We start from the raw sequence: 57,671 nt of genomic DNA, 5'->3' as shown, positions 1-57,671 counted from the left end.
CGCACCACCGACTCCATCGCCTCACGGCCGGCCGCCAGCCGCGCACGCATGGCCTGGCAATGCGCCCCCCCCTCAGCGGCCAGCGCCGCTTCCACCTTGGCGATTTCCGCGCAGATGCCCAGCGCCACGGCACCACCGTCACGTACCGTCTTGCGGCCGATCAGGTCGTTGGCCTGGATGGCGGTGGTGCCTTCGTAGATCGGCAGGATGCGCGCGTCGCGGTAATACTGCGCAGCGCCCGTCTCTTCGATGAAGCCCATGCCGCCGTGCACCTGCACGCCTAGGCTCGTCACGTCGATGGACATCTCCGTGCTCCAGCCCTTGACAATCGGCACGAGGAATTCGTACAGCGCTGCATTCTGCTTGCGCATCGATTCGTCGACTGCATGATGGCCGGCATCGCATGCGGCGGCGGCCACGTAGGCCAACGCACGCGCGCCCTCGGTCATGGCGCGCATCGTCAGCAGCATGCGCTTCACATCGGGGTGATGGATGATCGGCACCGCCTTGGTAGCGGAGCCGTCCACCGGACGACTCTGCACGCGTTCACGTGCATAGGCGACGGCCTTCTGATACGCGCGCTCCGACACGCCGATGCCCTGCATGCCAACGGCGTAGCGCGCGGCATTCATCATGATGAACATGTATTCAAGGCCGCGGTTTTCTTCGCCGACCAACGTGCCAATCGCGCCGCCGTGGTCGCCGAACTGCAGCACGGCCGTGGGGCTCGCCTTGATGCCAAGCTTGTGCTCGATCGACACGCAGTGCACGTCGTTGCGCGGGCCCAGCGAGCCATCGTCGTTCACGAGGAACTTCGGCACCACGAACAGCGAGATGCCCTTCACACCTTCCGGTGCACCCGGCGTGCGCGCCAGCACCAGGTGGACGATGTTCTCGGCCATGTCGTGCTCGCCCCAGGTGATGAAGATCTTCGTGCCGAAGATCTTGTAGGTACCGTCGCCCACCGGCTCGGCGCGGGTGCGCACGAGTGCCAAGTCGGAACCGGCCTGCGGCTCGGTCAGGTTCATCGTGCCGGTCCATTCGCCCGAGATGAGCTTCGGTACGAACAACTGCTTCTGCGCTTCCGTACCGGCCGTCAGCAGCGCTTCGATGGCGCCGTCGGTCAGCAGCGGGCACAGCGCGAACGACAGGTTGGCTGCGTTGAGCATCTCGATGCACGCCGTGGCGATCAGCTTGGGCAGGCCCTGGCCGCCGTACTCCACCGGGTGCTGCACGCCCTGCCAGCCGCCCTGGCCGAACTGGGCAAAGGCCTCCTTGAAACCCGGCGTGGCCGTCACGACGCCCTCCTTCCAGCTGCTCGGGTTCCGATCGCCTTCCACATTGAGCGGCGCAACGACCTCACCGGTAAAGCGCGCGCTTTCTTCCAGCACGGCCTGGGCGGTGTCGGCAGTGGCGTCTTCAAAGCCGGGCAGCTTGGCAACATTGTCCAGGCCAGCGAGCTCGTTCATCACGAACAGCATGTCCTTGACGGGGGCTTGATAAGTCATGTCTCTCTCCAACTCTCGTTAAGCGCGATCAGGACGAAACGTCAGCTCGGTCCACTCGTCCGCGCCGTCCTGATGGCGCTCGGGCGCATAAAAAAGCCGTTTCCAGACATGGTCGGAAACGGCTTTGCCTGGGGCGCTGCGGCGCACATATCAGCGCGCCGCGCGGTGCGATCAGCCCAGTGCGCTCACCAGCTCCGGCACCACGGTGTTCAGGTCCCCCACGAGGCCGTAGTCCGCCACCTGGAAGATCGGCGCTTCCGGATCCTTGTTGATCGCGACGATGACCTTGGAATCCTTCATGCCGGCCAAGTGCTGGATCGCGCCCGAAATACCGACGGCGATGTACAGTTGCGGCGCGACGATCTTGCCGGTCTGACCCACTTGGTAGTCGTTCGGCACGAAGCCGGCGTCCACTGCGGCACGCGAGGCGCCCAGCGCTGCGCCCAGCTTGTCGGCCAGCGGCGTCAGCACCTTGGTGTAGTTCTCACCCGAGCCTACGCCACGGCCACCTGACACGATGATCTTCGCGGCGGTCAGTTCCGGGCGGTCGCTCTTCGTCACTTCGCGCGAGACGAACTGCGAGATGCCGGCATCAGCCACGGCAGTCAGGTTTTCGGTAGCAGCGGAGCCACCGGTGGCCGCAGCCGGGTCGAATGCCGTGCCACGCACGGTGATCACCTTCACCTTGTCGGCGGATTGCACGGTGGCAATTGCGTTGCCGGCGTAGATCGGGCGCTCGAAGGTGTCGGGGCCGTCGACCTTGGTGATGTCGGACAGCTGGGCCACGTCCAGCTTGGCGGCCACGCGCGGCAGGATGTTCTTGCCGTAGGCGGTGGCGGGCGCCAGGATGTGGCTGTAGTTACCGGCAACGGCCAGGGCCTGCTCGGCGACGTTCTCGGCCAGGCCATCGGCAAACTGCGGCGCATCGGCCACCAGCACCTTGGTCACCCCGGCGATCTGCGCAGCCGCCTGTGCGGCCGCGCTGCAGCCAGCGCCAGCCACCAGCACGTGGACTTCACCGCCGCATTGGGCGGCAGCCGTCACGGTGTTCAGCGTCGCGGCCTTGATGGATTGATTGTCGTGTTCAGCAATAACGAGTGCGGTCATCTTGATCTGCCTGTTCGGTGTGCTTGAAGTTGCGTGCAGTAGCGCGGAGGGACAAACCGCCGCTTACAGCACCTTGGCTTCCGTCTTCAGCTTGGACACCAGCGTCGCCACGTCGGGCACCATGACGCCAGCACTGCGCTTCGGCGGCTCGACCACCTTCAGCGTCTTCAGGCGCGGTGCAACGTCCACGCCCAGCTCTTCGGGCTTGACCGTGTCGAGTTGCTTCTTCTTCGCCTTCATGATGTTCGGCAGCGTCACGTAGCGCGGCTCGTTCAGGCGCAGGTCGGTGGTGACCACGGCCGGCAGCTTGACCGACAAGGTCTCCAGGCCGCCATCCACTTCTCGCGTGACGGAAGCCTTGCCGTCTGCGATCTGCACCTTCGAGGCGAACGTGGCTTGCGGCAGGCCTGCCAGCGCAGCCAGCATCTGGCCGGTCTGGTTGGCATCGTCGTCAATGGCTTGCTTGCCCAGGATGATCAGCTGCGGCTGTTCCTTGTCGACGATGGCCTTGAGCAGCTTGGCCACCGCCAGCGGCTGCAGTTCTTCGTTCGTCTCGACCAGGATGCCACGGTCCGCGCCGATGGCCATGGCGGTGCGCAGGGTTTCCTGGCACTGCGTCACGCCGCACGACACGGCGACCACTTCCGTCGCAACGCCCGCTTCCTTCAGGCGGACCGCCTCTTCCACGGCGATCTCGTCGAACGGGTTCATGCTCATCTTCACGTTGGCCAGATCGACACCGCTGCCGTCCGTCTTCACGCGGACCTTCACGTTGTAATCGATCACGCGCTTGACTGCGACCAGGACTTTCATGCGCTCACTCCACTAATTGATAAGACGATTTTGCAAAACGCCGGCCATTATAAGGGGGGCCAGTCGGCCGCGTTAAATTTCCGAACGGTCGTGCTATTTTAACCATGAAAAATTGCCGGACGCCAGTGAAACGTCCGGCAATCTGCTTGGTAGAGCCCTCTATCGGATCGACGCAGCGATCAGAAAGTGATTACCAAGCCACGATGACGGCGTCCTTGTACTTGGCCTTCACAAAGGCCTTGACCGTGTCGGAGTGGTACGCCTTGACCAGCTTGGCCACCCACGGCTGGTCCTTGTCCGCCGTGCGCACAGCGATCACATTGGCATACGGGCCCTTCGGGGTTTCGATGGCGATGCCATCCCTGGTCGGATCCAGACCGGCCTTCTCGGCGTAGTTGCCGTTGATGGCGGCGGCGTCCAGGTCGTCGAGCGAACGCGGCAGTTGGGCGGCGTCCAGTTCAACGAACCTCAGCTTCTTCGGGTTCTCGGCCACATCGCGCGGCGAGGCCTTGAAGCCAGCGTTCGGCTTGAGTTTGATCACGCCCTGCGACTGCAGCAGCAACAGGGCTCGGCCGCCGTTGGTCGGATCGTTCGGCAGGCCAAAGCGTGCGCCTTCCTTCAGGTCCTTCAGCGACTTGATCTTCTTCGAGTAGATGCCCATCGGGAAGGTGATGGTCTGGCCGACGCTCACGAACTTGTAGCCGCGCGTGGCGACCTGGTCGTCCAGATACGGCTGATGCTGGTAGCTGTTGGCGTCGAGGTCACCGGCAGCGAGGGCGGCGTTCGGCTGGATGTAGTCGTTGAACTCGACGATCTGGAGCTTCACGCCATCCTTCTCGGCGACCTTCTTCACCTCTTCCATGATCTCGGCGTGCGGGCCGGCGGTCACGCCGATCTTGATGGGCTTGCTCTGGGCCAGGGCGCTGCCCGCGGCCAGTGCCAGCGCGGCGCCGAGGCTCGCAGACCATTGCAGCAGTTGACGACGGTTCATTGTGTTTCCTCGTTTTGTCTGTCGAATGAAGGATTAACGATGGCTGAGGCGGCGCACGAGCCAGTCGCCCGTCGATTGCACCGCCTGTACGAAGACGATCAGGATGACGACGACCGCCAGCATGATGTCCGATTCATAGCGCTGGTAGCCGTAGCGGATGCCCAGGTCGCCCAGGCCGCCGCCACCGATGGTGCCGGCCATGGCCGAATAACCGACCAGGCTGACGAAGGTGATCGTCAGGCCGGCGAGGATGCCGGGCATGGCCTCCGGCAGCAGCACCTTGTAGACGAGCTGGCCCGTGGTCGCCCCCATCGACTGCGCGGCTTCGATCAGGCCGCGGTCCACTTCGCGCAAGGCGGTTTCCACCAGGCGCGCGATGAACGGAATCGCGGCGATGGTCAACGGAACGATGGCCGCGGCCGTGCCGATGGACGAACCGGCCAGCAGGCGCGTGAACGGAATCACCGCCACCAGCAGGATGATGAACGGCACCGAGCGCACGGCATTGACGACGAGGCCCGCCACGCGGTTGAACACCGGCGCCGACAGCACGCCGCCCGGCACCGTCAGATACAGCAGCACCCCCAACGGCACGCCGAACAGCCCGCCGATGCCCCCGGACACGCCCACCATGGCAAGCGTTTCCCAGAAGGCGGGCAGAAACAGGTCGGTCAGGTCAGACCACATGATTGATCTCCTCCACCACCACGCCTTGCTCGCGCAGGAAGTTCATCGCATTGCTGATGTCGTTGATATCGCCCGTGGCCAGAATGGCCAGCGAGCCGAAAGCCTGGCCCTGGATCTCGTCGATGTGGCCGTGCAGGATGTTGAAGTCGAGCCCATAGTGGCGGATCGCCTGGGCGAGCACCGGCTGGTCCACGCCTGCGCCGGTAAAGGCCAGGCGGAACAGGTGGTCGCGGCCGCCGTGCTCGCGGGCCGTCAGGCGGCTCTCCACACGCGCCAGCACCGAGGGCGGCAGCTCCTGCGAGATCACCTCGCCGATGAGCGCGCGCGTCACATCGTGCTGCGGCTTGAGGAACACGTCGATCACGCGGCCAAGCTCGACCACGCGGCCAGCGTCGAGCACCGCCACGCGGTCGCACACCTGCTTGATGACTTCCATCTGGTGCGTGATCAGGACGATGGTCAGGCCGAGCTCGCGATTGATCTTGCGCAGCAGATCGAGAATCGAGCGCGTCGTCTCCGGATCCAGCGCGGACGTCGCCTCATCAGAGAGCAGCACGTCGGGCTGGCTCGCCAGCGCGCGGGCGATGCCGACGCGCTGCTTCTGCCCCCCCGAAATCTGCGCGGGGTAGCGATCCTTGTGGGCGGACAAGCCGACGAGCTCCAGCAGCGGCAGCACGATCTCGCGGATGCGCTCGCGCGACGTGCCGGCCAGTTCGAGCGGCAGCGCCACGTTGTCGTACACCGTCCGCGACGACAGCAAATTGAAGTGCTGGAAGATCATGCCGATCTTGCGGCGCGCCTGGCGCAGCCCGTCGGCGTTGAGTGCGGTGAGTTCCTGCCCCGCCACGGTGACGGTGCCCGCGGTCGGGCGGTTCAGCAGGTTGATGACGCGCACGAGCGTGCTCTTGCCCGCGCCGCTGCGGCCGATGATGCCGAACACCTCGCCGCGCTCGATGGTCAGGTCGACGTCACGCAGTGCGTGGACGTCGGCACCGCCCGCCCCCCGAAAGTGCTGCGATATCCCCTTGAGTTCAATCATGCGTTCCATGCAAAAACGGCAACCGCCCTGATCCAGGCTGTTGCCGTCTCGTTCTTGTTTGAAATAAGGCGCTAGTGTAAGGCAGCCGCTACATGCGAGGAACGATTCTTTAACGATGTCTTTATTACTTTTTCGAATGTCACCGACGATTCGTCATCGTTCAGCACCTAAAGCTCCGCGAGTGCCTTGACGTGGGCCACCACGCTGCGGCCCAGCGCGCTCAGGTTGTAACCGCCCTCCAGGCAGCTGACGATGCGGCCGTTGGCGTGCGTACGCGCGACGTGCATGAGCTGTTGCGTGATCCAGGCGTAATCGGCTTCGACCAGCCCCAACTGGCCGAGATCATCTTCACGATGCGCGTCAAAGCCGGCGGAGATGAACAGCATCTGCGGCCGGAACGCTTCGAGACGCGGCAGCCAGATCGTCTCCACGACTTCGCGCACGGTCAGGCCGTTGGTATAGGCGGGCAGCGGGATGTTGACCATGTTGGGCGCCACCGCCTCGGTACCAGAATACGGATAGAACGGGTGCTGGAAGATGCTGCACATCAGCACGCGGGGCTCGTCGCGAAACGCGGCCTCGGTGCCGTTGCCGTGGTGCACGTCGAAATCGATGATCGCTACGCGCTGCAGGCCGTGATGGTCGAGCGCATGACGCGCAGCCACCGCCACGTTGTTGAAGAAGCAGAAGCCCATGGCGCGCCCCGGCTCGGCATGGTGACCGGGCGGTCGCACGCTGCAGAAGGCGTTCTCGAGCTCGCCGGCGATGACCTTGTCAGTGGCATCCACCGCCGCGCCGGCCGCCAGCACGGCCGCCATGTAGGTGTGCGGGTTCATCGAGGTGTCGGGATCGATGGGCGTGTAGCCCGCGATCGGCACATTCGCCACGAGCTCGCGCACGTATTCCGGGCGATGGACGCGGCACAGTTGCGCCTCGGTGGCGGGGGGTGCCTCGCACGGCACGAGCAGGTCTTCGATGCGGCTTGCGATGAGCTGGTCTTCGATCGCGCGCAGGCGGTCCGGGCATTCGGGATGATGAGGCCCCATCTCGTGCCGGAGAAATTCAGGATGCGTATAGAGGCCGGTCGCCATGTTGGTGTTGTGATCCGGTGCTTCGGTGTCTCCAGCCGATACGTTAGCACGGCGACACGGCGTCGCACGCGGGCCCGTTGCCAAGGTGGTCCGGCAGAACCATCCGCTACAATGCCCCGGTCCTGTCCGAAGCCTGCCCATGAGCCAATCGCCTTCTCTCCGTCGTCCCGTGTTGCGCGCCCTGGTCGCAGGTGCCGCACTCTCCGCGCTGTCCTTCCCTGCGCTCTCGCTGGCAGCCAAGAAAGCCACCCGTTCGTCGAAGCGCCGCGTGGCGGTGCATGAAGAAGAGATCGACCCCGACCGCTACCGCAACAACCCGCAGACGCAGGCCTTCATCGGCATGCTGGTCAGCGAGTACAACTTTGATCGCCCCTCGCTCGAGGCCTTGTTTGCCGGCACGGCGTATTCCGCCACCGTGTCGCGGCTCATCATGCCGCCGGCCACGCCCGGCCGCCGTAGCTGGACGGCCTATCGCGGCCGCTTCATCGAGCCGATTCGCATCGGCGCTGGCGTCGAGTTCTGGCAGCAATACGGCGACACGCTGCGCCGTGCCGAGAAGGAATTCGGCGTCCCGGCCGACGTGATCGTCGGCATCCTCGGCGTGGAGACCATCTATGGACGCGACATGGGCAACTTCCGCGTGATGGATGCGCTGTCCACGCTGGCCTTCGACTACCCCGACACGCCCAATCGCGAAGAACGCAGCGCGATGTTCCGCAACCAGCTCAAGGACTACCTGCTCTGGTGCCGCGACACCGGCACGGACGCGTTCTCGGTGCTGGGCTCATATGCCGGCGCGGTAGGCATTCCGCAATTCATGCCGACCAGCATCCGCGAATACGCCATCGACTACGACCGCGACGGCCATATCGACCTGCGCAACAGCGCCGTGGATGCCATCGGCAGCGTCGCGCGCTTCCTGCAGATGCACGGCTGGGAACCTGGTCGCCCGGTGATGTGGAACATCGCCGCCGACGCCGACAGCCTGGGCATCGCTGCGGCAGCCGCAGACGGCCAGCCGTATCCGCGCATGACGCTGTCCAAGCTCACGCGTGCCGGGCTGGCACTGGCAGCGGGCGTCGATGCAGCGCGCGAACAGGAGACCGACGTGCTCGTGATCGACCTGCCCACGCCGGGCCAGTCGACCGAATACCGCATCGGCCTGCGCAACTTCTACGTTCTCACGCGCTACAACCGCAGCTTCTTCTACGCGGCCGCCGTGTACGAGCTGGGCCAGGCCGTGCGCCAGGCCATGCGGGGCTGAGCCGCACGGGTGTAAAGACAAAGCGCAGCCGAAGCTGCGCATTTTTTGTGTGGCCACACCCTGCGTGGTCAGGCAGGAAACACGCCTGTCGACAGATAGCGGTCGCCGCGGTCGCACACAACGAACACGATCGTCGCGTTCTCGACTGCTTCGGCCACCCGCAGCGCCACGCACAACGCGCCCGCCGCCGAGATACCGCAGAAGATGCCCTCTTCGCGGGCCATCCGACGCGCCATGTGCTCGGCATCGGATTGACTGACCGGCTCGGTACGATCGATGTACTTCGGATCGTAGATCTTCGGCATGTACGCCTCGGGCCACTTGCGGATGCCAGGAATGCGCGAGCCTTCTTCAGGCTGCGCCCCGATGATCTGGATGGCGGGGTTCTTTTCCTTCAGAAAGCGCGACACCCCCGTGATCGTGCCCGTCGTACCCATCGCCGAGACAAAATGCGTGATGCGGCCTTCGGTCTGCTGCCACAGCTCGGGACCGGTGGTTTCGTAGTGCGCCAGCGGATTGTCGGGGTTGGCAAACTGGTCGAGGATGACGCCCTTGCCTTCCTTCTCCATCGCGTCGGCCAAGTCGCGCGCATACTCCATGCCACCCTTGACGGGGGTCAGGATGATTTCCGCACCGTAGGCTGCCATGCTCTGGCGGCGCTCAACTGACAGGTCTTCGGGCATGATCAGCACCATCTTGTAACCGCGGATGGCCGCCGCCATGGCGAGCGCAATACCGGTGTTGCCAGACGTGGCTTCGATCAGCGTATCTCCCGGTTTGATGCGGCCGCGCGCCTCTGCGCGCTTGATCATGGACAGCGCGGGCCGATCCTTGACCGAGCCTGCCGGATTGTTGCCTTCGAGCTTGCCAAGGATGACGTTGCCGCGGCGGGCGTTGCCTTCGCCGGGAATGCGCTGGAGCTGGACCAACGGCGTATTGCCGATGGTGTCTTCAATGGTGAGATAAGCCATGATGCGTGCGAGACCGGAATCGGCTCATTGTAATCCAGCGCCGGAAGTGGGCTGACAACCCTTTGCAGCACATGGCAAAACGCCCCGCACGGGCGAGGCGTTGTCGGCGTGAGCGCGGGAAGGCTTACTTCTTCTTGGCGTCCTTGCCGTCCTTCTTGGCACCGGGGCGGGCAGGCGCTGCTGTGCCGAACGTCAACCCTTCGTTTTGCAGCTTGGCGAGCGTCTTGTCGCCGACGCCGGAAACGCGCGACCTGAAGTCATTGGCGTCCTTGTACGGACCGTTCTTCGTGCGCTCGTCGATGATGGCCTTGGAACGCTTGGGGCCAATGCCCGACAGCGTCTCGAGGGCGGCATGATCCGCCGTATTCACATCCACGGCCGCCCATGATGCGGACAGCATCGACAGCGACATCAAGGCAACGGCCAACAGCTTCTTCAACATGTGCTTCTCCTATGGTGAGAGGAAAAAAGAAAACCGCCACGTGGCATGGCGGTTTCGGCACATCTTAAAGAGCATCACGAGGATGCCAAGCGCGCTGACAAAAAATCACGCGTTGTCTGATTGGGTGGCCTCAGACTGGTTGCTTCAGCAGCCATTGGCAGTAGCGCGATACGCCTTCCTGCACCGTCAGGAACGGCGCCGTGTAACCGGCCGCACGCAAGCGCGACTGGTCAGCCTGCGTGAAGCACTGGTACTTGCCACGCAGCGCATCCGGGAACTTCACATACTCGATCAAGCCTTCCTGCGCGAGTTCTTCGGTGGAGAGCGCCGGCTTGCCGTCGGCCTCACGCAGCGTGTTGACGACCGTCGTAGCGATGTCGTTGAAGGGCTGGGCACGACCCGTCCCGAGGTTGAAGATGCCCGATTTGTCCGGATGGTCGAAGAAGAACAGGTTGACCTTCACCACGTCTTCCACCGACACGAAATCACGCATCTGGCCGCCTTGCGGGTAGCCGTTGTACTCGCCGAACAGCTTGACGGTGCCTTCTTCGCGGAACTGGTTGAAGTTGTGGAACGCCACGGATGCCATGCGTCCCTTATGCTGCTCGCGCGGGCCGTAGACGTTGAAGTAGCGGAAGCCGGCAATCTGCGACAGCGCGGTCGGCATGATACGGCGCACGACCTGGTCGAACAGCAGCTTGGAATAACCGTACACGTTCAGCGGCCGCTCGAACTCGGGCTCTTCGCGGAACGTTTCCGACGCGCCATACGTCGCCGCAGACGACGCGTAGAGGAACTGCACGCCCTGATCCAGGCACGCGCGCATCACCCCCAGCGAGTAGCGGTAGTTGTTGTCCATCATGTAGCGGCCGTCGGTCTCCATGGTGTCGGAGCAGGCGCCCTCATGGAAGATCGCGCGGACCTTGCCAAAATCGCCGCGCGCAAAGCGTTCGACAAACTCGGTCTTGTCGAGGTAATCGCTGATCTGGCAGTCGACGATGTTCTTGAACTTGTCGGCGCGCGTGAGGTTGTCGACGGCAATGATGTCGGTCTCGCCGCGCTCGTTCAGGCCCTTGACGATGTTGGCGCCGATGAAGCCGGCCGCGCCGGTGACGATGATGGTCATGATGCGTGGGAGAAAAGTTCTGCGTGGGTGACAACTGCCGTACCGAGCTTGCCGACAACGATGCCGCCCGCACGGTTGGCGTACTGCACGGCTTCCTTGATGTTCGCGCCGGCGCCCAGCAGCGTGGCCAGCGTGGCGATCACGGTATCGCCGGCACCCGAGACGTCGAACACCTCGCGCGCCTGAGCCGATACGTGCAGCACTTCGTGCTCGGTGTAGAGCGTCATGCCTTCTTCCGACCGAGTGAGCAACAGCGCCTCGAGCTGCAGGTCACGGCGCAGGTTCTGCGCGCGGATGGTCAGGTCCTGCTCCGATTTCCACGAACCGACCACCTGGCGCATCTCCGCACGGTTGGGCGTGATCATGGTGGCGCCCTTGTAGCGCGAATAGTCATCGCCCTTCGGGTCGACCAGCACGCGACGGCCGGCATGGCGTGCGACATCGATCATCTTGCCCACGTGCGTCAGCCCGCCCTTGCCGTAATCGGAGAGCACCACAACGTCATGCTGCGGCACCAGCGCACCAAAACCATCCAGCACCGACATCAGCACTTCGTGCGTGGGCGGGTTTTCGAAGTCAACGCGGATCAACTGCTGCTGGCGCGCCAGTACGCGCAGCTTGATGGTCGTGTTGACCGCCGGATCGCGGTGCAGATGGCCCGCGACGTGGCTCTCGTTCAGCAGCGCTTCAATGCTGCGGCCCGGCTCGTCGTCGCCGATCACGCCAAGCATGGCCGCCTGTGCGCCAAGCGCCGCCACGTTCCGCGCCACGTTGGCTGCACCGCCCAGGCGCTCGTCCTGGCGTTTGATCTGCACCACCGGCACGGGCGCTTCCGGCGAAATCCTGTCGACATCGCCAAACCAGTAGCGGTCGAGCATCATGTCGCCCACCACGAGGATGCGGGCGGCGCGGATCTGTTCGGAGACGGGCGTGGTCATGGGTCTAGGATGCGGCAGCAGCCGAGGTCACGGCAATTACGATTGGGTGGAGCGCCCGATGGCCTGGTATTCGAAGCCCGCTTCACGCATGGCTTGCGGCTCGAACAGGTTGCGGCCATCGAAGACCATCGGCGTTTTCAGCAGCGCCTTCACGGCTTGGAAGTCGGGGCTGCGGAACGCCTTCCACTCGGTCACGATGACGAGGGCGTCGGCGTTCCTGAGTGCGTCCATCTGACCGGCACAGAACGTTACGCGTTCCAGTTGTTCCGCAGAAAGATCGAGCGCCAGTGCGCGGCGGGCCTCTTCCATGGCAACCGGGTCATACACCTGTACGCGTGCGCCACGCGCCAGCAGCGCGGCGATCAGGATGCGGCTCGGCGCCTCGCGCATGTCGTCGGTATTCGGCTTGAAGGCCAGGCCCCAGATGGCAAACGTGCGGCCGGTCAGGTCAGCGCCCATGCGCGCTTCAATCTTGCCGACCAGCACTTCCTTCTGCTTGTCGTTGACGGCCTCGACGGCCTCGAGCACATGCAGCTTCTGGCCGTACTCCTGCGCGGTGCGCACGAGCGCCTGCACATCCTTCGGGAAGCACGAGCCGCCGTAGCCGGTGCCGGCGTAGAGGAAGCTGTAGCCGATACGCGGGTCGGAGCCGATGCCCAGGCGCACGAGCTCGATGTCGGCACCCACCTTGTCGGCCAGGTTGGCCATCTCGTTCATGAACGAAATGCGCGTGGCCAGCATCGAGTTGGCGGCGTACTTGGTGAACTCGGCCGAACGTACGTCCATGTAGAACGTCCGTTCGTGGTTGCGGTTGAACGGCGCGTACAGCGTGCGCATCATGGCCTTGGCGCGCAGGCCGTTTTCGTCGCTGTAGGTGCCGAGCACGATGCGGTCCGGGCGCATGAAGTCATCCACCGCCGCACCTTCCTTCAGGAACTCGGGATTGGACACCACCGAGAAGCCGACGTCGGACTTGCCGCGCCTGGCCAGCACTTCGTCAACCGCGGCGCGCACCTTGTCGCCCGTACCCACCGGCACGGTGGACTTGTCGACGATCACCTTGAAGCCATCCATGTGCTCGGCGATGTTGCGCGCGGCAGCCAGCACGTACTTCAGGTCAGCCGAGCCGTCTTCATCGGGCGGCGTCCCCACGGCGATGAACTGCACGTCACCGTGCGCCACGCTGGCGGCCACGTCCGTCGAAAACCGGATGCGGCCTGCGGCGCGATTGCGCTCGATCAGCTCCTTCAAGCCGGGTTCGTAGATGGGTACACCGCCGGCGTTGAGCAGGTCGATCTTCTTCTGGTCGACGTCGAGGCAGAAGACATCGTTGCCGAGTTCGGCCAAACACGCGCCGGTAACCAGACCGACATAACCACTACCGATGATGGTGATTTTCATACGAACACTTCAAGGATTGAAAACACGCCGGCGCGGCCTGACACAGGCCACGCCAGACTGAATTACATGCTCGCCCCGCCACTGCCGCCCAACGTTTCCGTGCGGCGCGGGGCATATGTTTCCCAGCGGTTGCAGCCGGGACACTGCCAATAGAACAGACGGGCGCGGAAGCCGCATTCCTGGCAGGTGTAGCGTGCCAAGTTGCGCGTCCGGCTTTGCAGCAGGTCGCGGATGGCACCAAGATCCTGCGCGCGCTGGATATCAGCGTTGACGCCCGACTCGACCGGATCTGCCAGCGCGCTCTCGGCCACCTCGGCCGTCGCCACGGGCTCGTGGCTCACCGCCTCCGACGCACGCGTCGCCTCGGCCTCCACCAGGCGCGTCAACGCCATCAACGAAGGCTGGCGGCGAATCTGGTCGCGCATCAACGCCACGGCGTCGTCGATACCGTGCACGTCGAGCTCATACTTGTAGACCGTGTCCAGCAATTCGGGGCCCAGACGCGCGTCCATCTTGGAGCGCAGCCACGCCAAGCCCTCGGCGGCACGGCCGAGCTGGGTATACGCCTTCATCAGACGCTCGGACACCAGCGGCAGGAACGCCACATTCTGCTGCTCGATGCTGCGCCAGCGCTTGATCGCGCCTTCAATATCGCCCTGCCCCTGCGCCACGTCGCCCAACTGGATGGTCGCGCGTACATTCTTCGGGTTTTCGGCGAGGGCCTGCTCGAGCCATTCGACAGCGGTCGGGACGTCCTTGCGCTGCAGGGCTTCCTGCGCCAACTCGCAGCAGAACTGCGCGATCTGCACGGAATAGTCCTTGCCCTGCAGCTTCTGCAGTTCGCGCGCCGCGTCGATGGCCTTGCGCCACTCCTTCTCGACTTCGTACAACTCCAGCAGCACGCGCTTGGCCGGCTCGGCAAACGCGCCTTCCATCAACATGCGCAGGGATTCTTCGGCACGATCCAGCAGGCCGGCGCGCAAGAAGTCCTGGCCCAGCTCGTACAGCGCATGATCGCGTTCGTTGGCCGGCAGATCCGGACGATTAACGAGATTCTGGTGCACACGGATCGCGCGTTCGGTCTCGCCGCGCCGGCGAAACAGGCTGCCCAATGCGAAGTGAAGCTCGGTCGTTTCCGGGTCCAGACGCGCAACTTCGATGAAGGCGTCGATGGCCTTGTCGGGTTGTTCGTTCAGGAGGAAATTCAGGCCCTTGAAGTACGAGCGCGGCAGCGATGACTGCTCGGTGCGCAACTGGCGCGCGTCGAGCCGAGCAGCCGCCCAACCCAGGCCGAACACCAGCGGGATGGCGAGCAGCCACCAGAGATCGAAATCCATGCGTCAGACCTTGGGGCCGGGAACGTGATAGGGAGAGTCGGCAACCACGGGCGCATTCGGCCCAGCCGCCGCGCCCTCTTCGGATTTCATGCGGCCGATCTGCCGACGCAGCCGGCTTGCAGCAAAACGATGTCGCATCACACGCGGCGCCATCGCGAGCATGGCCAGCAGGATACCGGCCACGAAAAACGCCAGCACAATCAGAATCAGCGGCGCATGCCACACCACGCCAAACGGCAGCAGCAGCGAGACTTCCGCCGTGTTGTGCAGTGCCAGCACGAAGAGCAGCACAAACAACAGGATGCGGATGACCCAGACAAGAAATTTCATGCGGATTCGAAAAACGGACGGCGTGTGGCGGCCAATAGGGCGCGACTGACGGGTTGTGCCGCATTGTAGCGGATTCACATAGCGGCCAGCCACGCGGGTGCGCCGCCGCAATGACATCGCAAAACAAAAACGCCCCGGCAAAGCGGGGCGTCTCTGAAACTGCCAATTCCAACCAAGACTCAACGCGACATAGCCAGCGGCACCGCCACATCGGCCGAAAAACCGGCCGTCTGGCGATTGCTGTCAGCCTGTCGGGCGGCCTTGACAGCCGTGAGCGACAGAGCTGGCTCGCCCTCCGAGGAGGATTCGCCTTGTCGCTCCAGGCTGCGGTCGACCCGCTCGCGCAACTCCTTGCCCGCCTTGAAGTGCGGCACCCGCTTTTCGGGCACCAGGACCTTCTCGCCGGACTTGGGGTTGCGGCCTACACGCGGCGGACGACGGTTCAGACCAAAACTGCCAAACCCGCGGATCTCGATGCGGTGGCCGTCTGCAAGCGCATCCGACATCGCATCCAGGATCGTCTTGACCGCGATGTCCGCATCCCGCAGCAGGAGCTGCGGAAAACGGGCGGCCAGCTTTTCCACGAGTTCAGACTTGGTCATGGGCATCTTGCGCGCGTCCTTGTAGGTCGACCCGGTGGATGCTTACTGGTTGGTTTCGTTCAGCTTGGCCTTCAGCAGCGCGCCGAGGTTCGTGGTGCCAGCGGTGCTGGTGTCAGCCGCGAACTTCTGCATGGCTTCTTGCTGGTCAGCGCTGTCCTTGGCCTTGATCGACAGGTTGATGTTGCGCGACTTGCGATCGATGTTGACGATCATTGCCGTCACCGACTCGCCTTCCTTCAGCACGTTGCGGGCGTCTTCCACGCGGTCGCTCGAGATTTCCGAGGCACGCAGGTAGCCTTCCACGTCGTCAGCCAGCTGCACCACGGCGCCCTTCGGATCCACAGCCTTGATCGTACCGGTCACCACGGCGCCCTTGTCGTTGGCCGAGATGAAGTTGTTGAACGGGTCACCCGACAGTTGCTTGATACCCAGCGAGATGCGTTCCTTGTCGACGTCGATGGCCAGCACCACGGCTTCCACTTCGTCGCCCTTCTTGTACTTGCGAACGGCCTCTTCGCCCGATTCCTGCCACGACAGGTCCGACAGGTGCACCAGGCCGTCGATGCCGCCCGGCAGGCCGATGAACACGCCGAAGTCGGTGATCGACTTGATCTGGCCGGCCAGCTTGTCGCCCTTCTTGTGGTTGCGAGCGAAATCGTCCCACGGGTTGGCCTTGCACTGCTTCATGCCCAGGCTGATACGACGCTTGTCTTCGTCGATGTCCAGGACCATGACTTCCACTTCGTCGCCCAGCTGAACAACCTTGGACGGAGCCACATTCTTGTTGGTCCAGTCCATTTCCGACACGTGGACCAGGCCTTCGATGCCGGCTTCGATCTCGACGAACGCGCCGTAGTCGGTCAGGTTGGTCACCTTGCCGAACAGGCGGGTGCCTTGCGGGTAGCGGCGCGAGATGCCGACCCACGGATCTTCGCCAAGTTGCTTGACGCCCAGCGAGACGCGGTTCTTCTCTTGGTCGAACTTGAGGATCTTGGCGGTGATTTCCTGGCCAACCGACAGCACTTCGCTCGGGTGACGCACACGACGCCATGCCAGGTCGGTGATGTGCAGCAGACCGTCGATGCCACCCAGATCCACGAACGCGCCGTAGTCGGTGATGTTCTTGACGATACCGTTGACGATGGCGCCTTCCTTGAGCGTTTCCATCAGCTTCTGGCGCTCTTCGCCCAGCGTGGCTTCCACCACGGCGCGGCGCGACAGCACAACGTTGTTGCGCTTGCGGTCCAGCTTGATGACCTTGAATTCGAGGGTCTTGCCTTCGTACGGCGTGGTGTCCTTGATCGGACGCACGTCGACGAGCGAACCCGGCAGGAATGCACGAATACCGTTGACCATGACGGTCAAGCCGCCCTTCACCTTGCCGGTCACGGTACCGGAGATGATTTCGCCGGATTCCAGTGCCTTCTCAAGGTTCAGCCACGAAGCCAGGCGCTTGGCCTTGTCGCGCGACAGGATCGTGTCGCCGTAGCCGTTTTCCAGTGCATCGATCGCGACCGAAACGTAGTCGCCGACTTGCACTTCCAGCTCGCCCTGGTCGTTCAGGAATTCCTCGACCGGGACAAAGGCTTCGGACTTCAGGCCCGCGTTCACAACGACGAAGTTGTGGTCGATGCGCACAACTTCCGCAGAGATCACCTCACCCGCCTTCATATTGGAACGGGCGATCGACTCTTCGAACAGGGCGGCAAAAGATTCGTTAGTTTGGGACATAAAAATGGGCATCCGCAAAACATGCCTCGCATTGCTTTCGCGTCAGTGGCGAAGACACGCATGCGGGGTTACGAGTTGAACAACGCCGGCAATGGCAACACCATCACCGGCACCGATCGGACCAAACCGCAGGTCATTGCGCCTTGGCGCCCTGCACCTGCCGGTACCAGTCCAGTACCTGCGCGACCACCTCATCGATCGTCATGTCGGACGAATCAAGCAGCCGTGCATCCTGCGCCGGACGCAGCGGCGCGACACTGCGGGTACGATCCCGCAAATCGCGCGCCTCCAAGTCCTGCGAAAGACTTTCCACTGTAGCAGAAAATCCCTTTGCAATCAATTGTTTATAGCGCCTCTCGGCGCGCGCCTGGACGCTTGCCGTGAGGAACACCTTGAGCACCGCTTCGGGAAAAACCACGGTGCCCATGTCGCGCCCGTCAGCCACCAGGCCAGGCGCTTCCAGAAAGGCGCGCTGGCGAGCATGGAGGGCATTCCGCACCGCTCCGTGCACGGCAATGGCCGAGGCCTGGTTGCCGACCGACTCGTGGCGCAGCGCCTGGCTCACATCTTCGCCCTTAAGCCAGATGTGGTCTGCCTTGAAGCGCACATCCAGCGTGCTGGCGATGCGAACGAGGTTTTCGACGTCGTGCTCGTCGACGTTCTCGCGCATGCTGCACAGCGCTACGAGGCGGTACAACGAGCCGCTGTCGAGCAGGTGAAAGCCAAGCAGGTCCGCTACTTGGTGCGCGACAGTGCCCTTGCCGGACGCAGTCGGGCCGTCGATGGTAATGACAGGGTACGGCGTGGAAGCAGTGGCGTCGGACATGATCAGCGAAGGCAGTTAATTGCGTTTCAGGCGGTAATGGCGCCGAACGCCGTGAAATAGTCAGGGAACGTCTTGGCCACGCAACGGGGGTCGTTGATGCGCACGGGCACCGGGCCGAACGCTGCCAGGGAGAAGGCCATCGCCATACGATGGTCTTCGTAGGTGTCGATCCCGTCGGCGGGTTCGGTCCATTGCGACGGCGGCGTCACACGGATGTAGTCTGCGCCTTCTTCCACCGTGGCGCCGAGCTTGCGCAGTTCGGTGGCCATGGCGCTCAGACGGTCGGTTTCCTTCACGCGCCAGCTCGCGATATTGCTCAGCGTCGTCGTGCCGTCGGCAAAGAGCGCCGCCACAGCCAGCGTCATGGCCGCGTCGGGGATGTGGTTGCAGTCCAGCTCCACTGCGTGGAGCTTGCCATCGTCGCGCTCGACGCCGCGCACCTCGATCCAGTTGTCGCCGGCCATGACGTTGGCGCCCATGCGGTTGAGCGCGTCGGCAAAGCGGACATCGCCCTGGATGCTCGACAGCCCGACACCCTCTACGCGCACCGGCCCCCCACCCAGCGCGCCGGCGGCCAGGAAATACGACGCCGACGAGGCATCGCCCTCCACGAAGATCTCGCCCGGCGCCTGGTAGGCCACGCCCGTGGGCACGGTGAACGACGCCCAGCCTTCGCGCGCCACCTGCACACCAAAGCGCGCCATGAGGTTCAGCGTGATCTCGATGTAGGGCTTGGAGATCAGCTCGCCGACGACTTCGATGGTCACGGTGCCGCTGGACTGAACCAACGGCAGCGCCATCAGCAGCGCGGTGAGGAACTGGCTCGACACATCGCCGCGCACGCGGATCGGCGCATCGATCCTGGCCGGCGCGGCATGAATGGCCAGCGGCGGATAACCCTCGTTGCCGGTGTAGTCGATGCGCGCGCCCACTTGGCGCAGGCCATCGACGAGATCGCCGATCGGCCGCTCGTGCATGCGTGGCACGCCATGCAGGGTGTACTCGCCGCCCTGCAACGCAAGCGCAGCGGTCAGCGGCCGGATCGCCGTGCCGGCGTTGCCCATGAACAGGTCCGCAGCCTTGCTCGGGAAGCGCCCTCCCGTGCCGCTCACCCGATAGGCGTTGTTGCCGAGCGCACCTACCGAGACGCCCAGTTTGCCCAGCGCGTCCAGCATGACCCGCGTGTCATCGGAGTCGAGCAGCTCGCGCACGGTGGTCTCCCCCTGCGCAAGCGCGGCCAGCAGCAGCACCCGGTTGGAGATGCTCTTCGAACCCGGCAACTTGATGGTGCCGCGCGCCCTCTTCAGCGGGCCGACGTCGAGATGTTCCATGAATCCAGTCAGTTCAAAACAAGAACGTTATTCGGGTTGGTTGATCGCTGTCGTGCGTTGCGGCCATGCGAGACGCGCTTGGCTTGCGCGGCGGAACACGCGCTCGAGCGCATCGCCATCGCGTTCGGCAATCATGGCCTTCAGGCGGCCGATCAGGGCTTCGTAGGTCGTCAGTTCGCGCAACAACGCTTCGCGGTTCGATAGGCAGATGTCGCGCCACATCTCGGGCGACGATGCCGCAATGCGCGTGAAGTCGCGGAAGCCGCCGCCGGCAAAGTCGAGCTTGAGCTCGGCGTCCTCCGCATTGATGATCTGGGCGACCAGCGCGTACGCGAGGACGTGCGGCAAATGGCTGACCGACGCGAACACCGCGTCATGCTGCACGGCCGACATGATGTGGCAATGGGCGCCCGCGGCTTCCCACATGCCCTGCACGCGCGCCACATCGGCGCGGCGATTTTCCTGCAGCGGGCAGATCACGGTCTTCTTGCCGACATAGAGATCGGCCAGCGCTGCTTCCACACCGTTCAACTCGCGGCCGGCGATGGGATGCGCGGGCACGAACTGGCTCACCTGATCGCCGAGCGCCGTCTTGGCCGCCATGATGACGTCGGACTTGGTGCTGCCGGCGTCTGTCACGATGGTCTCCGGCCCCAGGTGCGGCTGCATGGCGAGCAGCAGCGGCAGCGTCTGCGCCACGGGTGCACAGAGCACGACCATGTCGGCTTCGCGCACCGCCTCCTCCATCGGCAAAGCCTCGTCGATCACGCCGAGCCGGACCGCCGTTTCCAGCGACGCGGCCGAGCGGCCCACACCGACGACATGTCCAACGACACCCGCGCGGCGCAACGCGAGCGCCAGCGAACCACCGATCAGGCCAACGCCGGCAATCACCAAACGGGAACTGGAAAAAGAAGAGGCCACAACACCGCCCTGCCGGAAAAAAGCAAAGCGGCATTGTAGCCCGATGTGCCCGGCGCCCGATGCCAACTCAGGGGGCCCAGCGCTTCGACCGAGGTGAGCCGAAGATTTCAGTGCGCCGACGGGTAGGACCCCAGCACCTTGAAATAGGCCGCATCGTGTCGCAGCTTCTCGAGCGCACGCGCGACTTGCGGATCACGCTGATGGCCTTCCACGTCGACGTAGAAGTAGTACTCCCATGCGCCGCTGCGCGCCGGGCGCGATTCAAAGCGGCACATCGACACGCCGTTCTCGGCCAACGGAGCGAGCAGCCGGTACACGGCGCCGGCCTCGTTCGGCACTGACAGGATCAGCGACGTCTGGTCGCGCCCACTCGGTTCCGTCTCGTAATTGCCGATGACGACAAAGCGCGTGCGGTTGTGGGGATCGTCCTCCACGTTCGCACGCACCACGTGAAGCCCATAGCGGTTGGCGGCCTGCACGCTCGCCAGCGCGGCCACCGAATCGTCCTCGCCCGCCATGCGTGCCGCTTCGGCATTGCTCGACACCGCCTCGCGCGGCAGATTCGGGTAATTCGTATTCAGCCAGCGCTGGCACTGCGCCAGTGCCTGGGCGTGTGCCCGCACGACCTTCACCTGCGACATGTCGCCGGTCTTGTGCAGCAGGTTGTGATGCACCCGCAGCGCAATCTCGCCGCTGATCTTCAACGACGTCTGCAGGAACAGATCGAGCGTGCGCGACACCACGCCTTCGGTCGAATTCTCGACCGGCACCACGCCGCAATCGACGGTACCGGACTCGGCCGCGCGGAATACCTCATCGATGCTCGGACACGGCATCGGCTGGATCTCGTGGCCAAAATGCGCGATCACCGCCTGCTCCGAGAATGTGCCGGCGGGGCCGAGGTAGCCGATGCGCAGCGCCTGCTCCAGCCCGCGGCAGGCAGACATCACCTCGCGCCAGATGGCGGCGATGCTCTCATCGTGCAGCGGCCCCGGGTTGCTCGACTGCATCTTGCGGATGACCTGCAGCTCGCGGTCCGGCCGGAACGCCGGCGACGAATAGCGTTTCTTCACCTCGCCCACTTCCTGCGCCACCTTGGCGCGATCCGAGAGCAGCGTGAGCAGTTGACTGTCGATGGCGTCGATTTGCATGCGCAACGGCGCCAGTTCCGCCGCCAATGCAGCGTCCTTGTTTTGCTTCGTATCGTCTGACTGACTGGTCATTGTCGGAATCGGGTTCGGCAACGGAGGTCGCCAATGGTGCACAAGGCGAGCGCTTGCGCGATGTTCTGTCCTGGCTTCGGCGCCTCTCGTCAGGCCGATGCGCGCTCGAAGTCGCGCATGAACTCGACCAGTGCCTCCACCCCTTCCAGCGGCATCGCGTTGTAGATGCTCGCCCGCATGCCGCCGACGGACTTGTGGCCCTTGAGCTGCACCAGCCCCCGTTCGCGCGCCTGCGCGAGGAAGGCGTCGTTGCGCGATTCGTCGTTGAGGAAAAACGGCACGTTCATGCGCGAGCGGCACGACGGATGGATCTCGTTGCGATAGAAGCTGCTGGCGTCGATGAAGTCGTACAGCATCTTGGACTTGACGATGTTGCGCGTCTCGAGCGCTTCCACGCCGCCCTGGCGCTTGATCCACTGGAACACCAGTCCGGCGATATAAATCGCGTAGGTGGGCGGCGTGTTGTACATCGAGCCGTTCTCGGCCACCAGGCGCCAGTTGAATGCCGACGGGCACAGCGGATGGGCATGGCCCAGCAGATCCTTGCGAACGATGGCGATCGTCAGGCCCGCCGGACCAATGTTCTTCTGCGCACCGCCGTACAGCACTTGATAACCGCTCCAGTCGATGGGGCGCGACAGGATGTGGCTCGACACGTCAGCGACTACGACGCGCCCATGCGACTGCCCAATGTTCGGCGTCTCCTGGTATTCGACACCGACAATCGTCTCGTTCGTGCACAGATGCACATAGGCCGCGTCGCTCGACAACTGCCACGTCGACACATCGGGAATCTTGTGAAAGCGCTGGGCCTCGCTGGTGGCCGCGATGTTGACCGCCCCGTACTTGCGGGCCTCCTGCTGCGACTTGACCGACCACGTGCCCGTGACGACGTAGTCCGCCTTCGGTGCGTCGGCCGACAACCGGCGCATCAGGTTCAACGGCACGATGGCGTTTTCGGAGATGGCCCCGCCCTGCAGGAACAGGATCTCGTAGTTGTCGGGCACCGCCAGCAGTTCGCGCAGGTCGCCAAATGCCTGCGCCAGGATGCTTTCGAACTCGCGGCCGCGATGGCTCATCTCCATCACGCTCATGCCGCTGCCGTGCCACGAGAGCATCTCCTCCTTCGCCTGCTCGAGTACTTCGGCAGGCAGCACCGCCGGGCCTGCGGAGAAGTTGTACACGCGTGCCTGGCTGGCTTGGAGGGCTCGATCCGCTTGGTTCATGGGGCGAAGGGGCAAAAGAAAAATGGCTGTCTGGGCGCAAACCCAAACAGCCATTATCTACCAACTGGCGGCGCCACGGGAATTGAGGCCCCGGCGCCCACCCAGCTTGATCGATTACTTCGAGGCGGCGGTCACTTCCTTGTCAGCCATGTCGCGCATCTTCTTGCCGACTTGCGGACCGTACTTCTGCATCACGGTGCCCCACACCTCCTGCATGGCCTTGCCTTGGTTGGCCATGAACTTCTGGCCGCTCGGTGTCTTCAGGAAGGCGGTCAGGTCCTTGATTTCCTGGGTGGAGTAATACTTGCCCAGCGCGTCATAGTGAGCCTGCAGGGCGTCCTTCTGGAACGCTGCCGTCTCAAAGTCCTTGCCGGCGCTGTCCGTCATGCGCTGCACGGCGCCATTCTTCTTGAGCTTTTCGACAGCGGCCTGCTTTTGCTTGTCGTTCAGGCTCTTGTTCTCGACCAGCGCCTGCTCCAGCACCAGCGGAGCTTCTTGCTTGGCGCCATTTTCGAGCGCCTCACCCTGACCCTTGATGGCCGCATCGACGTTCATGGTCGTCAGCAGTTCCTTGATGGCTGCCGTCTTGTCGGCATCGCCACCAGCGCTCTGCGCGAATGCGAACAACGGCGCAAAACCGGCTACCACGATCAGATGTTTGAGACTCTTGTGCATTGTTGCTCCCTTGAGATAAGCGTTGCGTTTAGGCCGGCCGCATCACACAGAAGTTCCGGCCTCTGCCTCGCACAGGTCCGGCATCATGACAGAACTGCGCCTGACGGCAAGCAAAAGTTGTTTCGAATTATGACTCTGCGCTGTCATCCGGCTGTGCATCGGCGCCCTGCGCGGTCTCGCCGCCGTCAGCGCCGTCGCCGTCTTCGGCATCGGATTCCACCACACGCTGCAGACCAGACAACTTGTTGCCTTCACCCACCGAGATGAGCGTCACGCCCTGCGTGGCGCGGCCCATTTCGCGGATCTCGTCCACGCGCGTACGGATCAGCACGCCGCCCGTCGTGATCAGCATGATCTCGTCTTCCGGCGCCACCAGCGCAGCGGCAACGACCTTGCCGTTACGCTCGGACGTCTGGATGGCGATCATGCCCTTCGTGCCGCGGCCGTGGCGGGTGTATTCGGAGATCGGGGTGCGCTTGCCGTAGCCGTTCTCGGTGGCTGTCAGCACGCTACCCGCGCGAGCCTGGGCACCGTCGCCTTCGGTCTCGGCCGGGGCGACCAGCATGGCGATCACCTGCTGGCCCTCTTCCAGGTTCATCCCGCGCACGCCGCGCGCCTGGCGGCCCATCGGTCGCACGTCGTTCTCGTCAAAACGCACCGCCTTGCCGGCGTCCGAGAACAGCATCACATCGTGCTTGCCGTCGGTGATATCCGCACCGATCAGGAAGTCGCCCTCGTCCAGGTCCACCGCGATGATCCCCGCCTTGCGCGGATTCGAGAACTCGGTGAGCGCCGTCTTCTTGACCGTGCCCTTGGACGTCGCCATGAAGACGAAATGCTGTTCGTCAAACTGCTTGACCGGCAGGATCACGTTGATCTTTTCGCCGGGCGAGAGCGGGAACATGTTGACGATCGGACGGCCGCGCGAGTTGCGACTGCCCTGCGGCACTTCCCACACCTTCAGCCAGTACAGGCGGCCGCGGTTCGAGAAGCACAAGATGTAGTCGTGGGTGTTGGCGACGAAGAGGGTGTCGATCCAGTCATCTTCCTTCGTTGCGGCGGCCTGCTTGCCGCGCCCGCCACGCTTCTGCGCCCTGTATTCGGAGATCGGCTGGCTCTTCATATAGCCGCTGTGGGACAGCGTCACCACGAGATCCTGCGGCGTAATGAGGTCTTCGGTGTCCAACTCGGTCGCATTGTGCTCAATCTGCGAGCGGCGCTCGTCGCCGAATTCAGCGCGGATCGCAGTGAGTTCGTCGGCGATGATGGCCGTAATGCGCTCTGGCCGCGACAGAATGTCGAGCAGGTCAGCGATCTGCGCCATCACTTCGCGGTATTCCTGGACGATCTTGTCCTGTTCGAGGCCTGTGAGGCGCTGCAGCCGCATCTGCAGGATTTCCTGCGCCTGGGTGTCAGACAGCTTGTAGAGGCCGTCGCCCTGCATGCCGAACGCCGGCAGCAAACCTTCCGGGCGATACGCGGCGCGCCCGCCTGCGGTTTCACTCTCCGCACGCGAGAGCATGTCGCGCACGAGACCGGAATCCCAGCTGCGGCTCATCAACTCGGCCTTGGCCACGGGCGGCGTGGGCGCCGCCTTGATGATCGCGATGAACTCGTCGATGTTGGCCAGCGCAACGGCCAGGCCTTCGAGGATGTGGCCACGCTCGCGCGCCTTGCGCAGGTCGAAGACCGTCCGACGCGTCACCACTTCGCGCCGGTGCAGCAGGAAGCACTCCAGCATCTGGCGCAGGTTCAGCAGGCGAGGCTGGCCATCCACCAGCGCCACCATGTTCATGCCGAACGTGTCCTGCAGCTGCGTATTCTTATAGAGGTTGTTGAGCACAACCTCGGGCACCTCGCCGCGCTTCAGTTCGATCACGACCCGCATGCCGGACTTGTCCGATTCGTCGCGGATGTCGGAGATGCCCTCGATGCGCTTTTCCGTCACCAGTTCGGCAATGCGTTCGAGCAGCGTGCGCTTGTTAACTTGATATGGCAGTTCGTCGACGATGATCGCCTGGCGCTGGCCGCGGTCGATGTCCTCGAAGTGCGTCTTGGCCCGCATCACCACGCGGCCGCGGCCGGTGCGGTAGCCCTCGCGCACGCCCGAGATGCCGTAGATGATGCCGGCGGTCGGGAAGTCCGGCGCGGGAATCAGCTCGATCAGCTCATCGACCGTGGCTTCCGGATTGCGCAGCAGATGCAGGCATCCGTCGACGACTTCATTGAGGTTGTGGGGCGGAATGTTCGTCGCCATCCCCACGGCAATGCCGGACGAGCCGTTGATCAGCAGATTCGGAATGCGCGCCGGCAGAATGGACGGCTCGGTTTCAGAGCCGTCGTAGTTCGGCTCGAAATTGACGGTTTCCTTGTCGATGTCTGCCAGCAGTTCGTGGGCGATCTTGGACAGGCGGATTTCGGTGTAACGCATCGCCGCGGCGTTGTCGCCATCGACCGAACCGAAGTTGCCCTGACCGTCGACCAGCATGTAGCGCAGCGAGAAGTCCTGCGCCATGCGCACGATAGTGTCGTACACAGCGGTGTCGCCGTGCGGGTGATACTTACCGATCACATCGCCGACGATACGCGCGGATTTCTTATAGGGACGGTTCCAGTCGTTGTTGAGCTCGTGCATCGAGTACAACGCACGACGATGCACCGGCTTGAGACCATCCCGAACATCTGGAAGGGCGCGGCCCACGATCACGCTCATCGCGTAAGCGAGGTACGAGCTGCGCATTTCTTCTTCGAGCGATACCGGGAGTGTCTCTTTGGCGAATTGATCCATTGGGCGAACGATGGGAGGCCCCGTAGTGATCACTACAAGGCGCTGCGGTTGCGCGAATAACAGAACATTTTACCATGCCGCAAGCCCCCTCCTCCTTGCATCGGCGAGCGACGCATCCTCAACCCCGGGCACGTTCCCTGCGAGGGTGGGCAAAACCGGCGATCCAGTCCCCATAAGGGTTTGCGAGCTGTTTTTTGCCTTGTTGCGTACACACCACAAGGCCATGGCGCCCCGTTCGAATCGCTTATATTTGCTTTTTAGGAGTGCGTGCTTGTGGCACAATCCCCCAGCGAAGAGGCAGACATTGTTCGAAGTGGAGCCTTCACCACACCGAGAATGTTATACTCCGAAGAATGTATGACTTGTTTTCGTCCCATCTGCTCGCAGTCTTCTGCGGTGATCTCATCCTGAGAGGAGAAATATGAAAAAATTTGCCAAGCTCGCGTTCGCTGCAGCTGCGGTAGCCATGGCTGCGTCCGCCTACGCTCAGTCGGTGCCCTACGAAAAGAAGGCCGTCAACGACAACTGGGGTAACGGCACGAGCGAGTGGGTCTGGAAGAACGGCACGAACGAACTGTGCTGGCGCAATGGCTTCTGGACGCCGGCAACCGCCAACGCACAGTGCGACGGCGCTCTGGCTCCTGCTGCTGCTCCGGCTGCCGCTCCGGCCGCTCCGGCTGCCCCGGTGGTGTCGAGCGAGAAGGTCACGTTCGCTGCTGACGCCCTGTTCGACTTCGACAAGGCTGTGCTGAAGCCGGAAGGCAAGGCCAAGCTGGACGACCTGGTCTCGAAGCTGAAGGGCATCAACCTGGAAGTCGTGATCGCTGTTGGCCACACCGACTCGTTCGGTTCGGACAAGTACAACGATCGCCTGTCGGTCCGTCGTGCTGAAGCCGTGAAGGGCTACCTGGTCAGCAAGGGCATCGAAGCCAACCGCGTTTACACGGAAGGCAAGGGCAAGCGCCAGTTGAAGGTTGATCCGAAGTCGTGCAAGGGTTCGCGCAAGGCACAAATCGCCTGCCAGCAGCCGAACCGTCGTGTGGAAGTCGAAGTGGTCGGCACCCGCAGCGCACAGTAATTCGGTCAGCACCGGAAAAAAAGCCCAGCTTTCGCTGGGCTTTTTTTTTGCCCTCCATTCCGGAGGATCGCTTCCGCTTATTTCCGAATAAGCGAGGAACAAAAAAGCGATGACGCCAACGCGCCATCGCTTTCTTTTTGGCGTATCGCGGATCTTCCGACCGGCCCTCGTATTAATTAGTAGGCAGGGGTAGCCTGATCGTTGGCGACCATTGCGCGATCGCCAACACGCAGGTTGTTCGGGTTACGCTGCGTGACGGTCGCAACACGTCCGTCGTCCAGGCGTACCGTCACGCGATAAACGGTCTGGCCGCCCGCGCCGGCGCGTTGCTCCACCTGATTACCCGCGTACGCACCGAGCGCGGCGCCCCCGATCGTTGCCACCGTATTGCCCGTGCCGCCGCCCACCTGGTGGCCGAGGATCCCGCCGGCCACACCGCCGATGATCGTGCCCAGGATGCCCGGGCTATTGGCCGGCGCCTGCATTGGCTGGATCGACTCGACACGGCCATACAGCGCGCCCGTTTGCTGCGGCTGGCCGCCGTACGCGGGGGGCGGGGCATATCCGCCGTTGTAGCCACCGCCATAACCGGGGGCGGCGCAACCGGCCAAGATCATCATGCCCGCAATACCGAGCCCTACAACAATGCGTTCGGTTTTCATTGGTCTCTCCTTGAGCGTTGGTGACAGTTGGAGAAAGCGCATGCGCATTTGTTCACCTCTGTTTCAAAGTGAAACTTTTCCGCCTTCAACGTCATTGGTCGGGGCCGTGCTTTTTGGTACATTTCTTCACCTAGCCGTTATGCCTTGGCGCAGCGCAACATGACAACCACTCACGCGAACGCCGACCCCGGCGAGCTCGACAAATTCAGTGAACTCGCCCACCGGTGGTGGGACCCGAATAGCGAATTCAAGCCCCTCCACGAAATCAACCCGCTACGCCTCGACTGGATCCAATCGATCGTTCCACTGGCGGGCAAACGCGTTCTCGATGTCGGGTGCGGCGGGGGCATTCTCTCTGAGAGCATGGCGCGTGCCGGGGCCACCGTCAAAGGCATTGACCTGTCACGCAAAGCATTGCGGGTCGCCGACCTCCATGGCCTTGAAGCCGGTGTGCCCGTGGATTACGAGGAGATCGCAGCAGAAACGCTCGCCGCGCGCGAGCCGGCCAGTTTCGACGTCGTGACTTGCATGGAGATGCTCGAACATGTGCCCGAGCCCGCCTCCGTTGTGCGCGCTTGCGCGACGTTGGTCAAACCCGGAGGCCACGTGTTCTTCTCGACCATCCATCGCAATGCCAAGGCCTATCTGCTCGCGGTGATCGGCGCGGAGTACGTGCTGAACATGCTTCCGCGCGGGACACACGATTACGCGAAGTTCATTCGCCCCTCCGAGCTGGCCGCGTTCGTGCGGTCCGCGGGCCTCCAGGCCGAGGAGATGCGCGGCCTGGAATACAACCCCATCACGTGCCGCTACGCTCTCACCCGCGACACCAGCGTCAACTATCTGATGGCCACGCGCCGTCCGGCCGACGCATGACCGCCAGCCGTTTTCCCCACCCGCTGGGTGCCGTGCTGTTCGACCTTGACGGCACGCTGGCGGACACGGCGCCCGACCTCGCCGCCGCGACCAACAAGGTCCGCACCGACCGCGGCCTGGAACCGCTGGCCTACGAAGCGCTTCGGCCCGTAGCGTCGCATGGCGCGCGCGGGCTGATCGGCGTGGCCTTCGGCGTGGGGCCCGGCGATGCCGAATTTGAATCGCTGCGGCTCGCGTTCCTGGCCAACTACGAAGCGGAAATCTGCGTGCGTACGCGGCTATTCCCAGGCATGGACGACGTCCTCGCCGAGCTCGGCCGGGCAGGAATCCCATGGGGAATCGTCACCAACAAGTCGGGACGGCTGACGGTGCCGCTGGTGGCGCAGCTGCCGTTTCCCGTCGCACCAGCCTGCGTGGTCGCGGGCGATACGACGCCATACGCCAAGCCGCACCCTGCGCCACTGCTGCACGCGGCGGAGTCGATCACTGTTGAGCCGAAGCACATCGTGTACGTGGGCGACGACCTGCGCGACATCGAAGCCGGCCGCGCTGCTGGCATGACTACCATTGCCGCCAGTTACGGCTATTGTGGTAACGGGCCCTCGCCCGACGAATGGCGCGCCGACGCCTTGATCGCCAGCGCTGGCGAGCTCATTCCGCTGCTGCTCGAATCGCAACGCGCCTGAGCGCGAGGCCGGGGCCAGCGCCCCGGGCATCTTTTTGAGGACCGCCGCCTCTGGATTGGACGCGGCGGTCGATCCACTGACCACGTACGGCCACCGCCCCGGCCGGACCGATACCAGCATGAGCACTTCCCCCGACTCGCGTCCTGATCTGCAACTGAACTCCAGCGGCTGGCGCGCCCGGCTCGATCGCGTGCGGACTTCGGCGGGCTGGCAGCGTGCCGTGCGGGCGGGGCAGTCGCAGCGCACCCGGCGGATCGGGCTGGGCGTGCTGATCTTCCTCGTGGTGTTTGGGCTGGTCGGCGCCTTCGGCGGCCCCCCGCTGCTGCGCCACCTGGCACAGACGCAGTTGAGCAAGGTGCTGGACCGGCCCGTGACCGTCGGCAAGATCGGCATCAACCCGTACACGCTGCGGCTTGACGTCGACCAACTCCACGTTGCCGAGCGCGACGGCAAGACGCCATTCGTCGACATTGGCCATCTGCACGTGAATGCGGCGTGGAGCTCCCTCTTCCACCGCGCCCCCGTGATTGAAGCGCTGAGCATCGATGCGCCGCGCGTTCGCATCGTGCGTACTGCTGATCAGCGCTTCAATTTCTCCGACATCATTGACAGGCTCAATCAGCCCGAGAACCCGCCCAAGCCGAAATCCGAAGAGCCGGCGCGCTTCGTCTTCGCCAACCTGCAGATCAGCAATGGCGCAATCGACTTCGTGGATCAGCCGCTTGGGACACAGCACAAGGTAGACGCGCTGCAGATCGGCGTGCCCTTCCTGGCGAGCTTGCCGGCCGACGTGGACATCTTCGTGCAACCGCTGCTGGCGGCGCGCATCGACGGCGCACCCCTGCACTTCGCCGGCAAGACGAAGCCGTTTGCCGAATCGCTGGAATCCAACCTCAACATCAAGATCGACGGGCTCGATCTGCCGCGCTATCTCGGCTACGTGCCAGGCCCGCTGCCCGTGGCCGTGCCGCAAGGCAAGCTGACGACCGACCTGACGATCGATTTCCAGAAGCCCAAGAGCGGCGCGCCGGTACTGCGCCTGCACGGCACGGCGGGCGTCGACCACCTGGAGGTGACCGACGCGAAGAAGGCTCCACTGCTCGCCGCTAGACAAGTGCGCGCCACGCTGACCGATGTGCGCCCGCTGGACAACGTTTTCCATCTCGATGCGCTGTCGCTCGATGGTGTGCGCGTCGATGCCGTGCGCGGCACCGATGGCGCGGTCAATTTTGCGCAGCTTGGCGGCAAGTCGGCGCCCGCCGAGGTCAAGCAGGCGCAACCCGCTCCGGCCCCGGTCGCCAAGCCCAAGCCTTTGGACGTGGCGGTCAACAAGCTGGAACTGGCGAACAGCATCGTCCACTGGCGCGACGCCACCACACAACCGGCTGCAGAGCTGACGCTGAAGGACCTCCACGGGCAAGCCGCCGTGCGCACGCTCGGCGGTCCCACCACGCTCGACGTAGGCGCCAAGCTTGCACAAGGCGGCGCGCTCAGCATCAAAGGCAACACCTCGCTCGAGAAGAACACCGGCGAACTGGAGCTGCACCTTGATGCCGTCAAGCTGGCAGGTGTCGGCCCGTATCTGCGCCAAGGGGGAGCGCCCCAATTGCAGGACGGCGCGCTGTCTGCCGAAGGCAAGATCGCGCTCGACTTCGGGACCGACAAGTTCAACGTGCGCGCAGAACCGTTGAGAGCCACCCTGGCCGATCTTTCCTTGGCACCGTCCACCGGCAAGAACACCGCGCTGCGTGCGAAGCATCTGAGCGCGGATGTGAAGCGCTTCGACTTGGCCGCACGCACGCTTGCGCTGAACGAAGTGCGCGCCGACGGACTGCAGATCGACGTGCTGCGCAAGAAGGACGGCACCACTACGTTGACGTTGCTCGATGGCGCGCAAACCGCCACCAGCAAACCGGCCGCGCCGGCCAAGCCCCAGGCCAAGGCTCCGGCCGAAAAACCCTGGGCCGTGACAGTGCAGGCGCTCAAGCTGGACAACAGCGCCCTCGGCTTCGAAGACCTGTCGAATTTGCGTCCGGTGAAGGTGCGTGTCGAGCCGCTGAACGTGGTCGTGCAGAACGCCTCCACCGACCTCGGCAAGCCCGTCAACGTGCAAATTGGAGCGGGGATGGGCGCCAAGGGCAAGCTCGACGTGCGCGGCGAAGTCGTTCCGCAACCGCTGAAAGCGGACCTGCGCGTGAACTCGCAGAACCTGTCGCTGGCGGGCTTGGATCCGTATCTCGACAAAACCCTGAACGCCGCCATCACAAGCGCGCTGCTGACGATGGACGGCCGCCTCGTGGTCAGCCAGGGCAAGGCGCTGACGGTGAGCTACCAGGGCAATGCGACGCTGGGCAACGTACGGCTGCAAGACCGCGTGAGTTCGGACGACTTCCTGCGCTGGCGTTCGCTTGCGCTCAACCGCATCCAGGCCAATTACGACGGCAACACACCACGCGTGCGTGTGGGCGCGGTGGCACTGTCGACGTTCTATGCACGGGTCATCATTAACCCGAACGGACGCCTGAACCTGCAGGACATCCGCGTGCAGCCGAGCGAAGACCGCCGATCCCTCACGCAGAGCGAACCTGCCGCGGGCACGGCTGCCACGAGCGCGCCAGTGGCAGCCTCGGCGCCCGCTTCGCCCCCGGCGTCCGCCGTGGTTGCGTCCACCACACCCGCGCCCAAGGCGGGCGGCGCAGACTTGCGCGTCGATGCCATCACGCTGCAAGACGGCAACATCCGCTTTACCGACAACTTCGTCAAACCAAACTACACCGCCAACCTCACGGCCATCGGCGGCTCGATCGGCACGATCAGCACCGCCGCCAACCAGACACCTGCCGACGTGACGTTGCGCGGCAGTGTCGATGGCACAGCACCGGTGGACATCCACGGCAAGGTCAACCCGCTCGCGCCCACGGCCTTTGTGGATCTCACTGCCAAGGCAGACGGCGTGGAGCTGACCAACCTCACGCCCTATTCCGCCAAATATGCCGGCTACCCGATCACCAAGGGCAAGCTGACGATGGACCTCCACTACCTGCTAGACCAGGGCAAGCTGACGGCGGACAACCACATCTTCATCGACCAGCTCACCTTCGGCGACCGTGTGGAGAGCAAGGACGCCACCAACCTGCCGGTGCGCCTAGCCGTGGCGCTGCTCAAGAACTCGCGCGGAGAAATCGACGTGCGCGTGCCGGTGTCGGGCTCGCTCGATGATCCGCAATTCAGCCTCGGCGGCGTCATCCTGCGCGCGTTCGTCAACCTGATCGTGCGGGCTGTGACCGCGCCGTTCTCGCTGCTCGCCAGCGCATTTGGCGGCAGTGGCGGCGAAGAGCTCGGCTACATCGAGTTCGACCCCGGCACCGCCGTCATCACGCAGGCGTCGCTTGTCAAGCTAGACAAGCTCGCCACGGCGCTGAAGGACCGCCCGGCGCTCAAGGTCGACATCGTCGGCCGCGTCGACCCCGAGCTCGACCGCGACGGACTGCGCCGCGAAGCCGTGAACCGGCAGATCCGCGAACAGAAGCTCAAGGACGCGGGCGATGCCGCCGAAGCCGACGCCACCGTCTCCCCCGAAGAGCAGAACAAGTATCTTCAACGCGCGTACAAAGCCGCCAAATTCCCCAAGCCGCGCAACATGATCGGCCTGGCGAAATCCTTACCGCCCGAAGAAATGCGCAAGCTGATGGAGACCAATGTGCAGGTGACCGATGCGGACCTGCGCGAATTGGCACAGCGCCGCGCCAACGCCATTCATGTGGCCTTGGCTGAACGTGTGGATCCGGGACGTCTCTTCGTAGTAGCCCCGAAGCTCAACGCGGATGGCATCAAGGACAAAGGCAAGACGACCCGGGTTGATTTCGCACTGAAGTAGCCCATCTATGGGATAATCGATCTTCTTCTCTGGGGCCGACCTGGTTTCGACGTGGGTTGCAAAGCAGTGGAGGGCATACCGAGGACCCGTCACCTCGTTAATCAATGGGAATGCAATAACTGCTAACGACGAACGTTACGCACTGGCAGCCTAAGGGCCGCCGTCCTCGCACTGGCTCGCTGACGGGCTAGGGTCGCAAGACCAGCGAGGTCATCTACGTCAGATAAGCCTCGGGAGTGTCACGGGCCCGAGGACGAAAACCTAGTGACTCGCCGTCGTAGAGCGTGTTCGTCCGCGATGCGGCGGTTAAATCAAATGACAGAACTAAGTATGTAGAACTCTCTGTGGAGGGCTTGCGGACGCGGGTTCGATTCCCGCCGGCTCCACCAGCTTTTCAAAGCAAAAACCCGCGACAGCACAAGCTGTCGCGGGTTTTTTCTTGGTGTGGCAAGAGGTACGCACTGCCTTCACCCCAACGCCACACCGATCGCGTTCACCGGGTCGGCAGCAACCGGACAACCGAACCGGCATCGCCGGCAAGCCGCTCTCGCCACCGGACTAGTTGTAGTTCATGACCAATGTCACCGCGGTATTCGCCGTGCCGGCCTCAACCACGGACGAGGTCTGGTAGTAGGCCGCTTTGAACGGAATATTGAAATCGCCGCCTGCCCCGTCGTAGCCGCTGAAGGCGATCATCGTGTTGAGCGGCACTGGATCGCCCCCCTCATTGAGAATCTGCAGGCCGATGCCCCTTGCGGTCGATGCTGTATTGAGTGCGACAACCGAGCGCGAACTGTCAATGATGTTGGTATTGGGCTTCAGCAGATACGATACCTTGCTGATGCCCCCGGGACACTGTTTCAGGCCAATCGAGAAGTTGACTGGTGCCAATGAAGTACCAGGCCCTTTGAATTGCGTGGCTCGATTCTGGTCGCCCATCTTCACGGTCACATCCGCCGTCTTGCAACTGAAGGAGCCAACGCCAGCCTTGTTGCCCACTTGGAACGCGATGGCATCGCGCTCTTTATGGTCCCATTGTCGTTCTGCAAAGTCATATTCCACGCGAGGCCGGTGTTCCCGATAGGGAAATCAAAAAGAGTCGGGCCTGAAGACTACCCGACAATGTTCCGTATTCCTCTGCTATAGGCGAGCTTGCAAACAAAGGCTTCCTGATTCTCACACACCCTATTGCTACCTTCCCAAATGATTGAGCCGACAGGCATATCGCGCGGCACGTTGAGGGTGCGTGGAATCCAGTAATTCGGTGTCGCAGGACCGCCGCCGGCAAATTCGCAATTGGCAGCGTATGCCCCAGTGGAAATCGTGATCATCGACGCCCATGCGAATAACGCGGTTACATGGGTGATCCGCACATATACCGATCTTTACCTGCGCGAGCCGCCGAAGACAGCATTCGCTCTCCTCATCAAACGTGTTCTAACCATCCTGCCTTCCTCCCATTGGTTTGAGCGTTTCAGGTAACCACTTTTCGATGTGTCTTCGGAAACGGCTTGCTTATCGGCAACGCAACGTCTGCCGCTGATAGTTCCGGCCTGCCTCGGCCTTCGGGAGCGCATAAGGCGCTTGGCACTGGCCTTCCTTCCACTTCACCGTCAACGTGCCCGTCTCCTCCTGCAAGAGCACGAAGGCGTTGCCGGCAGGGTCCGCGATGCCAAGGTGCCTGCCCGTTTGGGCGTCTTGCACGCTGGCCCCGAACGGCACCGGCGTGCCGTCGGCCCGTTGAAGCGCGAACTGGGCGCGCTGGCCGCTATGCCCCTTGAACGTGGCCAGCACGATCGCGCCGCGGCGAGGCACGACCTGCTTGACGGTATCTTCCAATTCCACATCCGCGCCCAGGTTGTGGGTCGCCGGGCTGAGGGCGTTCAGGCGATACGGTTGCGCATAGGTGACGACGGCGTAGCCATTGCGGCCGACCGAGGTACCGGCATCGGTCTTGACGTCTACGCCCTTGAGCCCTTCCATCTTCATCAACGCAAAGGTGTCGCCCACCGTACGGCCCAGGTTGACACCACCGCGGTGTACCACCACGGAGCCCGTTGCCCCAACGCTGGCCGATTGATAGTCGCGTGAAGCGTTCAGGTTGGCGTTGAGCTGGCCGACATCGGTATCGCGCGTAATGCTGGCCCCGCCCGATGCGCCGCGCCCCCTCCCGGTGTAGCCGGCCTGCATGGCATAAGACGTGGTCTCGTTCACGAAGCCGCTCAGGCCGCTTTGAACGGTGGTGCCGCCGTTGTTGCTGTTGCTGATGTTGGTATAGGCACGCGCAGACCGGACCTTGCCGCCCAGCGGAATCGACATGGTCAGCATGACCTGCGTGCTGTTGCCGTTTCCGCCGAAGCGCGTGTCCTTCGTCTGGCTCAGGCTCAGGTTGTAGCTCAACTGCTTCCAGTTGTTGCCGTAGCCGACGCTGATGCTGCGGCTCGAACCCGGTCGATTCCAGAAGGTCTGCTGGCTCAGGTTCAGGTAGACGCTGCCGTATCGCCGCTCGATGCCACCCAGATCCTGGCTGGTGGTCAGGTCGATCCGTGATCGGCTGCGCCCGGACTGAAAGCCCGCCGTGCCGGCCACGTCGCCGTTCGGGTCGTTGCCGACGTCGTTGACGTGGTCATTGAAGGTCCGATAGCCCGATGTGGAGTATCGATAGGCAGCCAGCGTGAAGTTAGTATTGGTTCGGGTAAAGGTTTTGGCGTACAACACCCGCACACTCTGGCCAGTCTCCCGCTTGCCGTGCGCGCGACTGCTCGATTGGGTCACGTCAACGGACAGCGCGCCAATGGGCGTGTTCGTACCGACACCCACGTTCACGGCCTGGAAGTCTTTCGAGAACTGGACGCCGCCGGCGACCGTGCTGTTGTCGGTCAGGCCGTACACCAGCGAAGCACTGACGAGATTCGGTGACGGCCCCCGCTCGCCGTCGTACTTGCCCGCCGCGAAGTTGTACTTCAGACGGCTCTTGCGCAGCATCAATGGAAGACTCGAGAACGCCTGGTGCGTGACGCGCTTGCTGCCGTCCGCTTCAATGACGGTGATTTCCAGGTCGCCGTTGGAGCCGGACGGAAAAATGTCGGTCAGCTGGAAAGGCCCGGGCGGTACGTTGGCGCGATACAGCACGTAGCCACTCTGGCGCACTTCGACAACCGCGTTGGTGGCCGCCTGCCCGCGCACGACCGGTGCATAGCCGCGCTCGCTGTCAGGGAGCATGGCGTCGTCGGAGCCGACCTGCACGCCGCGAAAGCGTACGCTGTCAAACAACGTTGCATCGGAGTACTGCTCGCCAAGGGTCAGTTGGCCCTTGATTGCGTCGATGTCTCGCTGGACCAGCGTGCGGTTGCTCTTGAAGCGTGTCTGCCCGCTGTTGCTTCCACTTACCGTGGATTCGTTCCGCAGCCGCCAACGGCCAATGTTGACGCCGTTCTGCAGGCCGACGAAATAGCTGCTGCTATCGTTGCCGACACGGCCGTGGCCGTAGTTGCCGCTGAACTGGTAGTTGACGTAGCCGGCGGTGACACCCTCGTCCCACAGCGCAGGGTCGACATAGCCGCGTGCCGCGCGGGAAAGAAACGCCTGTGGGATGCTGAGATTGAGTTGCAGACGGCCAGCGTCGAAGTCCACCGCAGCCTGGTCCAGCAGGTGAGGTAGATCGAGGCAAGCCTCGCTGTTGACGTCCAGCGGCGGCGTGATGGCACTGAGGTTGACGCCGAAATCCTGCAGCATCTTGGCCGTCAGGCACGGCCGCAGCTTGGCGTTGTCGCCATCCTGGTAGAAATCGATGTCTCGACGGCCGACCAGATTGCCGTTGACCTCCACCTCCACACGATAGGTGCCTGGTGGCACGCTGCTGCCCGAGCTCAGCACGGCGCTCAGGTCGGCCGGGCGCCCTTGGCCGTGCAGGAAGCTCGTGTTGTAGGCCAGCAGCGTAGGATCGATCTGCGCAACCAGCGTCTCGCCCTCGGCGGCGCGCGCGCTGTTCATCATCGCCAGACACACAGCCAGATACAGCGGCGTCGCGCTCGGGCGTGCAGCAATTGCTTTTCCGTGGGTCTTTCTGGAGAACGCTTTGGGAGTCCGGCATCTAGACATCGCAATGCTCGCTTCTGGCTTGGTGAATCGGCGGGTGTCACATACGCAAGCTCCGCTACGGTGGGTGCGGGCTAAGCTAGCCCACGCGGGCTGGCACATCGGGTCAGTGGTCGTCGGCCCGATCAGTTACCAGTAGAGACCGGCGTGCTGGGCTGACTGCCGCGCAAGGTGACGCGGTAGCTTTGGCGGCCGCCGTAGTCATTGATGACGTCGTAGCGAAGCTCGGGCTGGGCGGCGCCGTTGCCCGGCAACTGCACCGGCAGCGCTACCGTGGAATGCGGCGCCACCATCTTTGCCTCGATGAGCGGCGCTTCTGCATTGCCCGCGTGCACCTTTGCATCGACCACGGTGACGTGGAACAGACTCGGGTTGCTCAGCCTCAGCATCGCCTTGCCGCCATCCTGGTTGAGTTGCCACTGCAGGCTTGAAGGAGCCTTCTGCGGGTCTGCGGTCAGACCGGCCGGCCGGTAGAACACCTTGATGCGCTGGCGGACAGCCAGTTGCAATACGTTCTCGTTTGGAGCCGCCTGCGGAACCTCCTGCACGTTCAGCCAGAAGGCCGACTCGCGGTCTGTCGGCATACCCACACCTTCGTACAGCACGCGCAAAAGCTGCTGCTGCTTCGCTGCCAGCTTCGCCAGGGGCGGCGTAATGGCAAACGGCAGGTGACCATTCGCGTTGTCCTCAAGCGGATCCAGCCAGGCCTGGATCAAGGCATCGGCACCATCGTTCGTGACGACGACGGACGTTTCCTTGTTGTTGCCGTCAAAGATCAGGCGCGTGGTGCTGAGGGAAATACTGGCGTGACTCGCGGACGCAGCCAACGCGCACGCCAACGCCGCGCCAGCGGCGCATCGTTTTGCTTTCATATCCGGGATGGCCTTTGAACAGATGGGCGGCAGCGGCGGGGGAATAACCGCTGACCGCCGCCGATTGAAGCCAGCCGTGAAGGCTGGCACCAGGCTTACTCGTAGGTGAGCGTGAACGGCAGGCTGGCGTTGGCGATACCCGGCTTGATCTTGGTCGGGTCTGCGGCCACATACGCTGCAGCGAAACGCACGTTGACTGCGCCACCGGTCGACGGCACCGTCGTCTGTGCCAGCAGGTCGCCGCTGCTCAGGTCGTACGCGTTTGCGCCCGCGCCGGTACCTTCGTACACGGCAATGCCCACGCCCTGGGCGAAACCTGCGGCAGTGTTGCCGTTGTTCACGCGCAGCGTCTTCTTGTCTGCGCTCAGGTCGGCCGCCTTGCCTGCGAACTTCATGCTGACCTTGGCGCCGGTCTTGCAGACCACGTCAAAGTTGGCGGAGCCGGCACCACTCGTCAGACGCTTCGGTGCTGCAACCGTGCCGATGTCGTCGGCGGCGACCTTGCCCATGTCGACGTTGATGGTGCCCGCATCGCCGGTCACCGAAGACACCTTACAGGTGTCGCTCAGAATCGCGCCTTGGAAGTTGATAACGCCATCCACCGATGTGGGCGTCGTTTGCGCCATTGCAGCGGAGGACAGAGCAGACATGGCGACGCCAGCCAGGAACAGTTTTGCTTTCATTGACTTACCCTTAGATTGAATCCGCGGCACGAACGTGCGGGATTTGGTCGAGAACAAATGCCTATCGAAGAAGGCAGGCGCAAGTATTTCAAGCGAGGCGTGCGCGCCATATCGGACTGCTCCGAAAAGCAGGCGAGCCTTATCGATTGCGCGTCTTGCGCCCGGCCATGCGCAGGCTCTCTCGGGAGGAAACGAGCGGTAGATCGACCGGCCCATCGGGAGGTCGCCACCGGAAGAGTACGAGGCTCCACGCGGGCGCAGGCACGCTGAACGGCGCCATGCGGGACGGCCGGGTCAGGGCAAGGGGCGCCCCGAGAGGAGGGATCACGCGGGGGCTGTGCCGGCCCCGTGCAAGGATTGGAGTTCTGCGACGAGCGCCTGGATGTCGGCCGTGATGTCGCCGGACGAGGACGCGAGATGGCGCTCGAGCTCGCTTGCCAGATTGTGCGTCGGCAGATCGTCCACCACGGCAGCCGCACCGGAAATGCGATGTGCCGCCCGACGTGCCTGCTCGATGTTTCGATGCACGATGCCCTCGTTCAGCATCTCGAGATCGGTTTTCATGGCCTGTCGATAGACCACGTGCACGTCCACCGTCCGCGCGAGGCCGTGCGCTTCCGGCGCGGCGCTGGCGCCAGAGTCGCCGTGGCCGCACCAGAGTTCGATCAGTTCGCGCAACGCGGCCAGGCGCAACGGCTTGCCGAGAACGCCGTCCATGCCGCTGTCGAAGCAGCGCGTGCGATGCGCATCGTCGGCCGCGGCCGAGATGGCGACGATCGGCGTGCGTTCGGTGCCGCGCTGGCGTTCGATCTCGCGCATGCGCTGCGCGACGGTGTAGCCGTCGATGCCCGGCAGGTTGCAGTCGAGCAGCACCATGTCAAACGCTGCTGAGGCGAACTGCTCGAGCGCCGCTTCGCCGGTGCCCGCGATGGCCGACCGGCAAGCGAGCGCGCTGAGTTGATGCTGGATCGCGTGTTGCACCGCCTCGTGATCGTCGACGACCAGGACGAGCGGCCCCTCGTTCGAATCCCGCGACAGCGGCTTGTGCACCCGAACCGGTGACACCGCCTGTGCCGCAGATGCGGGCGATTCGTCGGCGCCTGACTGCGGTGCCGGCTGGGCATGTGGTTCGCGCGTGGGCAACATGACGGTGAACACCGTGCCGATCTCCGGGCTGCTGCTGACCGTGATCACGCCTTTCATCAGGTCGACCAGTTCACGGCAGATCGACAAGCCCAGCCCACTCCCGCTGGCACCGCGATGGCCCGGGCTTTCCACACGCGCGTAAGGCTCGAAGATATGCCGCTGACGTTCCGGAGGAATGCCCATGCCAGTGTCGCGCACCTCGAGCACCAGCGTGCCCGTACCGCGCCGCCTGCCGGGCAGGTGGTCGACGCGCAGAACCACCTTGCCGGTCGCCGTGAACTTGATCGCGTTGACCAACAGGTTCAGAACGATCTGCCGAACGCGCATCGGGTCGATGTCCACGCTGAAATCTGGCGCGCACGCCACATCGAGGGACAACGCCAGGTTCTTCTCATCCGAGCGCCACCGCACCATATCGACGGTCTGCTGCGCCCACGGCCCGATCCGGGTCGGTTCGGGCGCGAGCGTCACGCTGTGCGATTCGAGGCGCGAGTATTCGAGAACATCGTCGAGCAGCGCCAGGAGGGTTTCCGATGCCGAGACCGCCGCATCGGCCCGGCTGGCCTGCTGACCTGTCAGGTGCGATCGCTGCAGCAGCTCGAGCGAGGCCAGGATAGTGTGCATCGGCGTGCGTATCTCGTGGCTGATGAAGGCGAGGAACATCGCCTTGTCGCGCTCACTGCGCACGGCCGCCGCGCGCGCACGCCACAGCACGTACGCCAGCACCGCAAAGGCGAGCACCACCACGCCAACGAGGGCAACCTGCCGCCCGCGGTAATGGAGGATCGATGCCAGCGACGGGGCGCCGTAGTCCGTGGTTTCGAGCCACCGGTAGCGGATGGCGTCAGCCTCGGGTGCCGGAATGGCGGTGAGCGATTTCTCGACGATGGATGCCAGTACCGGGTTGTCCTGACGCGTTGCCATCGTCAACGCATACGGCCGGTACCAAATGGTGCCCGAGAGGAACAGCCGGCCTTTGAACTGGCGGTGCAACTGCGGAAGGATCGACACGTCAGTGCCCAGCGCTGCGTCCGCCTCGTCATCGGCAACGGCCTGCAGCGCTTGGGCTTCATTCTGGAACGTCAGCAACGTCACCGGAACGCCGCTGTGACGAATCGCGTATTCCAGGCCGCCGCCGCCCCTGATCGCCAGCCGCTTGCCCTTCAGCTGGCGAATGTCTGCAAACAGGTTCTCGCTCTCAGCCGTGACGATCGCGATCGTGCCGACGTAGTACGGCGTGCTGGCAATAAAGCCGGAGCTGTGATGCGTCCGGTCGTCGCTTCTGCCCCAATCGGGCACCAGGTCGATCTCGCCGGACGTCAGCGCTTCGCGCGCTCCTCTCCGGCAGGCGCCATCCACGTATTCGAACCGCAAGCCGCTGATGCTGGAGACTTCGTCGAGAAACGATGGGACGATACCGGCCACTTTCCCGCCGGTGACAAATTCGAATGGGCGCCAATCCGAGTTGACGCAGGTGCGTATCACCGGATGCGCGGCGATCCACGCGCGCTCTTCCGGCGTGAACGGGGAAGGTGCAGCCGCGTGGCTGCCGCCGGACATCCAACACAGCCACACGCCCACGATCAGTGCGCGCACCGTCGCCGCCACCTTGCTCACATCGTCCCCTGTCGCCATATCGGAATCACCTGCTCGGCGCGTCGCGTTCGCCCTGTTGCCCACCATGCCAGTGCACAAGCTTAATTCAGTCCCGTGCCGGCGGCCTGGAAAGTTGATCAAAGGGTCAGAGGGCGTGGCCGGCGAAGGTGCGTCTTGTTGGCACAGAGAAAGAGAAGAGAAAGCCCGCGATGCTATCGCCGTCGCGGCTGCAGTCCTGGCATGCACTGCATGCCGGTCCGGCGCCGGACCGATACAGAATCGACAAAATTGACGTGGTTCTGTACCTGTCGGCCAGGCAACGGCCGGTGCTAGCCTGCAAGCTCCTATTTGCCACTTGCCCATTCCCGCCATGCCCACACTCACCAACCTGCTTACCTTTGCCCTGGTCGCGCTCGGCATGGTACTCACGCCCGGCCCGAACATGATCTACCTGATCTCGCGTTCGATCTGCCAGGGGCGCAATGCGGGGCTGGTCTCGCTGGCGGGCATCGCCACGGGCTTCGTGTTCTACATGCTGTGCGCGGCGTTCGGCATCACGGCGCTGCTGATGGCCGTGCCGTTTGCGTACGATGCGCTGCGCTTTGGCGGCGCCATCTATCTGTTGTATCTGGCCTGGCAGGCGCTGCGCCCCGGCGGCCGCGCGCCGTTCCAGGTGCGAGACCTGCCCGTGGACAGCCCGCGCAAGCTGTACACGATGGGGTTGCTGACGAGCCTGCTCAACCCGAAGGTGGCAGTGCTGTATCTGTCGCTGCTGCCGCAGTTCATCGAGCCCTCGCACGGCAGCGTGCTCGTGCAGTCGGTGTGCCTGGGTATCACCCAGATCTGCGTGAGCGTGACGGTCAATTCCATGATCGCCGCCACGGCCGGCAGCATTGCCGCGTTTCTCTCGCGCACGCCGAGCTGGCTGTCGATCCAGCGTTACCTGATGGGCTCGGTGCTGACGAGCCTGGCGTTGCGCATGGCGATGGAAGCCCGCAAGTAGCACGCTGGGGATTCTGTAAACGACTGCGGGGCGATCCGGCAGCTTGCCGGATCGCCCCGCTGTGTTTGGCGTACCGCGCTCAGAACTCTTCCACGGCCGGCGTCAGCGCCCCAGGCTCGCGGACACGTCTTCAGCGGCGGCGCATGTAAAACGTGAAGACCTTGTCGTGTTCGCTATGCTGGAGCAGTTCGTTGCCGGTCTGCCTGGCAAACGCCTGGAAATCACGCGTCGCCCCCGGATCGGTAGCGAGAATCTTCAGCACCTCGCCGCTCTGCATGTCGGCAAGCGCCTTCTTCGTGCGCAGGATAGGCAGCGGGCAGTTCAGGCCGCGTGCATCAACTTCCTTCTGGAACTCCATGGCTTCCTCTGTGGTGCGGGTGGGCGGCATCGTGCCACCCACGTCAATCATTCGGCTATTGTAGCGAGCCGCGTCGGCTGCCACCGGCGCGGCGGCGGCTCGGCGGGCTCGCCGGTGCGGATGTCGATGTAGCTGACGGGCAGGCCGCGCGCCGTCAGGAAATCGGCCACCGCATAGCCCGTGCCGGCCGTCCACGGGCGCACCTTCTCGAACGGCTTCAGGCGGTATTCGACAAGCTCTTCCGACAGTGCGATCTCGCCATCGGCAACCACGTGGTACGCGATGATCAGCTCGTTCTTGCGGATGAAATCGTACACACCGATCAGCGAGATTGACTGCGCGTCCAGGTTCGTCTCTTCCTTCAACTCGCGCGCAATGCCCTGTTCCGGCGTTTCGCCATGCTCCATGAACCCGGTGACGAGCGCGAACATGCCCTCCGGCCACTGCGCGTTGCGCGCGAGGAACATCTGTCCGCGATACTCGACCACCGCCGCCAGCACCGGAAGCGGGTTGTTCCAGTGGACGAAACCGCAGGCCGGCGCGGGGCACGCAAGGCGCAGGCGGCCGGCCGTATGCTGCTCGACGAGCGGCGTGGCGCATTGCGGGCAGAAGCGGTAGTCGAAGCTCATGGCGGTGAGATGCTGAACTGGCGATTCAGGCGGCTTGCTCGCACGCTGTGCGAATGTCGGCGGCAAAGGCTTCGACGGTTTCGGGCCGCACGTCCCACGAGCACATCAGGCGGCAACCGCCCGCACCGATGAACGTGTAGAACTTCCAGCCGCGTGCGCGCAGCGCTTCGATGGCGGGCAAGGGAAGCTCCGCAAACACGGCATTCGATTCGGTGGGGAACATGATGCGCACCCCTGGCACATTGGCGATGCGTGCATGCAGCAACTGCGCCATCGCGTTGGCATGACGCGCGTTGCGCAGCCAGACGTCGTTCTCCAGCAAGCCGAGCCACGGTGCGGAGATGAAGCGCATCTTCGAAGCCAGCTGCCCGGCCTGCTTGACCCGATACGCAAAGTCTTCAGCGAGGCGCCGATCGAAGAAGACGACGGCTTCGCCCACCGGCAGCCCGTTCTTCGTGCCGCCGAAACACAGCACGTCCACGCCGGCGCGCCAGGTAATCTCCGACGGATGCACGCCAAGCGACGCCACGGCATTCGCAAAGCGCGCGCCGTCCATGTGCACGCGCAGCTGCCGGCGCTTGGCAATGGCGGCAATCGCACGCACCTCTTCCACCGTGTAGACGGTGCCGACTTCCGTCGATTGCGTGAGCGAAACGACCTTCGGCTTCGGGTAGTGGATATCGGAGCGGCGCGTGACCAGCGCTTCCACCGCATCGGGCGTGAGCTTGCCGTTCTCGCCCTTGGCGGTCAGCAGCTTGGAGCCGTTGGAGAAGAATTCCGGGCCGCCGCACTCATCGGTTTCGATATGCGCCAGCTCGTGGCAGATCACGGAGTGGTACGACTGGCACAGCGATGACAGCGCCAGCGAGTTCGCCGCCGTGCCGTTGAAGACGAAGAAGACTTCACAGTCGGTCTCGAACAGGTCGCGAATGCGGTCGCACACGCGCTGCGTCCAGGAGTCATCGCCATACGCGGGCTCGTGGCCGCTGCCGTTGGCTTCCAGGAAGTACTTCAGCGATTCGGGGCAGAACCCCGCGTAGTTGTCGGAGGCGAAATGCTGGGTGGGCTGCATGGCGGCCGTCATGAGGTGGGGCGCGTTCCTTCGTTACTTCTGTTCAGACCAGAGCACACCGCCCGTGGCCCAGTTCTCTCGCTTGACGTCGTTGATGATGATGTCGACTGCGGCTGGTGCGCAGCCCAGCGTTTCGCACGTCACGCGCGTCACTTCCTCGACGAGTTTTTTCTTCTGCTCAACGGTGCGGCCTTCAAACATCTCGATATGGAAAGTCGGCATGGGGTCTCCGGTCATCAGTCTCGGTAGGAAGCGTCGATTTTATCCAGTTTGCGCAGCAGCGCCGGCCACTCCATCACGCCTTCGATGGCGCCACCATCTTCGAGTTGTCCGGCAGCGCGATCGGCGACTTCCGGTGCGGGGAAGACCACCTCGCCGGCCGTGAGCGCCTGAATCTGGATCTCGCACGCCTTGATGAGCGTGGCCATCAGCACGTGCGCCTCGGCCACTGTGCGCCCGATGGTAAGTGTGCCGTGGTTGCGCAGCAGCATGGCGAACTGCGTGCCGAGCGAGGCCGTCAGCCGCGCGCCCTCTTCCGGCGTAAAGGCCAGGCCTTCGTAGTCGTGGTACGCGATGCGCCTGTGGAAGCGCAGCGCGTGCTGCGACAGCGGCAGCAGCCCATGCTTCTGCGCCGACACGGCAATGCCCGCCGTGTTGTGCAGATGGATCACGCAGTGTGCATCGGGCCGTGCGGCGTGCACGGCGGCATGCAGCGCAAAGCCCGTCACGTTCACGGATGGCCGCGTGGCCGCATCGGGCCAATCGCCGACGAGCTGGCCCGCACGGCTGATCTTGACGAGGTTGGACGCGGTGATTTCATCAAACGCCAGGCCGAACGCGTTGATGAGGAAGTGGTCCGGCTCACCCGGCACGGTGGCCGACAGGTGGGTATAGATCAGGTCGTCCCAGCCGTTGAGCGCGGCCAGTCGATAAGCGGCGGCAAGATCGACACGCACGGCGCGCTCGGCCTCGCTGATCTCGCCCCCGGGCACGACAGCGCCGGGGCGCAGGGCAAAAGACATGGGGCTCCTCCGATGGAGGGGCCATTCTAGAACGTGTGCGCCGAACGAGCACCATGCGTGTCGCAACGTGCGCTACAGGCTGTCGATCATCCACGTACGGGCGAGACGCGCTTGACGGCGAGGAACGTTGCCCCACCCACCAGCAGCGAGACCGCCGCCACGGCCAGCGACGTATGGAACCCGCCGGTGGCCGCAAACAGGCGATTTGCCAGCGGCGGCCCGACGATCTGGCCGATGCCGTAAGCCGCCGTCATCAGCCCCATCAGCCGGGGCGCCGCGTGCGGCCACAGGCGGCGCGCCTCGCGCATGGCAAACAGCGTGATCGCCGTGAACGGCAGGCCGAGCAGCGTGCTGGACAGTGCGAGCCCCGCCACCGTCGGCCAGACGATGCTGATGGTCACGGCCACCGCCTGCATGGCATAGGCGCTAGCGAGCAGCGAGCGGTTGTCGCGCGCCAGGCTGATCCGCGTGGAAAGGAACGCGCCGAGCGCCACGCCGGCGCCGAACATCGGCCAGAACAGGTCGGGCCACACCGACCCGGCCGGCAGCACCTTGCGCGCGATCACCGGCAGGAAGGTGGCGGTGATGATGTAGCCGAAACCGGCCAGGCCGTAGGCGAGCGTGACGGCCGCGGTGGGCGCGTCGAGCCCCGGCGACGCGTCCGACGGTGCCGATGGGGGGGCAGCCGCCGCACGTGCTTGTGGCCGGATGGTCGGCCACACCGCCGCCGACAGCAGCGCCGACAGCACGCCGAACGCCATCCAGGCCCAGGTGGCGTGCCAGCCCAGCGCGACCATGCCGCTGGCCATCAGGCCCGGAATGGCAATGCCGAGCCCCGGCCCGCAGAAGATGATGCCGCCCAATGCCGCATGGCCCAGTTCGGTCAGCCGATGCAGGCACCAGCCTGCGGTGAACACGAACACCAGCGCGCTCGCCATGCCGGCTGCAAAGCGCAGCATGAACCACGCCGGCTGGCCTTGCAGCACGCCCATCCCCGCCGTCAGCAGAATCGTTGCCATCAGCCCAATGCGGATCAGCCGTGCCGCATCGCCGCGCACCGCCATGCAGGCCAACGCGCCGATGAAATAGCCGAGATAGTTGCCCGTGGCAAGCCAGCTGCCCTGCGCCAGCGTGACGCTGCCGTCGTGCAGCAGCATCGGCAGGATCGGCGTGAAGGCGAACCGGCCGATGCCCATGGCGACGGACAGTGCCACCATGCCCGCAATGGCGACACGCCAGGCAGACACCCGCGCATCGTGCGCGGCGGACAAGGCAGATGAGGACGGCAGCGTGTGCTCCATGGGGACGCCCGGATGAGGAAATCGGCACGTCATCGTACGCAAGCCAGTCCATCCTGAAAAATGAATTATATTGAACAAACCCATTATCATTTGAGATACATCATGGACTTGGCCTCGCTCGAGATTTTTCGCACGGTGGTACGCGAAGGCGGTGTGACGCGGGCGGCGCAGCATCTGAACCGCGTGCAGTCGAACGTGACCACGCGCATCCGCCAGCTGGAGACGTCGCTCGGGGTGCAACTGTTCGTGCGCGAGGGCAAGCGCATGGTGCTCACGCCCGCCGGCCAGACGCTGCTGACCTACGCCGACGACATCCTGCGGCTGGCCGCCGAGGCACGGCAGGCCGTGCAGCCGCGCGAACCGCACGGCCGCCTGCGCATCGCCTCAATGGAAAGCACCGCAGCCAGCCGCCTGCCCGCATTGTTGGCCACGTTGCACCAGCGCTGGCCGCGCGTGCAGCTGGAGCTGGTGACGATGACGACGCGCCAGTCCCTCCAGGCGCTCTCCAACTTCGAGGTGGACTGCGCATTCGTGGCGGAAACCGCATGCATGGCGAACACGCGCGCCGCAATGACCACGCTGCCCGCCTTTGCCGAAGAGCTCGTGCTGATCGCGCATCGCGCGCATCCGCCCATCCGCCGCGCCACCGACGTACAAACCCCGGCCCTGCTCGCCTTCGAGCCCGGCTGCGCGTATCGGCAATTGATCGAAGACTGGTTTGCAGCAGACGGCGTGGTGCCCGCACGCGTGCTCGAACTCGGCTCGTACCACGCCATCATCGCGTGCGCGGCAGCGGGGATCGGCGTGGCGCTTGTGCCGCGCTCGGTGCTGGAGCTGTACACGAACGCGCCGGAGATCAGCGTGCACGCGCTGCGCAAACCGGGCCGCGTCGACACCGTGCTTGCCTGGCACCGCGACATGGCCGGGCCCGCCCTGCAGGCGCTCGTGCAGGTGCTGCGCGAGCCGCACGCCGCGGCCGTCGAGCCCGCCACGCAGGCCATCGCTGCCTAAACTGAACTGGACGATGCGCTGAGTCCCACACCGACCGTGCCGCCGGTCCAGCGCAGTCGAGCGCGGCAATCACGACGGAGGCGCCATGCGACCGTCAATGCGGATTCGGCAGTGGACGGCCCGGCTGGCCGCGATGGCTGCTGCCGCCTGGAGCGGCCTTGCCATGGCGGCCGCGCCGGTGGTGGTGCTACCGCTGACCGGCGCCATCGGCCCGGCCAGCGCGGCGTACGTCATTCACGGCCTGCACCAGGCGCGTGCACAAGGCGCACAACTCGTGGTGCTGCAAATGGATACGCCGGGCGGGCTCGATGCATCGATGCGGCAGATCATCCAGGCGATCCTCGCCTCGCCGGTGCCGGTGGCGGGCTATGTGGCGCCCGGTGGGGCGCGGGCGGCCAGTGCGGGCACATACATCCTCTATGCCTGCCATGTCGCGGCGATGGCGCCTGCCACCAATCTCGGGGCCGCATCGCCAGTGGCCATCGGCATCGGCGGACATGCGCCCAGCCCCGGCGATGCCGCGAAGCCGTCCAGCGCGCCGTCTGCCGCTGCGGGCAACGAAGACACCCTTGCCCGCAAGCAGATGCACGATGCCGCCGCGTACATCCGCGGGCTGGCACAGCTGCGCGGCCGCAACGCCGACTGGGCGGAACGTGCCGTGCGCGAAGCCGTGAGCCTGGACGCGCCCGAGGCGGCCAGCCAGCACGTCATCGACCTCATCGGCAGCGACATACCCGACCTGCTCAGGCAGGTGGACGGCCGCGCGCTGCACACATCGGCGGGCCTCGTGACCCTGCATACCGCCGGCGCGCAGACCGTCACGCTGGAGCCCGACTGGCGCAACCGGTTCCTCGGCGTCATCACCGACCCGAGCCTCGCGCTGTTGCTGCTGACGGTGGGCGTGTACGCGCTGATCTTTGAATTCTCGACGCCGGGCATGGTGGTGCCGGGCATTCTCGGCGCGGTGTGCATCGTGGTGGCGCTGTACGGCTTGCAGATGCTGCCGATCAGCTATGCGGGACTGGCGCTGATTGCGCTCGGGCTCGGCTGCATGGTGGCCGAGGCGTTCCTGCCGACGTTCGGCGCGCTCGGCGTGGGCGGCATCGTTGCGTTCGTGCTCGGCGCCGTCATGTTGATCGACACGCAGACGCCCGGCTTTGGCGTGCCGCTGCCGTTGATCGTGTCGACGGCGCTGGTGAGCCTGGCGGTGATCCTGTTGCTCTCCAGCATGGCGATGCGCGCGCGGCGGCAGCCGAGCGTGGCTGGTGGCGACACGCTCATCGGCATGACCGGCGAATTGCTGGAACTGGACCCGACCGACCCCGACGACCCCGCCGCCGGCTGGGCACAGGTGCGCGGCGAACGCTGGCGCGTGCATTGCGATGGGCCCGTGGCGCGCGGCGACCGCATCCGCGTGACGGCGCGGCACGGCCTGACCCTCGACGTGGTGCCGGCGTCATCCTAAGGAGACGAACATGATCTACGGATTCTTCAGCGCGGGCGGCCTGATCTTTCTGGTCGTGCTGCTGGTGATCTCGTCGTTCCGGGTGCTGCGCGAATACGAGCGCGGCGTGGTGTTCATGCTCGGCCGGTTCTGGCGCGTGAAGGGGCCGGGGCTGGTGCTGATCATCCCGGCGGTGCAGCAGATGGTGCGCGTGGACTTGCGCACCGTGGTGATGGACGTGCCGCCGCAGGATGTGATCTCGCACGACAACGTGTCGGTCAAGGTCAACGCGGTGGTGTACTTCCGCGTGGTCGACCCCGAGCGCGCGATCATCCAGGTGGCGAACTTCCTGGAGGCCACGAGCCAGCTTGCGCAGACCACGCTGCGGGCGATTCTCGGCAAGCACGAGCTGGACGAGATGCTCGCAGAGCGCGAGAAGCTCAACCTCGACATCCAGAAGGTGCTCGATATCCAGACCGATCCGTGGGGCATCAAGATTGCCAACGTCGAGATCAAGCATGTGGATCTGAATGAATCGATGATCCGGGCGATTGCACGGCAGGCCGAGGCGGAGCGTGAACGGCGCGCGAAGGTCATTCACGCGGAAGGCGAGCTGCAGGCGTCCGAGAAATTGCTGGAGGCGGCGCGGATGCTGGCGCAGCAGCCTGAGGCGATCCAGCTGCGGTATCTGCAGACGTTGACGCAGATTGCCGGGGACAAGACGTCGACGATTGTGTTTCCGTTGCCGATGGATGTGTTGGGGGCGGTGAGGAAGGGGTAGGGCTTGGAGAAATCTCTCCCTCACAGGTCGATCTTCATGCCTAGCTTGAACACCCGCGGCGCGCCCATCGAGAGGCGGTTGTTGCCGGCGCCTGCCCAGTAGCGCTTGCCGGTGAGGTTGTCGACGTTGAATTGCAGCGTGGTGCGCTTGCCCGAAATGCGCGTGACGTATCGCACGCCGGCCGAAAAGAGCGTGGTGCCGCCAAGCTCGGCCTGGTTGGCGTCGTTCACGGGACGTGGCCCGAGGTAGTACGCGCCGGCGTTGAGCGACACCGAGCGCAGCATCGGCAGCGTGTACTCGGCGAACAGGCTGGCGGTGCTGCGCGGCGTGTTCTCGGGCGTCTTGCCGTCGAGGCCGTTGCCGACGCCGCGGAACGTGGCGTCGGTCCATCCGGCGGACGCCAGCAGCGAGAGGTCGTTCGTCACGCGGCCCTGCGCGGTCAGTTCGACGCCGCGGATGCGCTCGCGGCCGTCCTGTACGAAGACGTTGGCATCGTTCGTGTACGCGGCGGCGCGGTCGATGTCATACACGGCGGCCGCAAGCTGCGTGCCGGTCGGCGTTTCGTAGCGCACGCCCACTTCCTTCTGTTCGCTCAAGGCCGGCGGCATGGCCACGTTGGCGTTGACGGCCGTGTTGGGCGCGCGCTGGCCCGCCTCCAGACCTTGCGCGTACGACGCATAGGCCGACAGCGTGGGCGTGAACCTGTAGATGATCGCGCCCAGCGGCGTGGTCTTGCTGGCCTCGTAGCGGTTTGGCACCTGCTCGCTGGTGTAGCGCGTGTACCGCAGGCCGGCGATCACCTGCCAGTGCTGCGAAAGCGTCATGCGGTCCATCGCGTAGATGCCCGTGTCGACGGCACGCTGTTCAGCCGTGAAGCCGGTGCCGGTGGTCGGCAGCCAGCCGAGGTCGATCGGGTTGTACAGGTTCTGCGCACCGGAGAACCGGTCGGAGTACACCGCCGCCTGCCGCATGTCCGATCGCGCCACGCCGAAGGTCAGGTCGTGCGTGATCCAGCCCGTCTTCTCGGTGCCGTTGATGTCGGCACGCACATGGCTCGTGTTCCAGCGGCCGTTCTGACGTTGTCCGCTCACCGTGCCCGCGCCCGTCGCCGGATTGCTCAGGCGGAACTCCGAAAACGCCCGCGAGCGCGCCGTCTCCGACATGCCGCCCTCCACCGTCAGCAGCCACGCATCGCTGAGTGCGTAGTCGGCCCGCAGCAGCGCGTTGGTGTTGTTGCCGTCAAAGTCGGCCCAACCCGGAGCGATGCGCCTGGTCGGGTCCGGCATGGCCGGTAGCGTGATGACGCCATTGCGTGCTGCGGGCAGCGTCACCACGGATTGCTCGGTGATGGCCTTGCGCGAATATTCGAGGTCGGCCTTCAGGCTCAGGCGGCTGTTGACCTTCCAGTCGAACGCCATGGCCGCCAGCTGCCGCGTCCCGTCGATGCCGCTGGTGGGCGATTGCAGCGAACCACCTGCGGCGTTGAAGCGGATGCCGTATTGGTTGTCTTCACCAAAGCGGCGGCCCACGTCGACGGTGCCGATGGCCGTGCCGTTGCTGTCGAACTGCACGCCCAGCGTGGTGACGGGCGTGTTGCCCGCGCGCTTGGTCACCAGGTTCACGACGCCGCCCGGCGTGGTGTAGCCGTAATACAGCGCCGACACACCCTTGAGCACCTCCACGCGCTCCTTGTCCTCGAGCGGGATGGCGGTCAGCGCGGGAATCGGCATGGAACCGTTGAAGCGGAAGTTGGTGCGGTTCTCCATCGTCACGCCCCGGATGGCGAGGTTGTCGAACGTCTCGCCGGAAAGCTGCTGGCGCGTGACGCCTGCCGTATTGCGCAGCGCGTCGTACAGCGACGTGTCTTGCTGCGCGTCGAGCGCCTCCCGCGTGACGACGTTGACGGTGGCCGGGATGTCACGCAATGCCATGCCGCGGAATGCACCCACCTCTGCCGTGCTGGCTGCAAAGCCGCGCTGGCTGCGCGCGGTCACTGTGGTTTCGTCCAGGTCGATCTTTGCCTGGGTGGCAGGGTGGGTTTCGTCGGCGTGGGCCAACGTGGACGCGGCAAGAGGCATGGCGGCGAGCGCGCAGGACAACGCGCGGGCCGTGAGACGACGGGTCATCGCGGACACAGGATTCGAGCAGGATTGACGGAACCGGACGCCCCGGGAACGGCGGCGGAGGACAAAAAAACGCGCCGCAACAGCAAGTGCGGCGCGTCGTCCGTCGGCTGGCAGGTCAGCACCCGCTGGCTCGCCCGGCAACAGCGATGGCCAGCGATCAGGCCAGATGCCCGCTGCCGCCCATCAATTGAGAATGATTATCATTATACGTTTTGAAATCCCGTGTAAGCAACCATCAATTCGAAGGCACCCCCTGCTTCCACTGCGGCCAGCGCTGCACGATATCGTCGAGCAACGGCTTGGCCGCGTTGACGAGGTTGTGCGTGGCCGGCACGAAGCCGCCCTGCTGCGCGTAGTTGATCAAGCCGTCGGAGGCGCTCTGGCCGTCGTACGGACGGTCAAAGTCCGAGCCCGCACGCAGCAGCGCCACGCGGCTGAAGTCGATCTTGCCGGCACGGGCGCCACGTGTAAGGACTTCGAGCGTGGCGTTGTCTTCCTGTGCGGTGGTGCAGTAAGTGCCCTTGTTGTCGGTCATGGTCTTCACCCAGTCACGCGCGCGTTGGCCCAGGTTGCGGCCGGCCCACCAGGTATCGGCGGAAGCCACATCGCACTGGATGACGCCGGGCGGCTGGTTGGCCGGGGCATACGCGTAGTTCTTGCGGAAGGCGATGGCCTCGGGGCTGTCTTCCAGCGTGGCCGATTTCGACAGCGTGTACGCCTTCTGCAGCAGCGTCTCGTTGAGCTGGAACACCTCGGTGCGGTAGTCCATCGGCGGCTTCTGACCGGGGCCCTTGGTGCCGATGCCGAAGTAGCCATACGGCCAGGCGGCCGGCATCTCGCGCGCATCGATCTCATGCGAGAGGCCGTAGTCCACCGCATAGCGCGCCCACGCCACAGACCCGACCGTGCCCTGGGCAGGATCGATGCCGGCAATGCCGGCAATCACGAAGTACGTGTGCGTCAGGTCCAGTTTGCTGCGATAGAGCAGCGCCGAGAGCGTCGCCGCCGCATTGGCGTAGCCCATCCCCGTGGTGATCTGGCAGATGCCGTCGTAGTTGCACAGCATGTTCGGCGCGTCGGGCGACAGGCCGGAGATGTAGACCTTCTCCTTCAGGTCATAACGGTCGATGAAGGGTTGCGCTTCTCCCTGGAACATGTTGATGACGATGACCTTCACGCCGTCGTACGCACAGCTGTTCAAGGTCAGTGCTGCCGCGCCTGCGGCGAGCAACGTGGCAAGGGATCGCATTGGCGTTTTGCGTGGGGAATCGATCATGGCGAGGGCACTCCGTGTTTCCACACGCTCCAGCGCGTGACGATCTCATTGACCAGCGGGCCGCCCGCCAGGTACAGGTTGTTGAGCGACGGCACAAACCCGCCCGAGTTGCTGTTGACCAGCGAGTCGTACGGCGTCTGCCCCGGATATGGCCGATCGAAGTTCGATGCGGTGCGCAGCACGGCCACGCGCTGCAGGTCGAGCAGGCCCGCCTTCGCGCCGCGCGTGAGCGCTTCAAACGTGGCGTTGTCTTCCTGCTGCGTGGTGCAGTACGTGCCCTGCCCGTCCGTCAGCAGCTTGACCCAGGCGGCCTCGCGCTCGCCGAGCCTGGCGCCGTGCCAGTACGTATTGCCGGCAGCGGTGTCGCATTGCACGACCGAAGGCGGCTGGTTGGCCGGTGCGCTCGGGTAGTTGGCCCGGTACGCACGCGCCGTTGCGTTGTCGTCCAGCACCACGCCCCGCGAGAGCGCCAGCGCCTTCTGCAGCAGCGCCTCGTTGACGCGAAAGACCTCGGTCTTGTAGTCCAGCGGCGGCTTCTGCCCCGGGCCCTGCGTGTTGATGCCGATGAAGCCATTCGGCCAGTTGCCGGGAATCTCACGCGCGTCGATCTCCCAGGCGAGATCGCTGTCGACGAGGAAGCGCGCCCATGCGGCCGATCCCAATGTGCCCAGCGACGGGTCGATGCCGGCAATGCCCGCCACCAGGAAATACGTGCGCTGCAAGTCGAACTTGCCGCTGTAGATCAGCGCCGACACCGATGACGCCGCATTCGCCTTGCCCATGCCGGTGGTGAGCTGGCACACGTCGTTGGCGTTGCAATGCACGTTCGGGTAGTCGATCGACAGACCGGGCACCGGCACCTCCTGCGTGAGGCCCAGCTTGTCGATCCACGGCTGCGCCTCGGGCGCGAACATGCTGATGATCAGCACCTTGACCTTGCGTGCGTGCGACTCGGGCACGAGCTGCGCCACGGGCTGCGTCGACGCGCCGATGCCGGCCGCCACCAACGCGCCGGCAGCGATGGTCTTGAGCAATCGTTTGCCAAGCCGCCCGACTAATCGCTGCGGTCGCTGCGGCGGCTGGGCGTCGACCTTGTCAGATAGAGCGCTCATGGTTCTCCTCGGATTTGGGGATGGGGATACGACGTGCACTGCGGGGAACAGCGCCGGCGACCGATGCAAGTTGCCTGCCAGGCGAACGGACCGGTCACGCTTCCCCGGTATAGGCGATGGCGCAGCCACCCTCCAGCCTGCCCCAAACGTGGGCTTGTCCTGCGGGCCCGGACAAGCGGCCATACCCGTGCATGGCGCACGGAATCCGTCCCCAAAACAAAACGGCGCGCGCCCCGTCGGTCGGGAACGCGCGCCGTTCAGCGCATCACGTTGAAAGCGTTACATCACACTTTCTGCTGCACCCACGCAGCCACGCCGGCCAGCGCCTGCGGCAGCTTCTCGGGCTCGGTACCACCAGCCTGCGCCATGTCGGGGCGGCCGCCGCCCTTGCCGCCGACCTGCTGGGCGACAAAGTTGACCAACTCGCCGGCCTTGACCTTGGCGGTGGCGTCGGCCGTCACACCGGCGATCAGCGCGACCTTGCCGTCGCTCACGCTGCCCAGCACGATGGCCGCGCTCTGCAGCTTGTCCTTGAGCTTGTCCATGGTCTCGCGCAGCGTCTTGGCATCGGCGCCGTCGAGCTTCGCGGCCAGCACCTTGATGCCCGCCACGTCCACGGCCTGGCTGACGAGCTCATCGCCCTGGCTTGCGGCGAGCTTGGACTTCAGCCGCTCGAGTTCCTTTTCCAGCGACTTCACCTGGTCCTGCACCTGCACGATGCGTTGTGTCAGTTCCGCCGGCTGGGCGCGCAGCGCAGCCGCGGCTTCGTTGACGCGGTCGTCCAGCGTCTGCAGGTAGTGCAGCACGTTGTCGCCGGTGATGGCTTCCACGCGGCGGATGCCCGCTGCCACGCCCGACTCGCTCACGATCTTGAACAGGCCGATGTCGCCGGTGCGCGCCACGTGGGTGCCGCCGCACAGTTCCTTCGACGAGCCGATCGACAGCACACGCACCTCGTCGCCGTACTTCTCGCCGAACAGCGCCATGGCGCCGCTCTTGACCGCGTCGTCAAAGCCCATCATCTGGGCGGCGGTGGGCGCGTTGGCGAAGATCTCGGCATTGACGCGCGCTTCCACCTCGCGGATCTGCAGCGGCGTCATCGGTGCGTTGTGCGAGAAGTCGAAGCGCGTCTTGTCGGCATCGACCAGCGAGCCCTTCTGCTGCACGTGCGGGCCCAGCACTTCGCGCAGGGCCTTGTGCATCAGGTGGGTCGCGGAGTGGTTGCGCATGGTGCGCGCACGGCGCACGGCGTCCACTTCGGCCGCGACCGCATCGCCAACCTTCAGCACGCCGGTGCGCAGCGTGCCGTGGTGGCCGAACACGTCCGGCAGCACCTTCTGCGTGTCGGCCACGTCAAACCAGACGGTGGCAGCCTTGAGCGTGCCCTGGTCGCCAACCTGGCCGCCCGACTCGGCGTAGAACGGGGTGTGGTCCAGCACCACCACGCCGGTCTGGCCCGGCTGCATGGCATCGACCGACGCGCCGTCGACGAACAGCGCCGTCACGCGGGCTGTCTCGCTCACGAGCTGCTCGTAGCCGTGGAACGTGGTCTTGTCGCCGGTGTAGTCGAGCGTGCCGGCGGCCATCTTGAACTTGCCGGCCGCACGCGCCTGCTCGCGCTGGCGGTTCATGGCGGCATCAAAGGCGGCTTCGTCGACGATGACGTCGTTCTCGCGGCAGACGTCCTGCGTGAGGTCCAGCGGGAAACCGTAGGTGTCGTGCAGCTTGAAGGCGAGTTCGCCGTCGAGCATCTTGCCGCCAGACGTCTTCAATTCGCCCAGCGCGGCGTCGAGGATCGACATGCCGTGCTCGATGGTTTCGAAGAAGCGCGTTTCTTCGGTGCGCAGCACTTCGACCACGCGGTCGCGCGCGTCGCGCAGCTCCGGATACGCCTCGCCCATCTGCGCCACGAGGTCGTCCACCAGCTTGTGGAAGAACGGCGTGCGGCAGCCGAGCTTGTAGCCGTGGCGGATGGCGCGCCGGATGATCCGGCGCAGCACGTAGCCGCGGCCTTCGTTGCCCGGGATCACGCCGTCGACGATCAGGAACGAGCACGCGCGGATGTGGTCGGCAATCACGCGCAGCGAGTTGTTGGCCAGGTCCTTGGTGTTCGTCTCACGTGCGGCAGCGGCGATGAGCGCCTGGAACAGGTCGATCTCGTAGTTGCTGTGCACGTGCTGCAGGATGGCGGCCAGGCGCTCCAGGCCCATGCCGGTATCCACGCACGGGGCGGGCAGCGGCGTGAGCGTGTATTCGCCGGTGGCCGGATCGAGCTGGCGATCGAACTGCATGAACACGTTGTTCCAGATCTCGATGTAGCGGTCGCCGTCGGCTTCCGGGCTTCCCGGGGGGCCGCCCCACACGTCCGGGCCGTGGTCGTAGAAGATTTCCGAGCACGGACCGCACGGGCCGGTTTCGGCCATCTGCCAGAAGTTGTCGGAGGCATACGGCGCGCCCTTGTTGTCGCCGATGCGCACGACGCGCTCGGGTGGCAGGCCGATGACCTTGGTCCAGATGTCGTAGGCCTCGTCGTCGGTCTGGTAGACGGTGGCCCACAGCTTCTCGGCCGGCAGCTTGTATTCCTGCGTCAG

General features: G+C 64.5%; 48 protein-coding genes and 1 other RNA gene (2 of these 49 running past the window's edge). 10 read left to right on the top strand and 39 right to left on the bottom strand.

The window, feature by feature from the left end:
• From TK49_RS08885 to TK49_RS08855, 7 genes are all read right to left on the bottom strand, one after another.
• Positions 1–1,508, bottom strand: the 5' portion of a protein-coding gene (locus TK49_RS08885) for an acyl-CoA dehydrogenase (RefSeq protein WP_045786351.1). It extends 277 nt beyond the left edge of the window; the window shows 1,508 of its 1,785 coding nt (coding positions 1–1,508); it begins with the start codon at positions 1,506–1,508; its stop codon lies off the left edge, out of view.
• Positions 1,509–1,679: 171 nt separating this feature from the next.
• Positions 1,680–2,615, bottom strand: a complete 936-nt coding sequence (locus tag TK49_RS08880) for an electron transfer flavoprotein subunit alpha/FixB family protein (RefSeq protein ID WP_045786350.1) — start codon at positions 2,613–2,615, stop codon at positions 1,680–1,682.
• A 63-nt stretch (positions 2,616–2,678) separates the two neighbouring features.
• Entirely contained in the window at positions 2,679–3,428 is a 750-nt protein-coding gene (locus tag TK49_RS08875; RefSeq protein WP_045786349.1) for an electron transfer flavoprotein subunit beta/FixA family protein, read from the bottom strand.
• A 190-nt stretch (positions 3,429–3,618) separates the two neighbouring features.
• Positions 3,619–4,419, bottom strand: coding sequence for a MetQ/NlpA family ABC transporter substrate-binding protein (locus TK49_RS08870; protein WP_045786348.1), 801 nt, complete (start codon positions 4,417–4,419; stop codon positions 3,619–3,621).
• Between the two features lie 33 nt (positions 4,420–4,452).
• Entirely contained in the window at positions 4,453–5,106 is a 654-nt protein-coding gene (locus tag TK49_RS08865; protein ID WP_045786347.1) for a methionine ABC transporter permease, read from the bottom strand.
• Positions 5,096–6,145, bottom strand: coding sequence for a methionine ABC transporter ATP-binding protein (locus TK49_RS08860; protein WP_045787820.1), 1,050 nt, complete (start codon positions 6,143–6,145; stop codon positions 5,096–5,098). The genes TK49_RS08865 and TK49_RS08860 overlap by 11 nt, the downstream gene beginning before the upstream one ends.
• A gap of 167 nt (positions 6,146–6,312) precedes the next feature.
• Positions 6,313–7,236, bottom strand: a complete 924-nt coding sequence (locus TK49_RS08855) for a histone deacetylase family protein (RefSeq protein ID WP_045786346.1) — start codon at positions 7,234–7,236, stop codon at positions 6,313–6,315.
• A gap of 139 nt (positions 7,237–7,375) precedes the next feature.
• On the opposite strand from TK49_RS08855, the gene mltB reads away from it, so the two are divergent.
• Positions 7,376–8,500, top strand: a complete 1,125-nt coding sequence (gene mltB / locus TK49_RS08850) for a lytic murein transglycosylase B (RefSeq protein WP_045786345.1) — start codon at positions 7,376–7,378, stop codon at positions 8,498–8,500.
• A gap of 68 nt (positions 8,501–8,568) precedes the next feature.
• On the opposite strand, the gene cysM is transcribed toward mltB, so the two are convergent.
• The 16 genes from cysM to gyrA form a co-directional block, all read right to left on the bottom strand.
• Positions 8,569–9,471 carry a cysteine synthase CysM gene (cysM, locus tag TK49_RS08845; protein ID WP_045786344.1) on the bottom strand — a complete coding sequence of 301 codons (903 nt, stop codon included), beginning with the start codon at positions 9,469–9,471 and terminating at the stop codon, positions 8,569–8,571.
• A gap of 124 nt (positions 9,472–9,595) precedes the next feature.
• Positions 9,596–9,913 (bottom strand): ComEA family DNA-binding protein, encoded by a 318-nt coding sequence (locus TK49_RS08840; RefSeq protein WP_045786343.1) that lies wholly within the window; start codon positions 9,911–9,913, stop codon positions 9,596–9,598.
• 130 nt (positions 9,914–10,043) lie between these two features.
• Positions 10,044–11,039 (bottom strand): ADP-glyceromanno-heptose 6-epimerase, encoded by a 996-nt coding sequence (rfaD, locus tag TK49_RS08835; protein WP_045786342.1) that lies wholly within the window; start codon positions 11,037–11,039, stop codon positions 10,044–10,046.
• Complete coding sequence (gene rfaE1, locus TK49_RS08830) at positions 11,036–11,977, bottom strand: D-glycero-beta-D-manno-heptose-7-phosphate kinase (RefSeq protein WP_052698602.1); 942 nt, start codon at positions 11,975–11,977, stop codon at positions 11,036–11,038. The genes rfaD and rfaE1 overlap by 4 nt, the downstream gene beginning before the upstream one ends.
• Before the next feature lie 36 nt (positions 11,978–12,013).
• Complete coding sequence (locus tag TK49_RS08825; RefSeq protein WP_045786341.1) at positions 12,014–13,378, bottom strand: UDP-glucose dehydrogenase family protein; 1,365 nt, start codon at positions 13,376–13,378, stop codon at positions 12,014–12,016.
• 62 nt (positions 13,379–13,440) lie between these two features.
• Positions 13,441–14,715, bottom strand: coding sequence for a lipopolysaccharide assembly protein LapB (lapB, locus tag TK49_RS08820; protein ID WP_045786340.1), 1,275 nt, complete (start codon positions 14,713–14,715; stop codon positions 13,441–13,443).
• Between the two features lie 3 nt (positions 14,716–14,718).
• Positions 14,719–15,045 (bottom strand): LapA family protein, encoded by a 327-nt coding sequence (locus TK49_RS08815; protein WP_045786339.1) that lies wholly within the window; start codon positions 15,043–15,045, stop codon positions 14,719–14,721.
• A 179-nt stretch (positions 15,046–15,224) separates the two neighbouring features.
• Positions 15,225–15,653, bottom strand: coding sequence for an integration host factor subunit beta (locus TK49_RS08810; RefSeq protein ID WP_045786338.1), 429 nt, complete (start codon positions 15,651–15,653; stop codon positions 15,225–15,227).
• A 36-nt stretch (positions 15,654–15,689) separates the two neighbouring features.
• Positions 15,690–17,378, bottom strand: coding sequence for a 30S ribosomal protein S1 (gene rpsA / locus TK49_RS08805; protein ID WP_045786337.1), 1,689 nt, complete (start codon positions 17,376–17,378; stop codon positions 15,690–15,692).
• Between the two features lie 133 nt (positions 17,379–17,511).
• A complete protein-coding gene (gene cmk / locus TK49_RS08800; RefSeq protein ID WP_045786336.1) occupies positions 17,512–18,204 on the bottom strand; it encodes a (d)CMP kinase in 693 nt (230 codons plus the stop codon).
• Positions 18,205–18,230: 26 nt separating this feature from the next.
• Positions 18,231–19,535 carry a 3-phosphoshikimate 1-carboxyvinyltransferase gene (aroA, locus tag TK49_RS08795; RefSeq protein WP_045786335.1) on the bottom strand — a complete coding sequence of 435 codons (1,305 nt, stop codon included), beginning with the start codon at positions 19,533–19,535 and terminating at the stop codon, positions 18,231–18,233.
• Between the two features lie 27 nt (positions 19,536–19,562).
• On the bottom strand, positions 19,563–20,459 hold the full coding sequence (locus TK49_RS08790) for a prephenate dehydrogenase (protein ID WP_045786334.1): 897 nt from the start codon (positions 20,457–20,459) through the stop codon (positions 19,563–19,565).
• 107 nt (positions 20,460–20,566) lie between these two features.
• Positions 20,567–21,682 (bottom strand): prephenate dehydratase, encoded by a 1,116-nt coding sequence (gene pheA / locus TK49_RS08785; protein WP_045786333.1) that lies wholly within the window; start codon positions 21,680–21,682, stop codon positions 20,567–20,569.
• An 89-nt stretch (positions 21,683–21,771) separates the two neighbouring features.
• Positions 21,772–22,908, bottom strand: a complete 1,137-nt coding sequence (gene serC / locus TK49_RS08780; RefSeq protein ID WP_045786332.1) for a 3-phosphoserine/phosphohydroxythreonine transaminase — start codon at positions 22,906–22,908, stop codon at positions 21,772–21,774.
• Between the two features lie 114 nt (positions 22,909–23,022).
• A complete protein-coding gene (locus tag TK49_RS08775; protein WP_045786331.1) occupies positions 23,023–23,583 on the bottom strand; it encodes a DUF2059 domain-containing protein in 561 nt (186 codons plus the stop codon).
• Between the two features lie 127 nt (positions 23,584–23,710).
• Entirely contained in the window at positions 23,711–26,371 is a 2,661-nt protein-coding gene (gyrA, locus tag TK49_RS08770; protein ID WP_045786330.1) for a DNA gyrase subunit A, read from the bottom strand.
• 421 nt (positions 26,372–26,792) lie between these two features.
• On the opposite strand from gyrA, the gene ompA reads away from it, so the two are divergent.
• Positions 26,793–27,449 (top strand): outer membrane protein OmpA, encoded by a 657-nt coding sequence (gene ompA, locus TK49_RS08765; RefSeq protein ID WP_045786329.1) that lies wholly within the window; start codon positions 26,793–26,795, stop codon positions 27,447–27,449.
• Between the two features lie 176 nt (positions 27,450–27,625).
• Here the strand turns inward: ompA and TK49_RS08760 are convergent, their stop codons facing one another.
• Positions 27,626–28,111 carry an outer membrane lipoprotein gene (locus tag TK49_RS08760; protein WP_045786328.1) on the bottom strand — a complete coding sequence of 162 codons (486 nt, stop codon included), beginning with the start codon at positions 28,109–28,111 and terminating at the stop codon, positions 27,626–27,628.
• Positions 28,112–28,270: 159 nt separating this feature from the next.
• Here TK49_RS08760 and ubiG point away from each other — a divergent pair, with 159 nt between their 5' ends.
• The 4 genes from ubiG to ssrA all read left to right on the top strand — a co-directional run bounded on the left by ubiG (position 28,271) and on the right by ssrA (position 33,939).
• Positions 28,271–28,987: a bifunctional 2-polyprenyl-6-hydroxyphenol methylase/3-demethylubiquinol 3-O-methyltransferase UbiG gene (ubiG, locus tag TK49_RS08755; RefSeq protein ID WP_045787818.1), complete on the top strand. Its 717-nt coding sequence runs from the start codon at positions 28,271–28,273 to the stop codon at positions 28,985–28,987.
• On the top strand, positions 28,984–29,673 hold the full coding sequence (locus tag TK49_RS08750; RefSeq protein ID WP_045786327.1) for an HAD family hydrolase: 690 nt from the start codon (positions 28,984–28,986) through the stop codon (positions 29,671–29,673). Before ubiG ends, TK49_RS08750 begins: the two co-directional genes overlap by 4 nt.
• A 118-nt stretch (positions 29,674–29,791) precedes the next feature.
• Positions 29,792–33,550, top strand: coding sequence for a DUF748 domain-containing protein (locus TK49_RS08745; protein ID WP_045787817.1), 3,759 nt, complete (start codon positions 29,792–29,794; stop codon positions 33,548–33,550).
• Positions 33,551–33,581: 31 nt separating this feature from the next.
• Positions 33,582–33,939: a transfer-messenger RNA gene (ssrA, locus tag TK49_RS24115) on the top strand.
• A gap of 169 nt (positions 33,940–34,108) precedes the next feature.
• Here the strand turns inward: ssrA and TK49_RS08740 are convergent.
• From TK49_RS08740 to TK49_RS08720, 5 genes are all read right to left on the bottom strand, one after another.
• Positions 34,109–34,612, bottom strand: a complete 504-nt coding sequence (locus TK49_RS08740; protein WP_052698601.1) for a fimbrial protein — start codon at positions 34,610–34,612, stop codon at positions 34,109–34,111.
• A 453-nt stretch (positions 34,613–35,065) separates the two neighbouring features.
• Positions 35,066–37,546 (bottom strand): fimbria/pilus outer membrane usher protein, encoded by a 2,481-nt coding sequence (locus TK49_RS08735; RefSeq protein WP_240479873.1) that lies wholly within the window; start codon positions 37,544–37,546, stop codon positions 35,066–35,068.
• A 227-nt stretch (positions 37,547–37,773) separates the two neighbouring features.
• Positions 37,774–38,610, bottom strand: coding sequence for a fimbrial biogenesis chaperone (locus TK49_RS08730; protein WP_233902534.1), 837 nt, complete (start codon positions 38,608–38,610; stop codon positions 37,774–37,776).
• A 5-nt stretch (positions 38,611–38,615) separates the two neighbouring features.
• Positions 38,616–39,203 carry a fimbrial protein gene (locus TK49_RS08725; RefSeq protein ID WP_045786324.1) on the bottom strand — a complete coding sequence of 196 codons (588 nt, stop codon included), beginning with the start codon at positions 39,201–39,203 and terminating at the stop codon, positions 38,616–38,618.
• Positions 39,204–39,527: 324 nt separating this feature from the next.
• Positions 39,528–41,984, bottom strand: coding sequence for an ATP-binding protein (locus tag TK49_RS08720; RefSeq protein ID WP_045786323.1), 2,457 nt, complete (start codon positions 41,982–41,984; stop codon positions 39,528–39,530).
• Between the two features lie 331 nt (positions 41,985–42,315).
• On the opposite strand from TK49_RS08720, the gene TK49_RS08715 reads away from it, so the two are divergent.
• Complete coding sequence (locus TK49_RS08715) at positions 42,316–42,948, top strand: LysE family translocator (protein ID WP_045786322.1); 633 nt, start codon at positions 42,316–42,318, stop codon at positions 42,946–42,948.
• Positions 42,949–43,078: 130 nt separating this feature from the next.
• Here TK49_RS08715 and TK49_RS08710 read toward each other — a convergent pair whose 3' ends face one another.
• From TK49_RS08710 to TK49_RS08685, 6 genes are all read right to left on the bottom strand, one after another.
• A complete protein-coding gene (locus tag TK49_RS08710) occupies positions 43,079–43,306 on the bottom strand; it encodes a sulfurtransferase TusA family protein (RefSeq protein WP_045787815.1) in 228 nt (75 codons plus the stop codon).
• 47 nt (positions 43,307–43,353) lie between these two features.
• Positions 43,354–43,935 (bottom strand): NUDIX hydrolase, encoded by a 582-nt coding sequence (locus tag TK49_RS08705; protein WP_045786321.1) that lies wholly within the window; start codon positions 43,933–43,935, stop codon positions 43,354–43,356.
• 25 nt (positions 43,936–43,960) lie between these two features.
• On the bottom strand, positions 43,961–45,007 hold the full coding sequence (locus tag TK49_RS08700; RefSeq protein ID WP_045787814.1) for a threonine aldolase family protein: 1,047 nt from the start codon (positions 45,005–45,007) through the stop codon (positions 43,961–43,963).
• A gap of 33 nt (positions 45,008–45,040) precedes the next feature.
• Entirely contained in the window at positions 45,041–45,229 is a 189-nt protein-coding gene (locus TK49_RS08695) for a 4-oxalocrotonate tautomerase (protein WP_045786320.1), read from the bottom strand.
• A gap of 14 nt (positions 45,230–45,243) precedes the next feature.
• A complete protein-coding gene (locus TK49_RS08690) occupies positions 45,244–46,029 on the bottom strand; it encodes a class II aldolase/adducin family protein (protein WP_045786319.1) in 786 nt (261 codons plus the stop codon).
• A gap of 86 nt (positions 46,030–46,115) precedes the next feature.
• Positions 46,116–47,330, bottom strand: a complete 1,215-nt coding sequence (locus TK49_RS08685) for a YbfB/YjiJ family MFS transporter (protein ID WP_045786318.1) — start codon at positions 47,328–47,330, stop codon at positions 46,116–46,118.
• Between the two features lie 102 nt (positions 47,331–47,432).
• On the opposite strand from TK49_RS08685, the gene TK49_RS08680 reads away from it, so the two are divergent.
• The 3 genes from TK49_RS08680 (at position 47,433) to TK49_RS08670 (ending at position 50,566) form a co-directional block, all read left to right on the top strand.
• On the top strand, positions 47,433–48,341 hold the full coding sequence (locus tag TK49_RS08680) for a LysR family transcriptional regulator (protein WP_045786317.1): 909 nt from the start codon (positions 47,433–47,435) through the stop codon (positions 48,339–48,341).
• A gap of 85 nt (positions 48,342–48,426) precedes the next feature.
• Positions 48,427–49,806 carry an NfeD family protein gene (locus tag TK49_RS08675; protein ID WP_045786316.1) on the top strand — a complete coding sequence of 460 codons (1,380 nt, stop codon included), beginning with the start codon at positions 48,427–48,429 and terminating at the stop codon, positions 49,804–49,806.
• 10 nt (positions 49,807–49,816) lie between these two features.
• Positions 49,817–50,566, top strand: a complete 750-nt coding sequence (locus TK49_RS08670) for a slipin family protein (protein WP_045786315.1) — start codon at positions 49,817–49,819, stop codon at positions 50,564–50,566.
• A gap of 20 nt (positions 50,567–50,586) precedes the next feature.
• Here the strand turns inward: TK49_RS08670 and TK49_RS08665 are convergent, their stop codons facing one another.
• The 4 genes from TK49_RS08665 to alaS form a co-directional block, all read right to left on the bottom strand.
• Positions 50,587–52,692, bottom strand: coding sequence for a TonB-dependent siderophore receptor (locus TK49_RS08665; protein ID WP_045786314.1), 2,106 nt, complete (start codon positions 52,690–52,692; stop codon positions 50,587–50,589).
• 235 nt (positions 52,693–52,927) lie between these two features.
• Positions 52,928–53,968 carry a purine-nucleoside phosphorylase gene (locus tag TK49_RS08660; RefSeq protein WP_045786313.1) on the bottom strand — a complete coding sequence of 347 codons (1,041 nt, stop codon included), beginning with the start codon at positions 53,966–53,968 and terminating at the stop codon, positions 52,928–52,930.
• Positions 53,965–55,080, bottom strand: coding sequence for a purine-nucleoside phosphorylase (locus TK49_RS08655; protein ID WP_045786312.1), 1,116 nt, complete (start codon positions 55,078–55,080; stop codon positions 53,965–53,967). Before TK49_RS08655 ends, TK49_RS08660 begins: the two co-directional genes overlap by 4 nt.
• Before the next feature lie 284 nt (positions 55,081–55,364).
• Positions 55,365–57,671 carry the 3' portion of an alanine--tRNA ligase gene (alaS, locus tag TK49_RS08650; RefSeq protein WP_045786311.1) on the bottom strand. The gene runs 336 nt beyond the window's last position, so only the last 2,307 of its 2,643 coding nucleotides appear in the window; its start codon lies off the right edge, out of view; its stop codon occupies positions 55,365–55,367.

The sequence above is a fragment of the Ralstonia mannitolilytica genome (genome assembly GCF_000954135.1).
GTDB classification, from domain to species: domain Bacteria; phylum Pseudomonadota; class Gammaproteobacteria; order Burkholderiales; family Burkholderiaceae; genus Ralstonia; species Ralstonia mannitolilytica.
Note: the sequence above shows the minus strand (reverse complement) of the source record. Positions and strands in the feature narration are given on the sequence as shown.

Bases quoted from the DNA above. Each gene is read 5' to 3' on its own strand.
- gyrA (WP_045786330.1), bottom strand. From the start codon at position 26,371: ATGGATCAATTCGCCAAAGAGACACTCCCGGTATCGCTCGAAGAAGAA.
- pheA (WP_045786333.1), bottom strand. From the start codon at position 21,682: ATGACCAGTCAGTCAGACGATACGAAGCAAAACAAGGACGCTGCATTG.
- rpsA (WP_045786337.1), bottom strand. From the start codon at position 17,378: ATGTCCCAAACTAACGAATCTTTTGCCGCCCTGTTCGAAGAGTCGATC.
- TK49_RS08665 (WP_045786314.1), bottom strand. From the start codon at position 52,692: ATGACCCGTCGTCTCACGGCCCGCGCGTTGTCCTGCGCGCTCGCCGCC.
- TK49_RS08745 (WP_045787817.1), top strand. From the start codon at position 29,792: ATGAGCACTTCCCCCGACTCGCGTCCTGATCTGCAACTGAACTCCAGC.
- TK49_RS08810 (WP_045786338.1), bottom strand. From the start codon at position 15,653: ATGCCCATGACCAAGTCTGAACTCGTGGAAAAGCTGGCCGCCCGTTTT.
- TK49_RS08655 (WP_045786312.1), bottom strand. From the start codon at position 55,080: ATGAGCGCTCTATCTGACAAGGTCGACGCCCAGCCGCCGCAGCGACCG.
- TK49_RS08695 (WP_045786320.1), bottom strand. From the start codon at position 45,229: ATGCCGACTTTCCATATCGAGATGTTTGAAGGCCGCACCGTTGAGCAG.
- TK49_RS08725 (WP_045786324.1), bottom strand. From the start codon at position 39,203: ATGAAAGCAAAACTGTTCCTGGCTGGCGTCGCCATGTCTGCTCTGTCC.
- TK49_RS08710 (WP_045787815.1), bottom strand. From the start codon at position 43,306: ATGGAGTTCCAGAAGGAAGTTGATGCACGCGGCCTGAACTGCCCGCTG.
- cysM (WP_045786344.1), bottom strand. From the start codon at position 9,471: ATGGCTTATCTCACCATTGAAGACACCATCGGCAATACGCCGTTGGTC.
- TK49_RS08840 (WP_045786343.1), bottom strand. From the start codon at position 9,913: ATGTTGAAGAAGCTGTTGGCCGTTGCCTTGATGTCGCTGTCGATGCTG.
- TK49_RS08685 (WP_045786318.1), bottom strand. From the start codon at position 47,330: ATGGAGCACACGCTGCCGTCCTCATCTGCCTTGTCCGCCGCGCACGAT.
- TK49_RS08680 (WP_045786317.1), top strand. From the start codon at position 47,433: ATGGACTTGGCCTCGCTCGAGATTTTTCGCACGGTGGTACGCGAAGGC.
- TK49_RS08660 (WP_045786313.1), bottom strand. From the start codon at position 53,968: ATGATCGATTCCCCACGCAAAACGCCAATGCGATCCCTTGCCACGTTG.
- TK49_RS08700 (WP_045787814.1), bottom strand. From the start codon at position 45,007: ATGCAGCCCACCCAGCATTTCGCCTCCGACAACTACGCGGGGTTCTGC.
- TK49_RS08875 (WP_045786349.1), bottom strand. From the start codon at position 3,428: ATGAAAGTCCTGGTCGCAGTCAAGCGCGTGATCGATTACAACGTGAAG.
- TK49_RS08870 (WP_045786348.1), bottom strand. From the start codon at position 4,419: ATGAACCGTCGTCAACTGCTGCAATGGTCTGCGAGCCTCGGCGCCGCG.
- TK49_RS08760 (WP_045786328.1), bottom strand. From the start codon at position 28,111: ATGAAAACCGAACGCATTGTTGTAGGGCTCGGTATTGCGGGCATGATG.
- aroA (WP_045786335.1), bottom strand. From the start codon at position 19,535: ATGGAACATCTCGACGTCGGCCCGCTGAAGAGGGCGCGCGGCACCATC.
- cmk (WP_045786336.1), bottom strand. From the start codon at position 18,204: ATGTCCGACGCCACTGCTTCCACGCCGTACCCTGTCATTACCATCGAC.
- TK49_RS08880 (WP_045786350.1), bottom strand. From the start codon at position 2,615: ATGACCGCACTCGTTATTGCTGAACACGACAATCAATCCATCAAGGCC.
- rfaE1 (WP_052698602.1), bottom strand. From the start codon at position 11,977: ATGACCACGCCCGTCTCCGAACAGATCCGCGCCGCCCGCATCCTCGTG.
- serC (WP_045786332.1), bottom strand. From the start codon at position 22,908: ATGAACCAAGCGGATCGAGCCCTCCAAGCCAGCCAGGCACGCGTGTAC.
- TK49_RS08775 (WP_045786331.1), bottom strand. From the start codon at position 23,583: ATGCACAAGAGTCTCAAACATCTGATCGTGGTAGCCGGTTTTGCGCCG.
- TK49_RS08815 (WP_045786339.1), bottom strand. From the start codon at position 15,045: ATGAAATTTCTTGTCTGGGTCATCCGCATCCTGTTGTTTGTGCTGCTC.
- TK49_RS08825 (WP_045786341.1), bottom strand. From the start codon at position 13,378: ATGAAAATCACCATCATCGGTAGTGGTTATGTCGGTCTGGTTACCGGC.
- TK49_RS08690 (WP_045786319.1), bottom strand. From the start codon at position 46,029: ATGTCTTTTGCCCTGCGCCCCGGCGCTGTCGTGCCCGGGGGCGAGATC.
- lapB (WP_045786340.1), bottom strand. From the start codon at position 14,715: ATGGATTTCGATCTCTGGTGGCTGCTCGCCATCCCGCTGGTGTTCGGC.
- TK49_RS08675 (WP_045786316.1), top strand. From the start codon at position 48,427: ATGCGACCGTCAATGCGGATTCGGCAGTGGACGGCCCGGCTGGCCGCG.
- TK49_RS08715 (WP_045786322.1), top strand. From the start codon at position 42,316: ATGCCCACACTCACCAACCTGCTTACCTTTGCCCTGGTCGCGCTCGGC.
- ubiG (WP_045787818.1), top strand. From the start codon at position 28,271: ATGACAACCACTCACGCGAACGCCGACCCCGGCGAGCTCGACAAATTC.
- TK49_RS08855 (WP_045786346.1), bottom strand. From the start codon at position 7,236: ATGGCGACCGGCCTCTATACGCATCCTGAATTTCTCCGGCACGAGATG.
- TK49_RS08860 (WP_045787820.1), bottom strand. From the start codon at position 6,145: ATGATTGAACTCAAGGGGATATCGCAGCACTTTCGGGGGGCGGGCGGT.
- TK49_RS08865 (WP_045786347.1), bottom strand. From the start codon at position 5,106: ATGTGGTCTGACCTGACCGACCTGTTTCTGCCCGCCTTCTGGGAAACG.
- TK49_RS08670 (WP_045786315.1), top strand. From the start codon at position 49,817: ATGATCTACGGATTCTTCAGCGCGGGCGGCCTGATCTTTCTGGTCGTG.
- ompA (WP_045786329.1), top strand. From the start codon at position 26,793: ATGAAAAAATTTGCCAAGCTCGCGTTCGCTGCAGCTGCGGTAGCCATG.
- TK49_RS08720 (WP_045786323.1), bottom strand. From the start codon at position 41,984: ATGGCGACAGGGGACGATGTGAGCAAGGTGGCGGCGACGGTGCGCGCA.
- rfaD (WP_045786342.1), bottom strand. From the start codon at position 11,039: ATGACCATCATCGTCACCGGCGCGGCCGGCTTCATCGGCGCCAACATC.
- TK49_RS08735 (WP_240479873.1), bottom strand. From the start codon at position 37,546: ATGATGAACAGCGCGCGCGCCGCCGAGGGCGAGACGCTGGTTGCGCAG.
- TK49_RS08705 (WP_045786321.1), bottom strand. From the start codon at position 43,935: ATGAGCTTCGACTACCGCTTCTGCCCGCAATGCGCCACGCCGCTCGTC.
- TK49_RS08750 (WP_045786327.1), top strand. From the start codon at position 28,984: ATGACCGCCAGCCGTTTTCCCCACCCGCTGGGTGCCGTGCTGTTCGAC.
- mltB (WP_045786345.1), top strand. From the start codon at position 7,376: ATGAGCCAATCGCCTTCTCTCCGTCGTCCCGTGTTGCGCGCCCTGGTC.